Source organism: Natrarchaeobius versutus (assembly GCF_041205745.1).
In the GTDB taxonomy this organism is placed as follows: domain Archaea; phylum Halobacteriota; class Halobacteria; order Halobacteriales; family Natrialbaceae; genus Natrarchaeobius; species Natrarchaeobius versutus.
In genome coordinates this window covers 1-57,671 of record NZ_JBGFCC010000011.1, presented here as the reverse complement: position 1 = coordinate 57,671, position 57,671 = coordinate 1, and the positions used below count along the sequence as shown (strand labels likewise).

The following is a 57,671-nucleotide window of genomic DNA, read 5'->3' as shown; positions in this document are numbered from 1 at the left end:
TGCGGTCTCGCTACCGTCCACAGGGAGATCTGGATCGATTATTCATCCCGATTACCGAATTTGAGGGATTCCTCACTGTAACACCAGCAGGTATTTGCTCCCCTTTTCACCGGAAATCCGGTGTGTGTGTCGTATTTGTACCGAAAGCCTTCCCCAGTTGCTCTCGTAGTCTACTCTCCGAACAACGATTTACTCTCCGTCGGACGTGGTTGCTGAAGAGTCCGTCTTCCAACTGGAGAGCACCTTTCCATTTTACCGCAGACCCATTTTACTGCTGGGTTTCACCCCCGTTATCAATCGTTCTCCGGGATCATACTTTCACCGCAAAATACACCATTTCACCGGAAACGTGGTGTGTCCCTCCTCGAACAACCCGATCTGTCCTCGTGGCTCTTTCTACTCGAGTATTTTCCGGTTGTACTCTGTGTTTTCTCCACTTCAACTCGTACCCTTGGCTCTTTCTCGGTTCGCTCCCTCGTTTCCCGGCCGATTTCAATCTCCTTTGGTTCTTCTATCCCGAACCTTGCGGTAACACCTTCCCGTATCTTGTAGTAGTCTCGCCTGTTGCCTTCGATTTCACTGGAAACGTGGTGTCTATTTTTCGCTAACCGACATATTCTGTGGATCGACCGTTCCGAATAACTTTCTTCGGAGTCACGCAGACACACCTGTCAATTTCACCGGAAATGTGGTGTCTCACTGGCATTTGGCTATTCACCGGAAACTCGGTGTCGGTTTCGATCCCGACTATCGTATTCACCGGAAATCAGGTGTCTACAGTGGTATCGGTAAAATCTGCCGGGTTGCGAGATACACCAATATGCCGGGTTGCGAGGTACACCACTACATGGGCTGAATGTTCTCTTTTGAGACCATCAACGTTATAGTGCCTTGAAAGCATCAACGCTATAGTAACCACTGATTTTGCCTGCCTTCGAAGTCATTGGACATTTGATCGCCAGACGGGTCGGTGATCTGTGTGTCAATCGGTGGAGTTGTCACTGTCCGAACTCCGTATAATTAATATACGATACTTTCGTAATGGTAATCATGTACGATCTGACCGGATTTCAACGTGACCTCCTGTACGTTGCAGCTGGACTCAACGAACCACACGGGCTCGCGATCAAAGACGAACTCGAGAAATACTACGAGTCGGAGATCCACCACGGCCGTCTGTATCCAAATCTCGACACGCTGGTCGATAAAGGTTTGATCGAGAAGGGAACCAGGGATCGCCGTACGAATTTTTATACCGTTACGCGACGTGGCCAGAGAGAAATCGAAGACAGACGAAACTGGGAGAACCAGTACGTTTCTGATCTCCTCTGAGCCCTATAGTAACAACTGCAACTGTTTATACACTGATCGCACAGCAATCGTGCGATCAGGTGTGCAATGACGTGCAGTGGCTACTATCGAACACGGATACTGATCGACGGAGCGGTGGACTTGCGGTGTCGGTCTGTTCACACTCATTTCTTGGCCTGATGATCGGTCTTCGAACGGAAGACCGTTCGCCGAGCGAGGGCAACCGAAGCGAGTAACGCGAGAACCGTTCCGGCAATACCAAACCCGGGGATGTCATCGTCGCCTGTCTCCTCTGTTTCGGTCGCCTCGAGTGCGACCGTAACCGAATCGTCGCCGTCGATCGAGATCGACTGCTCGAGTGTTTCGAATCCGTCAGCCATTGTCTCGAGGGTGTACTCGTCGTCCTCGAGTTCGAACGTGACGACACCGTCGTCGTCGCTTGTCGCCGTGTTACCACCAACGTTGACAGTTGCATCCGGAATGGGGATTCCATCGTTGTCGATGACCGTCACAGCAAGCGTCGACACTCCGCCCTCGAGGGTAAGTGTCCCGTTGGTCTGGTTGTCGTCGACCGCGATGGTGTACTCGTAGTTGCCGGTGTCGAAGCCCTCGAGATCGATATTGGTGAACTCGACGGTCTCGTTCGCTCCTTCCTCGAGTTCGACTGTCTGCGTTGCGAGTACGTCCCCGTCGAGACGAACCTCGATCTCGATCTCACCGGCGGCGTCGCCGGTGTTCTCGACCCCAGCCGTGATACGCTCGATCGAGTCACCGGCCTCGAGGGTGGTATCACTGAGTTCCGTCTCGACGAGTTCGAAGGTAGCGCTATCGGATGATGAGTGGGCTGGTGCGGCCTGACCGCCACCGCCACCGCCACCGCCACCGTCACCGCCACCGCCACCGTCACCGCCACCGCCACCGTCACCGCCACCGCCACCCGACGGCCCACCGCTATCGTCGTCGGACGCAACCGTAACGTTTGCAGTGTCGGTCACAGTCTCGCGACCGGTGGTGTATTCAGCAGTCAACTCGACGGAGCCGGACGCGTTCGCGGTGACTGTCTCACCGTCGACGTTCACTATTTCCGGATCATCGCTTTCGATCACTGTCTCGTTAGTTACGATCTCCGTGCGTCCGTCGCTGAACGTTGCGATGACCGTCGCATTGGTCGTCTCCTCACCTTCGAGGTTAGTTTCCTCGAGTTCGAGGATGAGCCCCTCAGCGGCGAGGTCAACTGTCACCGGCTCGTTTGCCCCGCCAGCCGCTGTTTCGATACTGACCTCGTATTCGCCAGCATCGCCGACGTCCGTCTCCCACTCGAACTCGACCGTCTCGGTGTCGCCGGACTCGAGGGTGACTAATTCGGTGTCGGTTACGTCTGGCCCCGGAACATCGAACGTCACTTGCTGTGTATCCTCGTGTTCGCCGGTGTTTTCGATCGTCACACTGGTTTCGAGGGTTTCGCTTTCAGTGATCGGCGCGTTCGTCTCGAGGTTTGAGACGATGAACTCGGTGTCTGCGGCCTCGACGACGACGTCGGTCTCGGCACTGTCGTCGCCGGTTTCGACTGTGGCCGTAAATTCGCCAGCATCACCCGGCTCAGTTTCCCACTCGAAGGATACGTTCGCGGTCTCGCCCGGCTCGAGGTCAACGACTGTTTCGTCGAACGCGTCTCCAACGTCAAACTCGGCGGTCTCGCTTCCGGCAGCGTCACCGGTGTTTTCGATCGAAGCGCTGACCAGGAGCGTGTCTCCCTCGAGGATCGGGTCGTTCGTTTCGAGTTCGCTAACAACGAACGACGGCTTCGGTTCGGTCGAGACGGTTGTGGCTGTGGCGGCCCTATCGTCGTCGGTTTCGATCTCCAACTCGAGGTCGCCGACGTCATCGTCGTCGGTTACGTAAGTAAACTCACCGGCAACCGCCTCTCCGGCTTCGAGGCTAACGTCCGGTTCGACAGCCTCTCGCTCACCGTCGACGAGGAACGAGACGTTCTGTGTACCCGCTACATCGCCGCGGTTCTCGACTGTGTAGCTTGCAGTAATCTCTGTTCCTTCTTCGACCGTATCGGACACGGCTTCGATTTTGGGGACGAACGTGGCCGCCTGGAGGACGGTAAACGATTCCGAAGTTGCAGTCTCGTCGGTGCTGTCGGTCGTAAACGTCAGGGTGTACGTTCCCGATGCCTCGGCTTCGATGTCGAACGTCGCGATCCCCGAGGAGTTGGTCACAGCGGAGTCACTCGGCAGGCCCGACCGATTGCCAGTGGCGGTGACGGGGACACCTTCGACGGAATTGTCGAATTCATCGGTGACGGTCGCCGACGGTGGCCCTGCAATTGGCTGGCCGGTAACCGTATCCGTTGGTTGTGTCTCGATCACGATGGTCTCGGGAGCGGCCGTTTCGATGAGAATCGACTCGTTGTCACCGGTTACGCCGTCGGCATCGACGGCCAATCGTTGCTCGCCGCCGGTCGTGAGTGTGCCAGCCTCGACCGTCACGACACCTTCGCCGTCGCCGTCGAGAGTGACCGACTCACTGTCGACGATCGGGCCATCGATTTCGGCATCGACCACAACGGACTCGAGTTCTTGATCGGACACTGGATTCCCGATCTCGTCTGTGACGACAACGGTGAGGTCAAATTCATCACCAGCGTTCACCGTCTCTGGCGTCTCGATCACTACTGAATCCGGATCCCCAGTCTCGACAGTAACTGTCGTGGTGTCCTCGACGGCGGTACCTGCTTCGGGGACGATTGACACCTCGTATTCCCCTGTCGCCCCTCCCTCGAATTCGAAGGAGGCTACGCCGTCTGCGTTCGTTTCACTCTCCGTTACCGACAGCGTGAGGCCGTCGTCACCGGCGATTTCGAGGGGTAACGAACCCCACGGTCCACCGTCGTCAGTGACGGAGACATCGATGCTTCCCGTCTCGCCCGCGTCCACAGTCTCGCCCGTCGCGGTGAGCGCCTCGAGTGTCCGATTCGGTGTGGATTCCTGCTCGGTGTTTGCAAGCGTCGGGTACGGGAAGACGAGCGTGTCGTTCTCCTCGAAGACCGCGTTTTCGGTCCAGCTGTCGGAATCGAAGCCGTCGAGTGACTCGAGGACGTCGTCGCCGGTCAGTTCGGCGGTGGTGAGGCCCGTCCCGCCGTCGGAGTCGGCCTGCCCGGTCGTTTCGACGTCCCAGTAGGCGTCGTCGACCGTGGCGTCGTGTTCGCTTACCCCGACGAGACCGCCGACGTCGGTGTCGCCAGTGACGTTTCCGATCGCATACGACTGGCTGATCGTTCCTTCACCACCGGTCTGCTGACCGACGAGGCCGCCCACGATCGTCTCGCCGGAGACGTCCCCGACTGCGTAGGTGGTGGTCACGTCGCCGCCAGCGCTTTCGCCGACGAGTCCGCCGACAGTCTCCTCGCCACTGACGGTCGCGTCGCTGGAGGATGCGCTGACTGTCCCCTCGAGCGAGCCGACGAGTCCACCGACGGTCGACTCGCCGCTGACGGTCGCGCTCTCGAGGTGAACGTCGTCGATGATTGCCGAGTCGCTCGTCGAACCGAAGAGACCGACGTCAGACTCGTCACTCCGATCGATTTGCAGGTCCGAAATCGCCGCGTTGTCGCCGTCGAAGGTGCCCTCGAAGTCGTCGATTGGCTCGAAGCCGTCGCCATCGTTCGCGCTCGCTGCAGCGACGTCGTCGTAGCCGACAGTCTGCTCGTCAAGGTCAGCCCCGAGCGTGAAGTTCGCATGCAGGGCGTACCGAACGTTATCGAGGTGCTCCCAGTTTTCGATGACGTAGGGATCGTCTGCACTGCCGTTTCCATCGGCGAAGCGGCTCTGCAGGCCCGGTGCGGGCTCCTGGGTGGCGTTTTGGAGGAATGGGTACGAGACTTCGATTCCGTTTTCGGGCTCATCGACGACAGCCCAGGTGTCCGCGAAGTCGACTGCCATGTTGTCCTCGGCGCGGTCGCCGGTCATCTCGCCGGTCCTGAGTCCGGCCACGTTCCCGCCACCGTCGTCGTAGCCGATGCCCTGGCCGTCTTGCGCTTCGCCGTCTTCGGTGACGGTGGCCGCCTCGTCGTCCCAGTAGGAGTCGCTCACATCGCCATAGTTCTCCCCGACGAGGCCGCCCACTCTTTCTTTGCCCTCCACGTTGCCCGTCGCGTACGATTCGCTCACATCGTCATTGGACCACCCGATGAGGCCGCCCACGTCTTCGTCGCCTTCCACATTGCCCGTCGCATACGACTCGCTTACATCGTCACGGTTGAACCCGACGAGGCCGCCCACGGCTTCGTCGCCTTCCACGTTGCCCGTCGCATACGACTCGCTCACATCGGCACGGTTCTCCCCGAAGAGGCCGCCCACGTCTTCGTCGCCTTCCACGTTGCCCGTCGCATACGACTCGCTCACCTCGCCACGGCCCCACCCGACGAGGCCGCCCACGCTTTCGTCGCCCTCCACGTTGCCCGTCGCATACGACTCGCTCACCTCACCGTCCCCACGGTTCTGCGCGACGAGGCCGCCCGCCGTGCTCTCGCCCTCCACGTTGCCCGTCGCGTACGATTCGCTCACCTCGCCATCGTTGTCCCCGACGAGGCCGCCCACGATACTAAAGTCCTCTCCGTCGGCCTCCACGACGCCTGTCGCGTACGATTCGCTCACCTCGCCACGGTTGTCCCCGACGAGGCCGCCCACTCTTTCTTCGCCCTCCACCTTGCCCGTCGCGTACGACTCGCTCACCTCACCATAATTCCGCCCGAAGAGGCCGCCCACTCTGTTGTCGCCGGAGACGTTGCCCGTCGCGTACGACTCGCTCACATCACCTCCATAGTGGTTCCAGCCGACGAGGCCGCCCACGGCTTCGTCGCCATAGACATCGCCGGTGGTAGACACGTTCGTGATATCCCCCTCGTTGAACCCGACGAGACTCCCAACACCGTTGTCAAAGCCACCACCCTCTCCGCTCACGTCTACGTTCTCCAGCTGGAGGTCCCGAATCTCGGCGTTCTCTTCCGTCGAGGCGAACAAGCCGACGCGGTCTTCGTCCGACCGGTCGATGTAGAGATCCTCGATGGTGTTGTTCGCGCCGTCGAACTCGCCGTCGAAGTCAGCGATCGGGTCGAAGCCGTCACCGTCGTTGGCCGTCTCACTCGCCACGTCATCGTAGCCGCCCGTCCCCGAATCGAGGTCAGCCCCGAGCGTGAAGTTCGCGTCCAGTTCGTTCCGGACGTTGTCGAGGTGTTCCCAGTTTTCGATGACGAAGGGGTCCTCAGCACTGCCGTCGCCGTCAGCAAAGACTTCCTCGACACTGACGTCGAACGTGGTCTCCACATCGGTATCGACGGCTTCGATGCTGAGGTCTCGATACTCGCCCGCAGACACTCCCCACGTCGTTTGGACATCGAGTAGTTCGACGCCGGACACCGAACCATCCCCGCCAAACTCGACGTCGTCGGCCGAAAGCGTCTGTCCGTCGATGTCGTCACCCGCCAGGTCAACCATGTCGGTGAAGGGATCACCAGCCTTGTCTATAGCGTTCTCGAGGTCGATCTCTAGTGATTCGCCCTGGTCGATTTCTACGTTGTCTGCGACATCGAAATCAGCGAGGACAGCCTCGACGGTGAGGTCGAACGAGTCTGCCTCATCCTGTCCCGCGGTATCGACTGTGACGGTCGTGGTCGCCGCGGAGAGGGCCGCCGTCTCATCTGCATCGAGGAGTTCCACGTCGCTCGCGTCCCCGTCCTCGAACGTGACGTTCTTCGTGACTGGTTCGTCGAAGACGCCTGCCTCGAACACGAGTTCGCTCTCGTCATCGTACGCGTCCCCAATCGAATCTTCGGCGTTTTCGAGGTCGACCTCGAGTGGCTCGCCTTGCTCGATGGTCACGTCGTCGACGTCGAGATCGGTGAGGACTGGTTCCTCGCCGAAGACGCCGATTCTCCCCTCTTCGGTGACGTTGCCGGTGACGACCTGTTCGTCAGTATCGACACCGGAGTCGTCGATCTCCTCCCACTCGTCGTCGAGTCGCCAGAGCGAGAGCGTTTCGGGGTCGATCGTCTCTCCTGTCGTGAGCCGCGTTTCGTTGTAGTCGAGTTTGAGGTTCTCGAATTTGAACTCGTCTGCGGTATTCTCGACCTCGAAGTAGTAGCCGGTTGATTCGGTGGTGTCATGGTCTGCAGGCGATTCATCGACGCCATCGAGACGCAGTTCGGCTCCTGTGAATGTCACCGTTGTATCGCCTGCCGGTGTCGTGATCTGCTGGTTCTCAACGGACTGCTCGACGTCGGCGAGTTCCAGGTCAGTACCCAGGTTGCGACCTACTGGTGTCCCGGTGTTGTTTTGAATCTCGACAGTTTGATCGCCGGTGATGGCGATTCCTGCTCTGTCGTCCCATACTTCCGCGCCGTTGAGTGAGTTGTTCGTCACCGACCAGTACTCACCAGTAGCGTCAACTCGTATTGCGTGGCCATTTTGAGCATCGCTGCGATGAAACGAACCAGCGATGGAATTATTGTCGACAGTATTCGACTCACCACGAATATCGATGCCAGCGCGTGCGTGTCCGTCGATTTCGTTATCCTTGACGACTGTTTCTGCGCTGTCAACGTAGATGAAATACTCAGGACGGTCAGAGTGGCTGTCCACCTCACCCGTGCTTATCACCGAATCGGAAATTGTGTTCCCCGAAGAATCGTCAATTCGGACCGCATTCCAATTTTTACCATCACCAATGGCTGAGACGTTAATACTGCTCTTCACAATGTCATTATCCGTACTTGATTCTTCGAGGAACAGTGCGGCCTGAGCGTTGGCTGTGAGATTGTTAGCCTCGAGGTGGCTGTCCGAGGTTCCCGAAAGGTAAATACCCGCATCTTCGACCTCATCCGACGGTTCTTTCTCATCATCCCCGTTGTCGACGACCTCGTTCCCCGAAATGACCAGTTCCTCGGAGTCCACAACGTGCATCCCGTGTTCGTGGTTTTCCCTGAGCGTGTTGTTCAGGACGGCTGTGTCTGTAGCGTCAGCGAGGTGGAGGCCGCTGGTGGCACCCTCCTTTACCGTATTGTTGGCGATGGTTGAGTCCTGAACGTCCTCGAATACGAGTCCGTCCTCGCTGCTCTCCTCGACCGTGTTGTGTTCGACAGTCGCGTCCTCGAGATCAGTCATCTCGATGCCGACATCCAATCCACTGAGCGTGACGTTCGTGATGGTGACGTCGGTTTGGCCACTCACGACGATTCCCGTGCCACTGCCGGAGATCGTGTGATCGTTACCGTCGAGAGAGACGTCGTCAGCCTCGATTTCGATGCAATCATCGCTGGCGTCGATGTCGTCGGTCAGTTCGTACGCCCCCGCAGTATCGATGGTCTGGCACTGTGGAATTACCTCACCAGCGCCGACGGACACTGTCCGGGTGTCCGTGTGGTTCTCGCTCGCAACCGTGACGTCCTCGAGACCACCCTCTCCAACCTCGGTGTCCCACTCGAGTGTGGCCTCGGTTGACTCACCACTCTCGAGGGTCACTTCCTCACTGTCTACCTCGTCGCCGTCGAAGTCCCGCAGTTCGATGGATTGTTCGCCCCCGTCTGCGCCCCAGTTGGTGACGGTGGCGTCCACCTCGAGTGTCTCACCCTCCTCGATGGCAGAGTTCGTGCCAGTAATCTCCACGCCGTAGACGGGTTCGGTGTCCTCCCAGGCGAGCGCAGGGTAGTCGTTTTCGACAGCGTGCCACCGATCATCGCTATCCGGGAATCCGAAGCCGTCCATGTGCTCGACGGCGTTCGCGCCGGTCATCTCGTCAGTGGTGAGTCCGCCCTCATCGGTGGCAAGTCCGTCCGCTTCGCTGTCGAAGGATTCGTTCACCCCGGTCGTTTCGATGTCCCAGTACGAGTTCTCGATGTTGAAACCGGAATCGAAACTGTTCGCAACCCCGACGAGACCGCCGACATCGTCTCCGTCCCCGTCGACTTCCCCGACTGCGTACGTTCGCTCGATGTCACTATTTTCGGCGTCACCGATGACACCACCAACTGTGTCGTTCCCGCGGACGGTCGCCGTAGAATACGAATCTGAGAGGTCGGCGAAATTGCTCCCGACTAGCCCACCGACTGAATCTGCATCCTCGTTTCCAATTATGCCGTTCGCACTCGAGTTCGTGATCGGACTCCCGTCGGCTTCGCCAGCGATGCCGCCGATATTTTCGTTCTCCCCATAAACCGTTCCGTTCGTAAACGAACTCGAATCGATACTGGAGCTACTATGGTGATGGCCAACGAGCCCGCCAACACGAGGGGGCCCCACATCTTGCGTAGAAAAGACTGCTCCCTCGACGGTTGCCCCAGTGATCGTTCCCCCGAAATTCGATCCGATAGTACCACCGGTCTTCCCTGAACCCGCAACATCGGTGCTCATGGAAACGTCCGAAACCGTTCCTCGGTTCTCACCGATGAGACCGCCGACATCGTCGTTCCCTGTAACTGTCGCAGACTCGAGTGTAAGATTCGAAACCGTTCCCCAGTTCTGACCGCTGAGGCCGCCAACACGATCGTTCCCTGTAACCGTCGCAGACTCGAGCGTGAGATTCGAGACCGTTCCCTCGGACCCGATGACGCCGAACAGCCCCACGAAGTCTGCTTCGTCGCGGTCGATCGTCGGATTGGCAATCGTCCGGTCGTTGCCGTCGAACGCGCCGTTGAATGTCTCGTTCCCTTCTGTCCACGAGTTATCAGCACTGTCTCCAATAGGCTCGAAGCCATCACCCTCGTTCCAGTCTTCGGTTTCGTTCGCCTCGATGTCGTCGACGAGTACGTAGTCCTCCTCGAGCCCGTGGTCTTCGATACACTGCAACTGGCTCAGGGTCTCGACCTCGAATGCGCCGTCACCGTTCTCAGCGTACCCGACCTCGTCACAGTCGGGGGCAGCCGGCTCGGCCGCAACCGTTCCGGTCATTCCAAGCGCCAGAACCACGAGCGTGACGACCACGAGACCGATCGACCGCTTCACGCTAACCACCCGTTTCGTACCTCTCTGGACGAGTTCGACCGTTCCATCCCACCACAGACGGACTGCCAGCGTACATCCGTCTCTCGAGAGAGCCACGTTCCCCACTGCAGAAGTTCCAAAGCGCGGCTTGACTCGAAGCCTGTGCGCGTCATCTAGTCGTTCCGTACTAACCGGATTGCTATAGCTTGGATACCATCATATGCTAGAGGCCGCCGCCAGCATTCCAGAACACCACGGACACGGGTACTCGTGGGCTGGACAGGCGACCAGACGAACAGCGTGACGACGAGTGACCAGACGATCTGCGTCACGACAACACTCAAATAAGAGACGGATAAACTCAGGAACACGTCAGACCGGATGTCGATTCAAGAACTCTACCTTCTCGTCGTTGGCCTCGTCGTCGTTCTGTTGGCGATCTTGCTCATCCCGGTCTATCGCAACCGACACCACTCGAGTGCACCCGGGCTCCTGATCGTGATCGTCGGCGGAATCGCCTACTCCGTTGGGCTCGGATTGACCGAGAGTGTCACGACACCCCAGCAGTGGACGTACGCGGCGAATCTGGCGCTGCTCGGCGCGAAGCTCTCGATCGTGGGATACGCGCTCCTGGTTGCAGACTACACGAACGTCTTGAAAACGACGCGCAAAACGCTCCTCGTCGCCGCAGTGTATCCAGTGACGGTCCAGCTTGCCCTTTGGACCAACTCGGTTCACCACCTCGCGTGGGATCCCTACGAGACGTTGAATCCCGCCGTCATGACTGGACCGCACGAAGCGGCCCGGATACTGATCTGGGGGCACGCAACGATCGGCTACAGTTTGATCGTCATCGCGCTGGTGCTTGCACTTCGGGAAGCCGTTCGCTCGAGTGGACGACGGCGTCTCCAGAGCGTTGCACTGTTTGCCACCGCGTTCCCGCCCTCGTTTTTGTACCTGCTCTCGGATCTCGACCTGACGACGCTCAATCTGGCCCCGATCGGTGGGCTCGCACAGGCGTTCGCGCTGATCTGGGTGCTGTTCTACGCCAACTTTCTCAATGTCGTCCCTGCCGCTCGGTACCGCGCTGTCGAGCGAATGTCTGATCCCTTCGTCACGATCGACACCGGGGGACGCGTCATCGACAGCAACCCTGCTGCCCGTGAGCTGGCAGCCGTTGGGCCAGACTGGGAACAAATGCCGATCGTCGAGTTCTTTCACCACTCTCCTCGACGGGCAACACGCCTGACTGCTGTCGACACCGTCTCCTTCGAGACCGAGATCGACGGCGAGAGACACTTCGACGTGACGAGTTCCCCAGTCTACGCACCGGATCGGACAATCGAGGCACATCAGATAGTCCTCCGCGAGATTACAGCGCGGGTCCACCGCGAGAACGCGCTACAAGAGAGCCGCGAACGGTATCGGTCGCTCTTCGAGAATAGTCCGATTGTTCTCTGGGAGCTCGACCTTTCGGCGGCGATAAACCGGGCGAGATCGATAGCCGAAGAGACGGCGGACCTCATCACGTACTTCGAGAACCACCCGGACGAATACGAACGGGTGTTCGAACTCGTCGACGTCCTCGAGGTCAACCAGAACGCCCTCGACGCCTACAACGCGTCCTCGAAGGAGGAACTCGTCGAGCGATTTCCCGACCTCCAGACGGCGGAGTCACTCGAAACGAACCGCCAGCTTATCGTGCAGTTACTCGACGGGAGCCACCGATTCCGGGACGAGACGACGTATCGAACGCTAGATGGTGAGCTCCGTCACGAACTGATCGAAGTTACCGTTCCGCAATCCGTTTCAGCGGACTACTCGCGAATACTGGTCGCAAGCATCGATATGACGGAATCGAAACTCTACGAGCGGCGACTCGAAGCACACAACCGAACCCTCGAGCGGCTCGCAGGAATCATCTCTCACGATCTTCAGACACCGCTTTCCACTGCCGAAAAGACGACGACACTGTTGCGTATGGAGCTGGATGACGTGGATTCGGACGTACTACAGACGGTCGACGATCTGGAACAGATCCATCACCGCTTGCGGGAGTTCACCGAGTATCTACCCCGGTTTGCTCGGGAAAGTACGAACGTCGAACACACGACCGACTGTGATCTTGAGGCCGTCGCCAAAGCAGCCTGGGGCGTCGTCGACACGTACTCACTCGAACTCGTCGTCGATAGCACGTGTTCCATCGACGCTGATCCGAGTCGACTCCAGCAGGTGTTCGAAAACCTGTTTCAGAACGTCGTCGATCACGGTATCGAAGCGGTAGCTGACACCCAACGTCGCAGTTGTGGTGGAAACGAAACCGACGATGCACTATCATTGCCACCGAACGGCAACGACTTTGCGGGGGAGTACTGCTCGGCTGCAACGACCGTTCGTATCGGCCCCACTCCCGATGGATTCTTCGTCGCCGACGACGGCCCCGGAATCAGTCCCACCGCGCTGGACGAGATCTTCGATTACGGGATGGGGGCAGGCGATGGTTCAGGATTTGGTTTGGCGATCGTCCGAACGATCGTCGAAGCCCACGGATGGACGATTACGGCGATAGAGAGCGAACTCGGTGGCGCTCGATTCGAGATTCGTACAACCTACGCCGACACATGATGGTGTTGGGTATATGTGTGTGACAATCGTCACGATAGTCATGTACCTTCATAGGACAACGCTTCCACCCTCGAACGTTCAATATTCAAACCCGTATGAGATGTGTCAGTAACGAAGGGAACAGATGAATACTGTGACAGTTATTGATTGGAATCAGTACGGATGGAACCACGACCACCCACCGTCCCGCTATGACGGTCGAAATTGCGACCAGCGGTGTCCTGCCAGATGAACGAAGATAATACCGTGGACGAAGCCACGAAAGCCCTCGAACAGCCCGTGGACATCTTGTTGGTCGACGATGACGAACAGTGGGCTCGCGTCACTGCCAGACTCCTCGAGACCGCCGAACCCGCATTCGACATTACGGTCGCCAATAGCTACACTGACGGAAAACGCCTGTTCGAGAAACGTGACCCGGAGTGTGTCCTGTGTGATTACCAACTCGGTGATGACACCGGACTCACCCTTCTCGAGGACGTTCGCGGAGTCGATGCAAATCGCCCGTTCTTGCTCATCACGGGCCGGGGCGATGAGGTCGTTGCCAGTGAAGCCATCGGGAGAGGCGTCTCCGATTACCTTCCCAAAGACCACGACGACGAGCAGGCAACGGTGTTGGCCAACCGCCTCCGGACCATTATCAGTTCGTACCGGGCCAACCAACAACTCCACCGTGAACGGAGCGGAAAGGCAGCTGCAGTAGAGGTACTCACAGCAACAGCAAACGCGTCTGACGTTCTCGAGGAATTCTGTCGGTTACTAATCGAAGAGCACGGATATGCTGGCGCGTGGATCGGCACCGCGACAGCGTCTGGCCCCGTCGTTCCACGGGCGGCTGTTGGGTGCGATGAGTACCTTACGAGCGTCATTTCGGAACACAATCCCGAGTCGCGGAGCCGGGATCCAGCGATTGCCGCACTCAGATCGGGCGAGTTGGTGGTCACATCAGCCACCGATTCCAACCCAACGGAGAACTCCAGTGACTACCAACGGATCGCGCCCAGTGACTACCAACGGATCGGTCTCGAACATGGGTTCAACAGTGGCGCTGGCGTTCCAATCCGTTACGACGCCGTTCAATTCGGCGTGCTTGGTGTCTATACGCCCGAATCGAACATCACCAGTCAGGACCGAAGCCTACTACAGGAGTTTGCGGAATTGATTGGGTACGCCCGGCAACGAGACGAGTGGAAACAGTCGCTTCTCTCTTCTCGATCGGTCTCGATCGACGTCACGATCACCGATGAAGACGTCCACCTCGTCCAGTTGGCTCGCACCACGACAGCCCCGGTTGAAATCACCGTCTTATCGGTCGTAGAACGCACCGATCGGCAAACGTTGTACTTGGCTCGTGTCGAGGGGGTGTCCCCCGACGAACTCGAGTCTGCCGTTGGCTCCTGCGATGGACTCGATTTGCTCGAGTGGACGCGTGAGTCGAACACGATCCGATGCGATCTGCTTGCATCGCCACCCACACCTGAACCGTCGCTCACTGAGGTCGGCGTTAGGTACGACAGTACCAGTGTTTCTGCTGAGCAAATCACCCTTTCTGGACGCGTTCCGAAGCCGGGTTCTGTCCCGAGTATTGTTGACTCTCTCGAGGAAACCTACGACGACGTCACTGTCTCAATTGCCTGGTCGAGGACTGAATCAGCGCCCCAGTCGCTTGGATCGGCCGCTGATGTTCTCGAGACGCTCACCGACCGCCAGCAGGAGGTCCTCCGGCACGCCTTTTACGATGGCTACTTCGAGATTCCACGCGGCTCGAGTGCTACAGAGCTTTCAGACCGTCTCGATATTGCCCGTGCGACGTTCACCCAACACCTTCGAGCAGGGCAGCGAAAAATATTCGAACAGTTGTTATAACGGTTCCACGTGATTTCCGTAATTTCACCAAGGTAATCCTTACTGGTTTCAAATTCGTATTCTGACAGCCGTACACGTCTTGGGATCTCTCACCGCTACAAACGAGATCAGAGAGAAGCCGGAGTAACAACTGAAACGATGTACACACCGCTCGAAATCACGTTCAGGACCCCGTTCGGAATGGCCTTTCTCCGGGGAATGGGCCGGTCTCTGGGGGTAATCGCGGCGTGTGTGCAAGACGTTCAGTAGCTACTGCTGTTAGTCGATCACCACGACGGCCGCCATCGCCAGCGAGTTGTATCGGGGGAGACGAGAGCCATCGCAGATCTTGTTTCTTCGAGCCGTGACCGGGGGTTCAGATGTCCGTTGAGGTGGTTGGTGCGTTTATTCGGGAATTACTGTCGACGGATAGTCGCCTATAGTAACCCCGGTGGCGATGGGGTCAGGGCGCGAAAGCGGGGCTTGCACTCCATATGCGTCTCCGCGAGTTTCCGAAGTCACTCGACGAACTCGAGGCGGACGGTGGCGTGACGCAGGCTGATGTCCCTGCGATTGCCGACGAGTTGCGACGACGGGCCGCCGCCCATTCGTCTGCGGAAGGAGACTAACGTTCTCACGGGCACGTAGACGCGTTAGCGTAACTTTCCGGAGAGTACCTTCGCGGCGACGAGGACGGGATCCCACGTCGTGTTGAACGGCGGGGCGTAGGCGAGGTCGTAGTTCTCGAGGTCGGAGACGGTCGCAGACTCCGTGAGCGCCGAGACGATCGCGTGACTGCGGTGGACGGCTCCCTCGCCGAACTCGCTAACGAGACTCGCACCGAGGACGCGCCCCGTCTCGCGGTCGGCGGTCAGCGTGATCGTAACGGTGCCACCCTCCGGGTAGTAACCGGCGCGGGATTTCGCGGAAACAGTTTCGCTCACCGGATCGAAACCGGCCGACCGAGCCTTCTCGTGGTCCAGTATCCCGGTTCGAGTCGCCTCGACGTCGAACGCCTTGACGGCCGCCGTCCCGGCGACCGCTCCCCCTTCTGTCGGTGTTCCGGTGATCGTCTGACCGACCGCACGACCGTGTCGGTTGGCGGTCAGTGCGAGCGGGACGTACGTCGGTTCGCCCGTGACGACGTGGGTAGATTCGGAGCAATCGCCTGCGGCGTAGACGCTGGGGACGTTCGTCTCCCGATACGAGTCTGTCTCGATCGCGCCGGTCTCTCCGAGTGCGATGCCAGCGTCCTCGGCGACCGTCGTTCGCGGTCGAACGCCGGTTCCGAGCAGGACCATTTCGACGTCGATCCGCTCGTCGCCCGTGACGACGGCCTCGATGCGGTCGTCGCCCGAAAGCGTCTGTACGTCGGCCTCGAGGTGGACCGCGACGTCTTGCTCTCGAAGATGGGCAGCGACCGCCTCACTCGTCGCGTCGCTGAACCCCTTCAGCACGCGGTCACCGCGCTGGAACAGGTTGACCTCGAATCCGTTCGCAGCCAGCGCCTCGGCCATCTCGACGCCGATGTAGCCGCCGCCGACGATACCGACGGGACCGGCACAGTTCTCGAGGTATCGACAGGCCGGACCCCTGTCGGGTTGCTGGAGCATCCCTCCGTCTCGCGCCCTCGCGACGTACTCGCGGAGTTCTTTCCCATCGCTCATCGACCCGAGCGTGTAGACGCCCTCGAGGCCTGTGCCGTCGATCGGCGGCACCACCGACCGTGCTCCGGTCGCGAGCAACAACTGATCGTACGACTGAACCGTCTCACCGCTATCGTGTTCGGCGGTCACCGTTTTGTCGTCGGGATCGATCGCGACGACCTCGTGGCCCGTTCGAAGATCGATGCCGCGTTCCTCGCGGAACTCTGCCGGCGTCACCGAGACGAGGTGTTCGAGCGACTGGATCTCGCCTTTGATGTAATAAGGCAGCCCACAGGCACCGTAGGACACCCACTGCCCCTTCTCGAAGACGACGACCTCGAGGTCGGGGTCGTCACGTTTGGCCTTGCTCGCGGCAGACATTCCCGCCGCGTCTCCACCGACGACGACGAACGTATTGGTCATCGTCGAGTCCTCGCAAGGACGCGAAGTTCTGATCGGGGGACGAGCAAACAGCCGCTTTGGGTACGGAATCGATCGACGTTATTCGTCGTCATCTCTCGATTTACGTTGTTCACGGCCCGTGGTATCAGTTGACCGGTCGTGTGCCGTTCACACACGACCGGGGGCGGTTTGTATTGGCTCCCGTTGTCGGGACGTACCGAGGATCAACAATGCCCGACTGTCGATCGTGCGGGAGATTCGTATCGACCCAGTTCGCACGCGTATTTGGTAACGCCAAGAACGGTATCGTCGGAGGCGTCAATGGCGGCCGGCGGTCGGGGGGTGCCGAAGTGGAGTCGCCGTTGCAACGGATCTCCGTCGGTGTTTCACGGGACGAATCGGCCATACGTACTCTGTGCGGAGTCAGTACAAAACCGTTGTGCGGTTCGGTGTGTGCGTAGCGAAACCGCTCCGGTACTTTATTCTGTAATACTGACTACCAGGCAACCGTACTCGTGATCGCGAGCACCGCCGGTAACGGAGATCGCTGTCTCGTCAGAACCGCCCGCCCCCAGAGAAGAAACGGAATCGGCACGAGATGGGCGACAGCGACTGTCGTCAGAACCACGTTGTTTATCCACAGAATGGCACCCGCGAAGATTGCGAGCCCAGCGAGGACGGTAAACCCGCGTCTGGTCCGTGCTGGTGACCATCGGACGGTGACCGTCCGCTTTCCGACGGTTTCGTCCGCGTCCCTGTCCGGCCAGTGGCTTGCGAGGAGATTACAGCCCACCACCAGCGTGAACGGAACCACCGCTACTGCGGCCGCGGGCTCCGGAGAGGCCACTACTGCGACTCCATACAGCGGAAGCAACAGTCCGCCGAGTACCGCGTTATCGACCTCCCCGACGCCTCGGTGGACGAACGCGAACGGCGGAAGCGAGTACGCCAGCCCGAGACCGAATATCGTGACGAGGAGCGCAACCGCATCGAGTGGTAGCTCGAGCGGTGCCGTAATGGCCACGACGACCGCCGCGGCGACGCTCGAGCCGAGTACTGCTGTCCGGAGAAACGCTCGCGGGAGTCCCGTCCGCTCGAGGGCGCCACTCCCGCCTGAAAACGACGTTCGTTCGGTCAGCGCATCTGTCTCTACATCGGCGTACTCGTTAGCGTAGTGGATTGGGACCGATACGGGAAGCAGTGTGGCCGCGCCGATCACGATCGACTCGAGGAACGTGGAATGCCCGCTGTCGATCTGTGGCGTCGAGTTGATGCCGACTAACGGCGGTCCAGCGGTAGCCAGCCCCACACCGAGGATGTATTCCAGGAGGATCAATGCGAGCTGGTTCGGCCGAGCCGCCGCCCAGAGTGTCCACAGTCTCGCTATTTTATCCGCGACTGTCGTGTCCGAAGCGCGACGATAGACCGGCGTCCTATCTTTCTGCAAGGAGAGAATCCCCGTCGTTTACGACGTCCTCAGAACGCGAAGCGTTCTGATGGGCATCACAAACCTTCAGTTTGCTCAACGGGCATGAATCCGACAATTCCGACGCAATATTTGTTCAATAAGAATACAGATAATTAAGTAAAGTCGTATCGGAGTATGACGTACACCGAGGCGGTCACACCGCCCATTCAAATGCACAATATCGGGACTCCGAGACCCAGAACGTTCGAGACACCATCTCGAACCGCTGTGGTGTCTCGGTCAACAAGATAACTCCGAGTCCCCTGTCGGGATAGGAGTAACGGCGGTATGGCCCCGTCCTCAGAACTCGAAGGTTTCTGATGGGCTGCACGAGAACGCCATTCTCGTGAACGCCATCGGCCTGTCATACCGACTGGTCGTCAACCAGCAAATATCCCAACTCAGCGGTGCGGTACCGTGGGAAGCCTCGCCGTTTGTGGCGAGGAGGGGGTCACACACGACAACCTCTCCGTACCGCCGACCAGTAGTCGTGTTGGTCTCGACAGCTTCTCGAGGAGACGAGGCGTCCCGTCAGGGTGCGGTGAAATGAACGGATGGTCGAGTGGGGATCGTTTCGTCCAACCGTGTTGATGTGCCATCCCGTCTAGGCCAATAGCGGCTCCTGAACGTCATTGCACACCTGGTTGCAGTACAATCACGCGGTTTGGAGTGAACGAAGCGGGTGAGGGCCGCGGATAGTGCGATCAGTGTGTCAATTGTTGCATTTGTTGCTATAGACAAATCGATCGCAGTATGTCGATTTTTCACGGCCAGTAATCGCAGTCACCGTCCGCGCCAGCTCCAGAACGCCAGAATGAAAATCGTCAATGTAAGTACCACGAGTACGGCCCATTCGGCGGTTTGAGCCGCAGTCCCCGACGCGTCAAGTAGTCCGGATAGTTCGAGAAGATACACTGTGAGCAACAGCAAACCGAACAACGACGCGATCGCAACGCCAATCCCCTCTCGAAGCATCCACTTGAATTCCTCCGCGTCGACCTCGCTCGCCTCCGTCGGCTCCTCGGGTGGATTGCTGGTCGGACCCGACATCGGATACGCGCCACTCGTGGTCGAGATCCCGAGATACCCAATCGCGTACGAAAGCAGTGCTCCCGCGACGAGCACGACCGCGAACGTCAACGCCGCGGCTACTGCGTTAGGCGGCGAGAGAATAATCGTCATTACGCCCGCGGCGACGACTGAGCCACCGAACATAACGAAAAACCGCTCGAGTGCTGTGGTCATACCCACTTTACCCTCCAGAGTACTATATTACTACCAGCAACCCGTAGCCAACCGTGAGTGTCTCTCGAGCAGGTCCGTGCAGTCCTAACGAAGCGCGGCCGTTCGTGACACAACGACCGAGACTGTCCGATTTCAGTTCAGTGCGTTCGCTTCACCGTCGATACTAATCGAGTCGTTCTTAGCGCGAGTCGACTAACCGGTACGTGATTTCGTGTCTGTCGAGCAGTGAGCGCATCGTCGCGACGCCGCCTGTCGTATCCCAGCCAGTTGCACGGTAGTGTTTGATCGGATGGCGGATCCAGGAGTGTTCCCAGTGTGCGTACGTGTCGATGTACTCGAGGTCGTCGTGGAAGAGTGTTACGTGCAACTGACCAGCCGCGAGGGGTGATCGGCGAAACACCCAGCTCCCCGCGGATTTGCGGCCATCCGTGTGGCGTTTGAGCGCAGCTATCGGTTCGCGATGAAACCCCATCGTTCGGAGGTCTGACCGAAACCGCTCGAGCGTACGCTCGACGGTGCCGACGTACTCCGTCGGATGCATGGTACACTCTACGTAGCCGCCGAGTGGCTCCGCAACCGTGTGGAGAACGGGACACGCACGCCGTCGGAATTCGGTGAGCCGGTCGAGGTGGTTGCCACGTGATTCGCCACTCATCGTTAGTAGTACACATTTGGCTCGATCAGTCAATACGTTATCGATGCGTCCTCCCGCTACTGAGACGGGTCCAGAACTGTGACTGGTAGTGGTCGTCGACTGCCTCCCGTCCACTGTTCTATCACTCCTCGTGTGGAGTCGGTGTACAAATCGTCTATGGTGCTCGCTCGGACGCTTCGAACACACCACCTTTCCGGTGTAATTCGCGATCATTCGGACGTGGTATTGGAAACGACCCAGCTGTAGCGGTCAGCGGTGTCGGAAACATCTCAAATACGAGGTGGTTCTATTGAGGTACCACTATCTTATAATTAATGCCCTATTTTATACCTGTGATGATCTGCTCGAGATGAGCCTCACTTTCGACGGTCTGAATGTTTTCTCTATCCCACATGGATACAGAATATGTGCGAATATCTGTGCTATATGGTTATCTGGTCTTCTCACCTGGAAATGTTTTTGATAAATGGAACGTCTATCGGTATTGTATTCTGTAGTCTATCACGACTTCTGAACTGATGAAACTTTGTGGTATTATTAAATATATGTATAAGTATATGGTATTTCTGCTAACGTGGATCGAGGATGGGCCTTCACAATCGAAGCGAAAATCTCTGTTCTCGCTGTGAGCATCTCGCTGTTAACCGCTCGTTCCGACCGCTCATGCTCGAACCCAATTTCGCTCCCAGACCACGCGGATTTTCATTTGTTTCGGATCGTACTCTCGCCGTTCGAATCGCACGACGTCCGTTCAGCATCGGAGCCACTGCACCGATTTCCACACTGATCTCCGGTCTGTCCGACGATCGGGTGTACAACGACGTGCAGTGGCTACGATATAGTAACAACTGAAACGATGTACACACCGAGCGGCGAGCTCACGGGTCACGTTCGTTCTCCGTTCGCATTTTCGCGGTTCTCGTTCATGGTTCGAAAATCAAAGATTTTCGTCATCACGAACGACCGCTGGTCGTTCGAACGACTTCGTTCGCTCACGGGTCGTTCCTCCCCGTTCGCATTCTCGCGGTTCTCGCTCACTCCGTTCGCTCTGAACCGCGCACGCTCCGAACCGCGCACGCTCCGAACCGCGCTTTTCGTCTGGCGATCGGGTGTGCAGTGACGTTCAGTGGCTACTATAGCTACTGTGGATCTCGTTGCCGAGACACCGTTCGCTCACCGAAAACACTGTCTGGGTGACTATTTCCAAATTTTACATATGTACTCTCGTAACCTATACTGACTGTCGTCACCAGGCCACCAGCCGTTCGGTTACAAGTGTACTTGTGTAAATGTCTCGGTGGGTTCGATACTCGAGTGTACGACTCTCGAGAACTATTTCGACGGGCACGGGATCTCGGACGAACGAATCGTTCACGTGAGTCTCCCACGAGAGCCTGTTACTCGTATTGCCACGTATCCCGATAGAAACGTACTGAACCATCATTGCTCTGTGGGCGTTTCCGTCACAACGAGCCCTGTTTGGATAATCGTGAACGATCGATCTCGGCGCTGTTCGCCTTTCGCTCCACACACTAGTTCGAGTTAATGGTCTCCAGTTGCTCATCGGAACCAATTCATTATGATTTTTCCTCCTGTTGTGTGAATATCGTTCACACATTGCTAATCATCTTTCAGTATTCACGTGAATTTAGAATGCCGTGGACGTTCGGATCGAGTCACCACCTGAGAACAAATATTTGGTATTATTCACTGATAGAAACTGTTATGGTCGTTCATTACATCACTGGCTACTATGGTGGACGACAACGGCGGAAGTGGACGCCCGGCGAAGGACGCACCGACGATCAAATCAGTCGAAACCTCGTTCGCGATCGTCGAAGCGTTGCAGGACCTCGAGTCGGCGACGATGACGGAAATCGCCGAGTATACGGATCTCTCGAAGGGGGGAATTTACAAACATCTGAAAACCCTTCAGGCGAATAGTTTCGTAATAAAGGACGGGAACGAGTACCGCCTCGGACTGCGATTTCTCGACGTCGGGGGCCAACTTCGATTCAAGTACCCAGGGGCGTCGATAATCAAGGCGAAGATTCAGGAATTGGCAGAAGAGACCAACGAGGCGTGTTTGTTTACCGTTCGGGAAAACGATCGGGCCGTCACGTTGTTTCGGGAGACTGGGAACAGGGGTGTCTCTACGCGGACACGCGTCGGAACGAGACTCTACCTCCATCAGACCGCGGGTGGAAAGGCGATCCTCTCGCAGTTGCCACGATCCGACGTCGAGGACCTCATCGAGACCGCCGGTCTTCCGCGGGCGACGTCGAACACGATCACCGAACCGGAAGCGCTGTTCGACGAACTCGAGGAGGTTCGCGAGCGGGGCTATGCCTACAATAGAGCGGAGAGTACGGAGGGGCTTATCGCGATAGCGGCTCCGCTGGTTCCGAACGAAACGGTTCTCGGCGCGTGTGCGATCACCGGTCCGTATCACCGGATGAAGGGTGATACGCTCACGAACGAAGTTCCGGATATGCTACTCAGCGTGGTCAACGAGTTGGAACTGAACATCGCTCACTCGAGGTAGCGGTCGTCCCTCGCTCCTCTCGGTTGGACACCACTCGAGTGGGTCCGTTCTTCGTCGATCCGCGTTATAACGTTCGTGCGAACTCCCGGAGTTCCTCGTTGTACCGGGTGTGGTTCTCCCAGAACGGCGAGTGTCCGGTCTCGGGATAGAGCGACACGGTCGCCTTCTCCAGTTGTTCGGCGGCGCTTCTGGCGGCTTCCGGTTTGACGACGCCGTCTTCTTGGCCGTGGGTGAGCAAGACCGGGACGGCTAGCTCGGACAATAGGTCCCAGTGGGAGACGTCGCGAGAACGGAGACATCGTCGAACGCGCGGTGGGACGATGACGTTGAATCCGAGAATGTAGTAGAACTCGTCGGGTGGGAGCTCTTCGTACATACACTGTCGGACGAACTGTGAGAGTGCGTCTACACATTCCGTCGTCTCGGTCGATTCCATCTTCGGGACGAGGTCGACGTACCCCTGAGTGAGGACCGCTCTGGCGCGGTCCGTTCCGAGTTCGGAGACGATGCCGACGAGGTTTACACCGACCAGGCCATCGGTTCCGTACTCCGAGAGGTAATCGAGTGCAACCAGCGAGCCGTAGGACCAGCCAACCAACAAGACGTCTTCTAACTCGAGTGCATCGATGACGGCGCGTACGTCGTCGGCCCACAGTTTCGAATCGTCGTAGGCGTCGGCCGGCTTTTCCGAGCGACCGTGGCCGCGGAGATCCATGGCGACGAGGCGAAACTCCTCTGTGAGATCCGAACGCAGTTGGTTGCGCCAGGAGAGCCGACACTGGGAGTAGCCGTGAACGAAGAGAATGGTCCTGTCGTTCGTCGATCCTGCCTCGTCGACGTGGATGTCGGGCTCGCCGTCCCGTCGAACGGTGTGCGATTGCATACGTCAGGCGAGGTACCTGGGCCTCTTTGTCTTTTCGGGGAGGGAGGATCGAGCAGGTCAGTTGTCCGATCGATCGCGGATGATTCACCTGTTACGAAAGGGTGGGTCTAAAACCAACTTCTGCGCGACGGGATATTAGTCGCCTTTATGTATCACCTTTCCCAGATAGTACAGATGGAGACAGAGCAATCATGTCAAAGCTGACAGACGTCGACCGTGCGATTTCCGATGCTCTCTCGAACGGGCAGAGCCTCTATCTCGGAGGCTTCACTCATCTCATTCCGTTTGGAGCCGGTCACGAAATCATTCGTCAGGGATTCGAGGATTTGGATCTGATCAGAGCGACACCGGATCTCGTCTACGACCAGATGATCGCGGCCGGTTGTGCGCGAAAGGTGACGTTCTCGTGGGCTGGTAATCCAGGTGTCGGCAGTCTACGGGCCTTCCGTCGGGCCGTCGAGGACGGAGTCCCAAACGAGGTATCGATCGAGGAGTACTCTCACTTCGGTATGGTTTCTCGGCTGGCCGCCGGGGCACAGGACATTCCGTTTCTCCCACTGCGAACGTTCGTCGGATCTGATCTTCCCGAACACAACGACCGCATCAAGATGATCGAGAATCCGTACGAGGGAGGAGTCGACCGGATTCCGGTCGTTCCTGCGCTCAACCCGGACGTGGCGGTCGTCAGAGCACAGCGGGCAGACGAGTACGGGAACGCACAAATCTGGGGCATTCCAGGCGAGACGATCGACGCCGCGTTCGCCGCCGACACGGTCATCCTCAGCGTCGAGGAGATCGTCGACGAGAGCGTTATTCGGAGCGATCCGAACCGGTCGGTCATCCCGGGCTCGATCGTCGACTACGTCGCAAGGGAGCCCTACGGCTCTCACCCCTCCTACGTTCAGGGGTACTACGACCGAGACAATCAGGCGTACCTCGAGTGGGACGAAGTGACGGAGACTCACGAGTCGACGGTGGAGTGGCTCGAGGAGTGGGTATACGGCGTCGAGGATCGGGCGGAGTACGTCGAAAAACTCGACGCGAGCAGAATCGTCGACCTGGACCCGAAGCCGAACTACGCAACGCCTATCGATATGGGAGAGTACTGACGGACTATGACAGCACATACGGATACCGAACTGATGATCTCTCGAGCGGCACAGGAACTACAGAACGGCGACACCGTTCTCGTCGGGGTTGGCGTTCCGAACCTCGCGTGCAACCTCGCAAAGCAGATGCACGCGCCGAACCTACAGATGATCTACGAGTCGGGGACGATCGACTCGAATCCCTCGAAGCTTCCGCTCTCGATCGGCGATCCGGTTCTCGCGACGAACGCGCGGAGCATCGTGCCGATGGACGTGGGGTTTCGGCGGTACTTGCAGGCGGGGCGGATCGACGTCGGCTTCCTAGGTGGAGCCCAGATCGACCGGCACGGAAACATCAACTCGACCGTGATCGGGGAGTACGACGATCCGAAAGTGCGGCTCCCTGGGTCCGGCGGTGCGTGTGAGATCGCGAGCAACACCGAGCGAACGATCATCACGACGCCCCACAGCCGACGCCGGTTCCCCGAAGAGGTCGATTTCGTGACGAGTCCCGGCTACGTCGGTGGGCGTGAAAACCGGGAGGAACTCGGCTTGCGTGGCGGTCCCGAGATCGTCATCACCGACAAGGCGGTCATGAAGTTCGATGCGGCCGGTGAGATGTACGTCGACTCGATTCACCCGGGAGTGAGTCGGGCGGACGTCCAGGAGGCGACTGGATGGGAGATCGAGTTCGGATCCAACGTCGGTGAAACTCGTGTTCCGACCGAGGACGAGATTCAACTCGTCCGAACCGAACTCGACCCGGACGGTGTCTACACGGGTAACTCCGAGTAACGACCTGATTCGGCCCTTCGCTCAGTTGCCTTCCGGTTAGTACGGGTCTCGTCACTATAGTAACAACTGCACCGATTCACACACTGATCGCCGATCCGTCTGGCGACCAGGAGTGCAAGACCAGCAGTGGCTACGATATTCTCCTCGAGTCAACCGTGTCGTTCGATCAATGACATCGTCCGACTGCAACGACCGGTCATCTGGCCCGCTGACCGCTTCCGTACTCGAGGCAGTTTCCTTCCGGTTCCCGATTCCCGTCCGACGCAATCTCATTCGCTAGCGTTTGACCTCTCGCATCGGTGCTCCCGATCTCAGCAAGATTTATATTACATTGTCTTGTATTACCATACCAGTTGTACCGCAGAACTGTCACATATGATCGATCGAGCTACGAACTCTGTACGAGTAATGGACGATAAAATCGGCTGCCACGAACGCAATATTCTCAAAGAGCTCGCGCTGTTGGGTGCGTTCGACGCAACCATCGAGACGACTGCGGTTCGAATCGCCGACGCGAACGACGTCTCCGAACAGACGGTCTCGAGACGGCTTCGTCGCCTCGAGAACGCCGGTCTGATCGACCGAAACCGTCGAAACGACGGCCAGGAGGTCGCGTTAACGGCTCACGGACGTCGAACGCTCGCCGCGGAGTACGAGTCGTTCTGTCGGATCTTCTCGCCCGACCGTTCCCTCGAGCTCCGTGGGAGTGTCACGGACGGATTGGGGCGGGGTGGCGAGTTCGTTTCGCTGTCGGGGTACGCACGACAGTTCGAAGCGAAGCTTGGATACGAGCCGTTTCACGGGACGCTCAACGTCGACCTCGACGACTCCGACGTCGCCGAGCGGTATCGACTCGAGTCGATCGAGGGGGTCGCGATCGACGAGTGGGAAGCCGAGAATCGAACGTACGGGGCGGCCACCTGTTATCCGGCCCGTCTCGAGACGGCGGTCGGCGAGTACGAACCGGCCCACGTTCTCGTTCCGGATCGAACCGACCACGACGCCGATCAACTCGAGATCATCGCGGAGGCAAACCTTCGTGAGGAACTTGGACTGGACAACGAGGGGGTGATCTCCGTCCATGTGGTTCGCTGATTCGTTCTCCCCGTCGTCGTCCGGGCCGACCATTCCAATCGAAAGCGACATCGAGGGCGCCTATGCGGCGTTCCGGGCCCAGGAACCGGTTTTGATCCACGACTTCGACGATCGAGAGGGTGAGACGGACCTCGTCTATCCTGCCGCCGGCGTGACGGCCCAGAACGTCGCCCGGATGCGAAACGATGCCGGCGGACTCATCTGCGTCGCGCTCTCTGACGAGGTGGCGACCGCCTTCGACCTGCCGTTTCTCTCCGAGGAACTTTCTCATCCCTCGAGCGAGACAGCGGACTTGGAGTACGACGAGCGCTCGTCGTTCTCGATTACGGTCAATCACCGCGAGACGTTTACGGGCGTCACCGACGTCGACCGGGCGTTGACGATCTCCGAACTCGGTGTGGCGGCGGACGAGCCCGAGACAACCGACTTCGGGGCGACGTTTCGTTCACCGGGCCACGTAAGCCTCCTGCGGGGGGCACCGAACTTACTGAGACAGCGACGGGGGCACACCGAGTTGGGCCTCGCCCTCGCCTCGTCGGTCGGCTGTGCACCAGCGGTCGTCGTCTGTGAGATGCTCGACGACGACACGGGTCGCGCCCTCTCGAAGGAGGGGGCACTCCGGTACGCGAGGATTCACGATATCCCGTTCGTGACGGGGGCGGATCTCCTCGAGGCGGTCGGTAGCGAGTAACTCGGCCACTTTTCGAATCTATAGTAGCCATGAACGTCACTGTACACCCGATCACCAGATGGATCGGCGATCGGTGTGTGAAATCGTTGCAGTTGTTACTATCGCTCTCGCGCGGCGGTCCGCCGCGGAGGAACACAAGGTTAAAGCTCTTCGACTGTCCGTGTTATGTCGAACGGCTATGGACAATCATACGCATACGTCGACGAGGAGGCGCACCTTGTTGAAAACGACAGGAGCGGCAGTCAGTGCAGGACTGGTCGCTGGGTGCATGGGTGGAAACGGCAACGGAAACGGCGGAAACGGCGGAAACGGCAACGGTGGGAACGGCAACGGCGACGACGACGGAGGGCCGATCACCATCGCCGGACTCCAGCCGATGTCCGGGAATTTCTCGGTGTACGGACCCGCCCACACGGCGGGTGTGGAGTTCGCGATCGATCGAATCAACGCCAACGGCGGGGTCCTCGGGAGGGACCTCGAGGTTCAGACGGTCGACACGGGGGGGTCGGCCCAGGACGCCGTCACGTCGTTTACCCAGATGATCGAACAGGACGGCGTCGTCGCCGGGCTCGGTCCGGTCGCCACCGAAGCGGCGATCCAGGCCGGCGAGGTGGCTGACGACATGGAAGTGCCGCTGTTCATGCACGCAGCAGGCGCGGCGGCGGTCACGCCGACGGATAGCCGGTATCGGTTCCGGACGGCACTCGCCGCGGCGCCGACGTGTGCGGCCGCACAGGCACAGATCGCCGAGGCGAACGGCTACACGGAGATCGGGATGATCATCGAGGACGGCGAGTGGGGCTACGAGTACGAGACGGCCGTCGAAGCCCTGTTCCCGGATGACGTCACCCTCGAGACTGACTTCGCTCCGATTCCCGAGAACGATTTTATCCCGTACCTGCGTGACATGCCCGACGAGGTCGATATGTTCCTCGGCGCGGCGCATCCGGCGGGTATCAACTCCATCGTCGAACAGATGGACGAAATCGGGATGTCTACCGATCTCTTCGTGGGAGCGATCACTCCCGCCTCGGCGACGTACGGTGCGCTCGGTGATCACGTCGCAGATTCGTTCGCGTACTTCCACCAGATCGATCCCTACACGGACGAGTACGAGGAGATCGCGACTGAGTTCTACGAAGAGGAAGGTGGACTGTTCGACACTGCGGAGGCAAGCGGATACGCAACCGTCGAGATCATCGCGGACGCTGTCGAGGGGGCCGGGACGACCGATCCCGTCGAGGTGGCAGAGGAGATTCGAACAGGTTCGTTCGAGACGATCTTCGCTTCCCCCGTGGAGTACACTGAGTGGGGAGAACTCGACAACGTGGTTCAGGTCTACAACAGCTTCGACGTCGGCGAGGCGCCGTCGTACTATCCGGACGGCGAGTTCCGCCTCGAGGAGTTCCACAGAACGGACCCGATCGAGGCGCACAATCCTGACGAACTCGGAATCTAAACTGCTCCGTTAGGGGTGGCTTTCCGACGGTTCCGGTATCGGCTCGACGAACGCTCCGTTTTCGAACGCGATCGGCTCGGGCTCTGCAACGACCGTCAGGTCGTCTCGTTCGCGTGCCTCCTCGACCAGCGCGGGCGAGGCGAACGCCCGTTTCAGATGCATCGTATCGGACACCCGGAGTACGCGTGCATCTTCCGGGTCAACGACGCCGATCGTCGAGAGCGCGGCGGTGAGTCCGGCTCGATCGGTTTCGACGACGGGCGGCAGACGCACGCCACGGACCGTGCTCGCGGTCATCGCGTTAATCAGCGACTTGGACGTGTCCACGTTGGCGAACACGTCGCGGTGGATCAGGTCGGCCGACCCAACGCCCATGGCGTTACCCTTCGTCTTCGGCGTCAGGCCACGGACGTAGATCCGTTTGACGTCCGGTCGCTCGGGTTCGGGCTCGTTGATCGTAAACGGCCGTCGACCGATGACGTTGGTGTCGATCCCCTGGCCGCTGATGTCCTTTCCGAGTTCGTCGACGACGAGGACGTCGACCTCCTCGAAGGGAAGCGTCGGCATCCGGTCGTACGCCATCTCGAGAAGCTCCTCTTCTCTGTCGAGGAAACCTTCGGGGGGGATCCCTTCGAGAAGGGTCGTCTCGTCGTGTTCGTCCTCGACGATGGCGACGCCGCCGACGATCGGGAGTTCGTCGAGGAGCTGTGAGCCGATCTCGGGGATCATGTTCCGGAAGCTCCAGTCGACAGCCCAGTCGTGGGCCATCTTTGCGCCGCGTTGTTTCCCCAGTCCGATGACGATCATCTTCGAGAGCCCGCTCTCGACGCTTCCGTCGAAGTCGGTGTGCGGTTTGATCCGGTTTATCGGGACGATCGCGTCGGCTTCGGCGGCGATGGCGTCGAAGTACAGCGGAACGCCGCGTTCGGGTGTCTCGCCTACCTGGGTGACGTCCATCGTGGCGCGGATCTCACAGCCGACTGACTCCTCGGTGACGCCCAGTGCGGCGAGTTTTTCCTGCTGTCCCTCGGCGGTCGCGCCGCCGTGGCTTCCCATCGCGGGGACGACGATCGGATCGAAGCCGAGGTCACGAACGCCGCGGACGACGCCCTCGACGATGGTCGAGAGTGCGTCGATCCCCCGGCTTCCGACGCCGAGTGCGACGGTACCTCCTTCGGGGACGTCCTCGAACGGGAGCGAAGTCACCGCCTCGCTCGCCCTGTCTGCGATCTCGTCGTCGGGGATCGGATCGGTTTCCCAGCGCTGTTCGATCACGCCGAACTCCGGAAGCGTCGGCGAGCCACAGGCGCGCTGGATCGTCTCTTCTTGCACCGCGATGTCGGATACGATCTCGTTTGGCATACGCCACGTATGAACTCGCTCGATAAAAGGGTGTACCGATCTCGGTTCCGGTCGATCGCCGCTTTCCGCCGTTCACTCCGTTTCGCCGGACCCGCGTCGTGCGCCTTCGGGCCGGAGTTTCAGCCCGTATCGAGTGACGCCTTCCTGGGTGTAGATCCGCCTGATCGTCGAGTGAACCCGATCACCGATCTCCGGGCGCTCGTCACAATCGACCAGCTGTGCTGGCGTACTGACCGTCTCCGCCGATCCCTCGGGGCCGTCGAGTGCGACGACTGCACTCACGTAGCTTCCCGATCGGGCCTGCTGTTCGACGAACTCCGGCGGTGCACCGCCCTGTCCGATGACGGTCGCGGCTTCGACGGTCCCCGTCCCCGGAAGCGTCACTTCTTCGTAGGAATCGAGCGTCCCACAGTCCGTACACGCCCCTTCCGGTGGGAACGCTAATGCGCCACACTCCGTGCACTGACCCGCGACGAGCCGGTGTCGCTGTGGAAGCGTCCGCCGCCAGCTCGGCACGCTGACGTACGCGCCGCCACCGGCCGGCTCGCCGGGCGTGATCGTCCCGCGAGTCCGGAGATACTCCGCGTATGACCGCTCTTCGGTTCCCTCGAGTCGACTCTCGGTTGGTGGCGTTCCGTCGACGACGAGCGCGGTCGCCTCGCTCCCGCTTCCGTAGCCGACGACCAGGACGCGCTCGGCGCCGCCGTCGAACGCCCGTGCCAGACCGAGAAGCGGCGTCGCCGCCCCGGCGTCTCCGAGGTCGTGAATCGTCGAACCGGCCTGAATCGTCTCCGTCTCGAGGCCGAGCCCACCGGCGACCCGGTAGGGAAGTTTTCCGTTCGGCGCGCCGATGGCGGCCGCGTCGACGTCGGTCGCCTCGAGGTCGGAGACAGCGCCGGTTACGGCATCTCGGTACGCCTGTCGGGCGTACTCGGTGACGCCGAGTTCTTCGGTCTCCGCGCCCCCGGCCGGTCGGAACCGCGTTCCAGGGTACGTCACGGAGCGTTCGCTCGTCTCGAGGAGCTCGCCGTCGCCGTCATCGGCGAGAACCACTGCACCGGCGCCGGCACCGGCGCCGTGTTCGACCTCGCTTCCCGGCTCCCCGCGGGGCGCGTCGGTGCCGACGACCAGAATCGGTCCGTCGAGGCCTGACTCGAGGCCAGCCACGAATGCTTCGACGCCCGCACGGGCGCTTCCGGTGAGCTGTCGCGTCGTGGTCGTCTCCTCGAGTCCGAGCACGGAGACGAGACGGGCGGCCATCGACTCCTCCTCGGTCGGCGGGGTCGTGGTTCCGACGTACAGCGCCTCGATCGCCGCGGCGTCGACGCCGGCGGCCGCGAGCGCGTCCGTCGCCGACTCGGCGGCCATCGTGAGGGTGTCCTCGTCGGCGTCGGTGACCGATACCTGTTGGATACCCGAGGCGGCGAACTGGCCCCAGGCGTCGCGGAACGTCTCCGCGGTGACGAACCCTCGGGGTGCGTACGCGCCGACGCCGGCAATGCCGAGTCGACTCATCGGGCCACCTCCCGTTCGAAGACGTGAACGGCGGTCGCACCGCCGCTTCCACCAACGTTGTGCGTGAGCCCGTATCGCGGCTCCTCGAGTTGCCGGTCGCCTGCCGACCCGGTCAGCTGGTCGAACACCTCGACGACCTGACCGGTTCCGGTCGCGCCGATCGGGTGGCCCTTCGATTTCAGCCCGCCGGAGGTGTTGACGGGGAGTTCGCCGTCGATGTCGGTCTTCCCATCCCGGAGCAAGGTGGCGGCCTCGCCTGGTTCACAGAAGCCGAGGTCCTCGTAGGCGACGAGCTCGGCGATCGCAAAGCAGTCGTGGACCTCCGCGAAATCGAGGTCGTCGGCTCCGACGCCGGCCATACCGTAGGCTTGCTCGGCCGCTTCCTTCGTCGCCGAGATCGACGTGTACGACTCTCGTTCGGCCAGGCCGACGCGGTCGGACGCCGCCCCGGAGCCGGCCACGCGAACGCGGTGGTCGGTATACTCGTCGACGACGTCCTCGCTCGCGAGGATGGCGACCGCGGCGCCGTCGGAGGTCGGACAGCAGTGATAGAGGTTGAGCGGGTCCGCGACCGCTGGCGCGTTCGTCGCGTCCTCGAGCGAGCAGGTGAACCCGAGGTGAGCTTTCGGGTTCTTCGCGCCGTTGTCGTGGTTTTTGACTGCCACTCGCGAGAGGTCCTCGACGGTCGCGTCGTAGCGCTCGAGGTAGGCGTCGGCCATCTGGGCGTAGACGCCCGAGAACGTGGTTCCGGTCAACCGTTCCCACTCGGTTTCGCCGGAGACGCCGAGCCAGTACTTCGTCGTGTCGGCGCTCATGTCGGTCATGACCTCGAAGCCGCCGGCGACGACGACGTCAGCCATGCCGCTTTTGATCGCCTGGACGGCCTGTCTCACCGCGAAGCCGCCGGCGGCACAGGCGTTTTCGATCCGCGTACACGGGACGTTGTGGAGGCCGACGTGTTCGGTGACGGCCGGTCCGGAGAGGCCGAGTTGGCGGCCACCCACGCCGAGCGTCGCGATCATCGCCTCGTCGACGTCGCTCGTCCCGATCGATCCTTCGACGCTGTCGACGGCCGCCTCGTAGGCGTCGGCGAACAGCGTCCGATAACTCTCGTCTGGATATGAGCCGAACGGGGTCTGTCCTGCCCCGACGACGTACACCTCGGACATACACGTAGATGGATACGCTTGGAAAAATAGCTTCTGACTCGTGTCGCTTTCCCATACCGTGGCTCGGGCCACGAGGCGTCGGTCTACTCGATACGTGACTCGGCCACGTCGTGTCCGTTCGGCGTCGGCCTCCTCGATACCGCGAAGCGGCGACGCCGGGACTGATTCGACGCGACTACTCCTCGCCCTCGAGCCAGGGGTAGCGGTCGGTGTCGGCACCGGCGTAGTCGGGATCGAGGTAGATGAACAGCCGGTGGATCTTCCCGTCGCGGATCTCGAAGACGTCACACCACCGTCCGCCACCCGGGGTGCCGTCCGGGCGCCACTCGGTGCCGTCGGCGGCTTCGCCGGTGCTCGTCCCCTCGACGACGACGGTCTCGTCGTCGACGACGTAGTTGAACGTCGCGTAGTCGTGGCTCATCGCGTTGGCCGTCTCGGCGACGTCGGCGAACATTTCCTCGATCTCCTCGATGCCGGTCGCGACCCCCCACTTCGGGAAGTACACCTGTGCGTCCTCCGCGAACAGGTCGAAAAACGCCTCCCCGGCGTCTAACTTCTTGAAGTACTCGAGTGCGAGTCCTCGCCGTTGTTCGTCCGTCATGGTGTGTGTCTCTCCCATGCACACGTCCATTTTCTGTCAGTCACGATAATAGTTTCCCCGCGATACCCGCGCCCGGCGACGACTACGCTTATGTGAACACGATTCGTAGCCCGACACGGTCGAGATGAACGGTAATTCGTTTACGTTTGAGTATCAGCCGGGCGCGATCCACCACGGGCCCGGCGTCGTCGCGGACGTACAGGCAACACTCGAGGCGCGCGGGCTTTCGCGCGCGCTCGTCGTCACGGACGAGACCTTAGCGGAGGTGCCGGTCGTCATCGATCCGGTCCGCGAGGGGATCGGCGATGCGCTCGTCGACGTCTTCGACGGCGTCACCCCGGAGAAGTACCTTCGGGACGCCTACGAGGGCGCCAAGCTGGTCCGTGAGGAGGACGTCGACGCGCTCGTCGCCCTCGGCGGCGGAAGCAGTCTCGACATCTCGAAGCAGATCAGCGTGCTCGCGGGCCACGATCGTCCACTCGAGGAGGTGACCGAGGAGATCCTCGATCGCGAGGAGATGATCCTCCCGGACGAGGAGGCGTCGCTGACCGACATCTTCGCGATTCCGACGACGCTTCCGGGGGCGGATCTCTCCCAGGTCGCCGGCGTCAAGCTCAGCCTCGAGCCCGGGGACGCCTCCAAAGCGGAGATTCCGAGCGCGGGCGTCTCGGATCGCCGGCTGATGCCGACGGCGGTCTTCCACGACCTCGAGTTGTTTTCGACGACGCCGGATCACATCCTCGCGACGTCGGCGATGAACGGCTTCGACAAGGGAATCGAGATGCTCTACAGCCGCCATCACACGCCGGTGACCGACGCCACGGCGACGCGGGGCGTCCGGCTATTGCAGTCGTCACTGCCGTCGATCACCGACGACGAGACGAGCGAGGACGATCTCTCGACGGTCCTTCAGGGGATCGCCCTCGCCCAGTACGGCCTCTCGACGCCCAACGAGTACCACGCTTCGGTCATCCACTCGTTCGGCCACGCGCTCTCGCGGAGCTACCAGATCCAACAGGGGGCCTCCCACGCCATCGCGGCGCCATACGCCCTGGCTTACCTCTTCGACAACGTCGACGGCCGACGCGACCTCCTCGCGGAGGCACTCGGCGTCGACGACGAGGGCGCAAGCGACGAGGAGACGGCCGACGCGATCGTTTCCGCCGTGGAGTCGACCCGAGATGCCCTCGAGTTACCATCGTCGCTTCGCACGGTCGACGGCGCCGAACGCGATCACTTCTCGGACCTCGCGCAGGCGGTCGTCGACGATCCGTTCATGGACGCCGCTCCGCGCGATCTAGAACCCGACGCCGAGGAGATCGAGGACGTCTTCGATCGGATGTGGTAGTCGACGAACGGGATCGAACCGACTGCGGCTGGTTGCTGACGCTGAACCTGGCGAATCCGTAGATTGGGGGTTCGCCGACACCGACCTTTCGCAGAACGCAGGGGGAACCGACGTATCGCAGAACGTCGGAGAAGGATTCCGGTATCGCCGTTTTGGTCCCTCTCACGGTCGACGACACCCGATCGATGCTCTGTCTCACCAAGACACAGTGTTCCGAAAATCGATGCTGTGCCCCTACGTAGATCGACAGCGTACTGCCTCCGGCGACCGACAGCGTACCGAATTATATAACACGAACGAACGCGATCGTTCGAGGTATACGCCCATGACAGAGCCAGACCCAGCGAACGGAACGCGTCTCGTCGTCTCGCCCGGTAAGATCGTCCTCGGGAAGGGGGCCGTCGACAGCGTCGGCGAGTATGCGGACCTCTACGGGAGTACGGCACTCGTGATCGCGACGCCCGAAATCTTCGACATCCACGGCGATCGCCTGCTCGAGACGCTCGAGGGCGCGGGCGTCGAACCGGTGACGTACACGGACGTTGATCCGGATCCGACGGTCGCGAACATCGAGGACGGGTACGACCTCTGGGAGTCGGAGGATTGTGACGTCATCGTCACCCTCGGCGGTGGCTCCTCGATCGACGCGGGCAAGGGCGTCGGAGTTCTCGCGACCAACGACGGCGAGATCCGCGAGTTCGGCGTCGACGAGGCCGGCTACGAGGGCGTCCCGAACCCGACGCCGCCGCTGATCGCGGTGAACACGACGACGGGAACGGGAAGCGAGGCGACCCGCACCATCGTCGTCACCGACCAGGAGACGACGACGAAGTTCATCGTCGTCTCACAGAACGTCGTCCCCGACGTCGCGATCGAGGATCCCGAACTCGTCCGGACGCTCCCGCCGAGTCACACCGCGTTTACGGGGATCGACGCGCTCACGCACGCCGTCGAGGCGTTCGTCTCGGTCAAATCCTACAGCGTCCCCGACGACTTCGCGCGAAACGCGATTCGTCGGATCGCCGACTCGTTCGTCGCCTCCTGGGAGGACGGTGACGACCTCGAGGCGCGAACGGAGATGCTGATCGCCCAGCTTCAGGCCGGCCAGGCCTTTACGAACTCGTCGGTCGCGCTCGTCCACGGGATGGCTCGCCCGCTCGGGGCGCAACTGCACCTCCCTCACGGGCTCGCGAACGCGATCCTCTTGCCGTACGTAATGGAGTTCTCTGCCGACGCCGCGCCCGAAAAGTACGCCGAGGTCGCCCGGCTGTTCGGGGTCGCCGACGAGGAGACGCCCGACTCGGTCGCGGCCGACCGAGCCAGCGACGCCGTCCTCGAACTCTGTGAGGAGGTTTCTCTCACCTCCTATCTCGAGCAGTTCGGCGACATTCCCTCCCGGGAGGAGTATCTCGAGGTCGTCCCGAAGATGGCCCGAGACGCGATCGACTCGGGGTCGCCGGCCAACAACCCGCGAGAGCCGTCTCCCGAAGAACTCGAGGAACTGTTCGTGACGGTCTACGACGACGCACTGGCGCCGGATAGCCCGCGTCGGTCCTGACAGCGCCGCCACGTTTCTCTGCCTCGCCCCGGCGTCGGGGATTCGTCGGTTTTTCCACGTCGTCTCGAGGTTCATTCTGACTGTCCGAGTTCGGCGATTCAGATTCGTCGAGCCGGGCGCTCGAGGGCTACTGCAACTGGGTATCGAAATCGACGATTACGAGAACTTGGTCCGCTCGTTCGAGACGCGGAACGTCAGATCCGATCGTTCGGAACGTTTCGATACAGGCGGTTCGTTGTACCGATGGACTGGCCCAACCGCGACCTGAAACGGCGGTTGCGCCGAAAATGATTACCGGAGACCGCTTCAGACGCTCAGGTAACCTTCCTTGACGGCCTCGCTCTCGAGAAGCTCGTCGCCGGTTCCCTCCGCCTCGACGCGGCCGTTCTCGAGGAGGTATCCTCGATCGGCCAGCGCGAGCGATTTGTCGACGTGTTGCTCGACGAGTAAGACGGTGATGTCGTCGCTGATCTCCTCGACCTTTTCGAACACGCGATCCGCGAGCTGGGGTGCGAGTGCACCGGAGGGTTCGTCGAGGGCGAGCAGTTTCGGTTTGGTCATCAGGCTTCGACCGATGGCGACCATCTGTTGTTGTCCGCCGCTCAACGTGCCGGCCTTCTGATCGCGGCGTTCTTCGAGGATGGGGAACATCTCGTAGACCTCCTGGACCGTCTCGTCGAAGCTCCCGCGCTCGGTGTACGCCCCCATCTTGAGGTTGTCGTAGACCGACATGTCGTCGAACAGGTTCCGTGCTTCGGGGACCTGTACGAACCCGTTTCTGACGATTTCACTCGGCGTGAGCTCCGTGGTGTCGGTGCCGAAGATTTCGATCGTTCCCGACGACGCGGGATGGACGCCCGAAATCGCCTTGAGCAGGGTCGACTTCCCGGCGCCGTTCGGTCCGATGAGTGCGACGACGTCGTCGTCGTCTCGAATCTCGAGGGAGACGTCCCAGAGCACCTGCAAGTCGCCGTAGTGGACGTTCACGTCGTCGACCAGGAGGTCGTTCATGCTTCCACCTCGCCGAGGTACGCCTCGACGACTTCCGAGTTCTGCTGGACCTCCGTCGGCGTTCCGTCGGCGATCTTCTTGCCCTGGTTCAGGACGATGATTCGATCCGTCGTTCCCATGATCGCGTCGACGACGTGTTCGATCCAGAGGACGGAGATTCCGAGTTCGTCTCGCACGCGGATCAGCGTCTCCGAGATCATGTTCACCTCCGCAGGGGTGAGCCCGCTGCCGATCTCGTCGACCAGGATGAGGTTGGGGTCTGCACCCAGTCCTTTCGCCAACTCGAGGAACTTTCGCTCGGCGAGCGTGAGGCTCCCCGCGAGTTCGTCCTCTTTGTCCTCGAGGTCGACGAACTCGAGGAACGTCCGGGCGCGTTCCTCGGCTTCCTCTCGTGGGAGGGAATCGGTTCGACCGAACATCGGCCCGACGGTCGCGTTCTCGAGGACGGTGAGTTCGTTGAAGGTTCGTGCCGTCTGGAACGTCCGTGAGATTCCCTGTCTGGCAACCTCGTGTGGTTTCTTGCCGACGAGCTCTTCTCCGTCGAACGTGATCGATCCCTCGCTCGGCGGGTGGACGCCCGTAATGGCGTTGAAAAGCGTCGTCTTTCCGGCCCCGTTTGGCCCGATGAGACCGACGATCTCGCCCTCGCCGACGGTGAAGTCGACGTCGTCAACCGCGGTGAGGCCTCCAAACCGTTTGGTAACCCCGGTAGCTGTTAACATGATAGCTGATTATCCCTGGGCACCATATAAATCATTGGGTATGGGATCGCCAGACCGTCGATCCGGAAGCGGCGTTTCCGTTCGTCACGCCGTCAGGTTCGGCGAGTACACGTTGTTCTCGTCGAGTGGGTCTTGCGTAATAAATAGATATATAATGAATGCGGGATAGTGTCATACTGATGCGTGCATCAGAACCACATCCCGAAGTTCAGGCAGTGCTCGAACAGATGGCCGACGCACCCGCGTTCAGGAACATCTCGGTAGAGGAGGCGAGAGCGGCAGTCGCCGAGAGTTTCGGAGGTGGAGGGCCTGAGGCGGCCGAGACGGTCACCGATCGAACGGTTTCCGGTCCAGCTGGCGAGATTCCGATTCGAATCTACGAACCCGAGGGAGAGGGACCATTCCCCGTCGTGACGTTCTTCCACGGCGGCGGATTCGTCGTCGGCGGCCTCGACGGCCACGACGTGCTCTGTAGCGAACTGGCCGACGGGGCCAACGTCGTGGTCGTCTCGGTCGACTACCGACTGGCCCCCGAACACGAGTTCCCGGCGGCCGTCGAAGACGCCTACGCGGCGACCGAGTGGGTCGCCGAGAACGCCGCGGAGTTCGGCGGCGATCCCGACCGCCACGCGGTCGCCGGTGACTCGGCCGGTGGCAACCTCGCGGCTGTCGTCTCTCTCATGGCCAGAGAGCAAGACGGCCCCGACATCGCCCACCAACTGCTTTTGTACCCCACGGTCTCCTACGTCGACCAGTTCGACTCCCACGAGGAGTTCGCGGAGGGGTACTTCCTCGAGACCGAAGACGGCGCGTACTTTGCGGAGCTCTATCTCGGCAACGAACTTCACGGCTACAACCCGTACGCTTCGCCCCTGCGTGCGGCCTCACACGAGGATCTTCCCCCGGCAACGATTCTTACGGGCGGATTCGATCCGGTCCGAGACGAGGGTATCGCCTACGCGGAAACACTCGAGGAGGCCGGCGTCGACGTCACTCACCTCCACTACGACGACGTGATTCACATCTTCCTCCAAATGGCCGACGAACCGTTCGAGCTGACTCGAGCGCAGGAGGCCATAGACGACGTCACCGACGAACTCGCGGACGCGCTGTAACGCCGTCGGACCGCCGCCGCAAGCGATCCAACGCGGATATCCTATCCGATCATTGTTTTACGCCGACTCGTGGGCGGAATGCAGTCGGTCGGACACCGATTCGTCTGCTATCCTCACAGCTGAAACGATTTACACACTGATCGCATAGCTCACGGGTCACTGCGTTCCCCGTTCGCCGTTGCGCGGTTCTCGTTCATGGTTCGAAAATCGAAGATTTTCGTCATCACGAACGACCAGCGGTCGTTCGAACGACTCCGTTCGCTCACGGGTCACGTTCGTTCCCCGTTCGCTTTCCCGCGGTTCTCGCTCACTCTGTTCGCTCACGGGTCGTTCCTCCCCGTTCGCATTCTCGCGGTTCTCGCTCACTCCGTTCGCTCTGAACCGCGCACGCTCCGAACCGCGCACGCTCCGAACCGCGCTCGTCTGGCGATCAGGTGTGCAAGACCTGCAGTGGCTACAATAGTCGCAGTCGCAGTCGCACGTCCGGTTTGCCAGGGTTCGAAACGAGTTGGTCCAGGGCGAGACTCGATGCCGACCCGATGAGTTCAGGGCCGAACGAGGATCTTGACGTGTTCGTTGTCGTCGGCGAGAAGCTGTTCGAAGCCGTCGTCGACCAGATTCTCGAGGTCGATTCGCGAGGTGACGAGGAGTTCGGGGTCGAGGTCACCGGTGGCGATATTTCGGATCGTCGTCTCGAACTCGCGACCGGAGAGTGGCCCTCCTTCGAACGCCGCCGTTCCGACGAGCGTCCGTTCTTTCATCACGAGATCGTTGGGGTGAATCGCGACCGTCTCTTCGAAGAGGCTGACGATGACGGTGGTTCCACCGGGTTTCGTCGCACGGATCGCCTGGTTGACGGTCGCCTCGATCCCCGCGACCTCGAAGGCGACGTCGGCGTGACGCCCGATCTCGTCGACGATCTGTGCTTCGGGATCGTCTTCGATCGGATCGATCAACACGTCCGCACCGCACTCCGCCGCGAGTTCGCGCCGAGCGTCGTTGGGTTCGGAGACGAAGATCGGCCCGGCCCCGGCCGCCCGGGCCGCCTGAACGACCGTGAGGCCGATCGGGCCGCTTCCGAAGACGGCGACGGCGTCGCCGGCCTCGAGACCCGACTGGTGGATCGCGTGGAGGCCGACGGTGAAGGGTTCGACGAGCGCGGCCAGTTCGGGCGGGACGCCGTCGGGGACGGGGACGACCCGTTCGGCGTCGACGACGATTTCCTCGGCGAAACCGCCTCCGGCTCCGGAGAGGCCGACGAACCCGTTCGAATCACAGAGGTGGTAGTCTCCCTGGTCGCAGTACCGACACTCCCCACAGTAGATAATCGGATTGATCGCGACAGTCGTTCCCTCCGCCAGGTCGACGTCTTCGCCGACTTCGGCGACGGTCCCACCGATCTCGTGACCGAGTCGGAGCGGGAGCGATTCGCCGGTCACCGGGTGGGGCTCTTCGGGAACCGTGATCGGTCCCGCGGCGTACTCGTGGAGGTCAGATCCACAGATTCCACACGCCGCGACGTCGACTCGGAGTTCGTTCGACTCGAGGGGCCGCGATTCGATCTCTTCGATACGGACGTCTTCTGGGCCGTGATACCGTGCGGCTCTCATTACGGGCGGCTATTCACACTCCATGGTAATAACACGCATTGATTGCGCCCGCCATCCTCCAGCGGGTCTCGAGAGTGGCAGATACTCGTCCAGCGGGTCTCGAGGCTGTCGGGTGATCAGGAAATCGCAAAACCGCAAAAGTGGGAGCGCTCGATTCGTCTGTCGGTGGGGCGACTAGTTCGTCTGGAGGTTGGGGAGCATCCGCTCGATCTCCTCGAGGTCGATGTCGAGCCAGTCGGGCTTGCGCATCTCCTCGCCCAGTTCGTCGAGATCCTCGTCGGCCGTGAAGCCGGGGCCGTCGGTCGCGTACTCGAAGACGGCTCCGCCGGGTTCGGTGATGTACCGCGAGCGGAAGTAGTCGCGGTCTTTCGGCGACGTGGTGATGTAGCCGTTCTCGCGCAGGTTGTCGCTCACCTGGTCCTGTTCCCAGTTGTTCTGACAGCGGAACGCGATGTGGAGCCAGGTGCCGATGCCGAGGACGCCCTGGGGCGCGTTCGGTCGCACGAGGACGTCGACGACGTCGCCGTGGCCTTCGGACTCGGGGGCTTCGTACCGGATGCGGTCGGCCGCCTGGAAGTGCTCGTCCCAGCCGACGCGTTCCCAGCCCATCGTCTCGAGGACGTCACAGGTCCCCTGCGGGTCGTTCGAGTGGACCGAGGCGCCGTGCATGCCGCGGATGCCGTACTCGTCCGGAACGTCGCTGTCACTGACCGGATCGATGTCGGATTCGCCGGTGACGAGTTCGTACGGCGTGCCGTCGGGATCCGTAAACGCGATGGCCGTCTCGTCGAAGCGCTCGGAGGTCTCGTACTCGACGTCGTGCTCGTCGAAGCGATCCTGCCAGTAGTCGACGGAGCCTTCGGGGATGGTGAGGCCGACGGCGGTCGTCTGGCCTTTGCCTGGGAGTCCGTCCTCCATCGGCATGTTGGTCATCGGGAAGTAGGTGATGACCGTGCCGGGCGTCCCGTCGTAGTCGGAGTAGTACAGGTGGTAGATTTTTTCTGGAACGTCGAAGCGAACGGTTCGCTTGACGAATCGGAGGCCCAAGACGTCGGTAAAGAAGTCGTAGTTCTCCTGCGGTTCGTCACAGAACGCTGTCACGTGGTGTAATCCGTTAATTGTCGCCATGTTATGCCACAGCAGAGGTGAGAGCGTGGAACTACATAATATTTTTGTTTATACCGTCGCGGAAGCCGGTTTTCGTCCGGTCTGACGGTGAATCGAACGGACCGAACACGTGCGGGTCCGTCCACTCGATTCACCGATTCCGTCCGGTGGATTTCCCTCGAAACTCACAAATTATTTATGGTATGAACGAACCACCCTCTGTATGGAAACCTTCGTGTTCCATCTCATGCCGTATAAAGCGGCAACTGACGATGCGTGGCCGTTCCCGAACGATACCTACGACGCCGAGCTCGGGGCCGAGTACTACAACGAGTATCTCGACGTTCTCGAGCAAGCGGAGGAACTCGGCTACGACGGAATCGGATTCAACGAACACCACTTCTCCGCGTACGGCCTTCAGCCGTCGCCGGTCGTCACCGCCGCGAACATGGCGGCTCGAACCGACGACATCAAACTCGCGTTCTTCGGCAACGTCATCCCGGTTCGTGAGAACCCCGTTCGACTCGCCGAGGAGATCGCGATGCTCGACAACATCAGCGAGGGACGAATCATCAGCGGCTTCCCGCGTGGTATCCCGACCGAGTACGCGGCCTACGGGATCGACATCGAGGACTCGCGGAGTCGCTTCGAGGAAGCCTGGGACCTGATCGTCCGAACGTGGACGGAAGACGAGCCCTTCGACCACGATGGCGAGCACTTCCAGTACGAGAACGTCTACGCCTGGCCGCGACCGTACCAGGACCCCCACCCGCCACTGTGGATGCCCGCCGAGAGCGACGAGTCGCTTCGCTTCGCCGCGAAGAACCAAATTCCGATCGGCTCCGTCTTCAACCCGCCGGAGAAGATGCGCGAGTTCTTCGACACCTACCGCGAATTCGCCGAGGAGGACTACGACTGGACGCCGGGTGACGACAAGTTCACCATCAGTCGGATGGTGTACGTCGCCGAGACGATGGAACAGGCAAAAGAGGAAGCCGAAGAACACCTCGAGTTCCTCTACGAGAAGCTCACCGCTGGCGTCCATCTCGGTGCGACCGCGCACATGATGGGCGAATCGTACGATCCGGACGACCACGAGAAGTACGTCGAGAATCTCCACCCGCACGGCGAACTCGCGTACAACTTCGACTTCGAGGAGTTCCACGACTTCGGCGAGGTCATCGTCGGCGACCCGGAGTACGTGGTCTCAGAGATCGAACGCCAGTACGAGATCGTCGGCGGATTCGGCCGCCTCGCGGGCCAGTTCCAGTACGGCAACATGCCAAAAGACCGTGCCGAGAAGAGCCTCGAGCTGTTTGCCGACGAGGTCATGCCGGAGATCGAGAAGCTGTAAGGTCGTGATCGAACGCGCCACGAGTGGATAGCGAGTTCACACCGACGAAAACCACTGCGTACCCTGCTCGCCGCCGGACCCTGGCATTTGCGAGCACGGTCTTCCTTCTCTTTGCTGACACGAATTACTGTACCGATGTTCCGGCACAACCGCGACCCGGACGGTGGTTGCGCCGGAACTGACTGACAGTAAACCGTCTGAGACGCCCTCGCCCAGACGCGGACTCACTCGGCTACCTGACCCCTGCCATGGTGGGACTGATCGACTACAGGTTGCCTCGAGACGGCACAACGGATCGACTGCTGGTCGATTCCTGAAAATCGGCCCAAACGGACTCGCTCGTGAGCGCACCCGCCGAAAATGTGCTCGTTTCGTCGTCGACGCCGCTTACGGACCGCCGACGCGAACCCATCCGCCGTCGACGAACAACGTTTCCGCGGTGACGTACTCCGACAGTTCGCTCGCGAAGAAGACCGCCGCGTTGCCCGGATCCTTCGGCGTTCCCAGCCGGTCGAGCGACGTCTCTTTTGCCCGTTCGCGTTCGACTTCCTCGTCGTGGTTGTCGACGGCGAGTCCCGTCTCGGTCGTAAACCCGGGCTGGATCGCGTTGACTCGAACGTCCGGCCCCAGAATTTCGGCCAGGGAGAACGTCAGCGACCGAACGCCGCCTTTCGTCGCACTGTAGAGGTCCGCACCCGGATCCGCGAATCCCTTCTCGGTCGCCGTACTCGCGATGTTGATGATCGAGCCGCCGCCGTTGTCGACCATTCGCTGTGCTGCTACCTGACAGCCGAAGTACGTCCCCTTGAGATTGACGTCGATCACCGACTCGAAGTCCTCCTCGGTCGCCTCGAGGAACTCGACGCCTCGAACGATACCCGCGTTGTTGACCATGATGTCGATTCCGCCGAACTCCTCGGCCCGGTCGACGGCCGCCTCCAGATCCTCGCGGTTCGAGACGTCGCACTCGACGAACGCCGCGCGCGAGTTGGTCTCGTCTTCGACCGCCTCGAGGACGGGTGCCGCGTCGGGGACGCGGTTCGTCTTCTCGAGGTCGGCGACGACGACGTCCGCGCCGTGTTCTGCGAGTGCGAGGACGATTCCGCGGCCGATGCCACTTGCTCCACCGGTAACGACTGCTGTCTTGTCGGCTAACAACTCGGACATATTTCACGGATTCCCCGGTGACAGAATAAACGTTGTGCATTGTACGCACACGTCATCGGTTGATCTTACCTGAATCGACGTGGACGGTCGAATCGATCGACGATCGGTTCTGGCATCGAGTCTGGTCTTCGAGTCAATCCCCTTGTGAGTGTGACCCACTCACGAGGCAATAGTTGCCGCATAGCGTATGTACATACTACCCTTACTGAGTTATTAAAGAGAGCGGAGAATGCCAACCGATACAATCACAAGTGTACTAGAGTTAACCGTAGACGGGATCAGTCGTGGTCTCGTGTTCGCGTTGTTGGGGCTTGGAATTACTCTCGTGTTCGGGATGGGTGGTGTGTTGAACCTCGCGATCGGCGTCTTTTCGATTATCGCCATCCTCGTGGTTCTCGGACTCCTCGGATTCATCCCGAACCTCGCAGTCGCGATCGTTCTCGCGGTCGTTCTCGTCGGCGTCTTCGGACTGATCGTCGACCGATCGCTGTTGCCGTTTATCTACAGTTCGGAGGGGGAAGAACGGGTGATGCTCGGCATCTTCACCACGCTCGGGTTCGGTATCCTCCTCGAGGGACTACTCGTCCTTCAGTATCCGAATCACTACACGCTCTCGGCGGGCATTCCGTCGATGGAGATCGCGGGCCTCTACATCAGGGGATCGTCGATCGGCGTGATCGCCGTTGGACTCCTGACGTTCGTCGCGCTGTACTTGCTTTTCAGCCGAACGTACGCAGGCAAGGCGATGCGAACGGTGATGCAAGACGAGGTGGGGGCGATCCTCTGTGGGATCGACGTCCGCAAGACGCGAACGGTCGTGTTCATCCTGAGCACCGTTATCGCGGCGATCGCCGGCATCCTCTATAGTTTCTCTTACGAGGTGAACATCGCCTCGGCATTTCAGCTGACGATTTACGCCGTCATGGTCTCGATCGTCGGCGGCGTGACGAGTATTACGGGTACCGTCATCGCGGGCATCGGCCTCGGTCTCGTCGTCACGTTCGCGAGCGCTTACGCTGGCGCGTACGTCTCGCAGATCGCACTGTTCGCAGTCGCCATCGTCGTTCTCCTCGCAAAACCGGAGCAGATAGCATGAATCTCCAACGCGCATACCTTCCGCTGGTCGTCGGGGCACTGGCTCTCGTCCCTCCGCTATTCTTCCGCGAAGGGGCGACGTACATCTCTCGAATGTTTATGCTGGTGTTGATATTCGCGACGCTTGCGATCGCACTCAACATCGTGTTCGGCCACACCGATCAGTTGCTCCTGTTTACCGGTGCGTTGACGGGGATCGGTGCCTACTCGACCGCGTTACTCGCCGACTCGCTCGGGATCTCTCCCTGGGCGACGGTCATCCCTGGTGCGTTGCTCGCCGGCATCGTCGGCGGAATGGTCTGTTACGTCGCCGCCCGGCGGAGTCTGACGGTGATCGTTATCTCGATTCTCACACTCGCACTCCAGTTCGCGATAATCGAGGTGTTTACCGGTGCACGCGGACTCACCGGCGGTGACACTGGATTCCGGTTCTCCGGTCTCGGCCTCGAGACCGTCCAGGAGTCACTCGGCGTCCACGAACACGTCGTCCTCTACTACATCTTCCTCGGCATTCTCGTGGGTGCGCTCCTCGTCTACCAGCGGCTGATCGGCTCCCAGTACGGGCTCGCGTTCGAGACGATCCGCCAGGACGAAGTCGCCGCCGAAGCGGCGGGGATCGACGTCGTCCGGTACAAGACGCTCGCCGGCTTCATCGCGACTTTCGTGATCGGGTTCATCGGCCCGTTCTACGTCCAGCTTCAGGGGTTCGTCCTCCCCGGCATGTTCGCGTTCAACGAGATCGACGTTCTCGTCTTGATCATCCTCATCGTCGGCGGTATCCGGACGATGTACGGCCCGATCCTCGGGGCGGCACTCGTCGTCTACATCGACTTCCAGTTACAGGGATCGGCCGCACAGTACCGGACGGCCATCTTCGGACTCCTGTTGTTGTTCCTGTTCCTGGCGTTCAGGCAGGGGCTCGTCTACTACATCAATCAGGCGACCCGGTACGTCGACGACCAGTTCGAACTCTCGAGTAAAATACCGAATCGCTGAATCGGTTTCGACCGCGACTACACCTTTTCTCGTGGGCGACTCCTGTTGTGTCGTCCGTCAACTACAGTAGCCACTGCACGTCTGTGGATATCTGATCGTAGCGTCGAGTGCGGTTCTCGTCACTTCGTTCGCTCCCGGCTCACGCTGGTCGCCGTTCGCATGACGCGGTTCTCGCTCGCTCCGAGCCGCGTCGTGGGAACGAGGAGGCGATCCGCGAGTCCCACCGTAGGCGAGAATCGGGGGCTACGACCTGTGTGCGCCGTTGCAACTGGTACGAACGTTCGAAGAGGGGGAATTCGTCCGAGGAAAGCGCCAACTCTATTCGAAATCGTCGACGGTACAGACGAGCACCGATCGGTCGCCCTCGAGAATGACGCTCTGGGTAACGCTTCCGAAGACCGCTTTTCCTGCGGGCGAGCGCTCTCTCGCGCCGACGGCGACTAGGTCCGCATCGTGGTCGGCCGCGGCCTCGAGAAGGGTCGTCGCGGGATCGCCGCTTTGCTCGTCGAGTCGGACGTCGATCCCGTCCGACTCGAGGCGCTCTTTCACTCGTCGAACGGCTCCGATCTGGTCGATCGACGCGCCTTCGGGGTTATCGGTGAACGAGTGGACGAGTACGACGCTCGTCTCGTCGCTTCCAGGGAGCGATTCGATCGCGTCTGCGATCGCCGTAGCGCGGTTCTCGTTTTCGTCGATTCCTGCGACAACTGTGAACATACAGTTGATCCGATTCGGCGGTGGGAAATAATAGTATCGACCGTTCTCCCGCCGGTCACCGGGTTTCGACCGGCCCAGCCACCAGGAGTCCGTTTCCTGGTAGCTCTCGACCCAAGGGGGCGATTCGATCACGAACGAACCGGAACCGGTGGCCAACGATCCCCACGAGTTATGTGCGTTCGATCGAGCGATTGTTGTTCGATCTTGGCCAACCGGGTTCGGCTCCTACAGCGGTGACGAGATTTCGATCGTGTACTCGTCGGGGTCCGCGAGAAGCATCATTCGTCGACCCCAGCTGACGTCTTTCGGCTCCATCCGGACGGTTACACCCTCGTCCTCAGCGCGTTGGTGAATCTCGTCGACGTCGTCAGCGTCGTCGACTTCGATCGCGACGATTACGCCCTCCCCTCGAACGTCCCCGGGTTCCGAGAGGCCGAACGCCTCGAGGACGTCCTCGTCGAAGTCCTCCTCGAGGACCAGCGTACACTGTCCCGTCTCGAACTCGACGTTGGTCTCTTTTTCCTGCGTCGTCTCGAGGCCGATGACGTCTTCGTAGAACGCGACCGACGTTTCGAGGTCCGATACCGTGAGTAACGACTGATGAAGCGACGGTGCCATACTGGACGGTTGGACTCGTCGCGTATAACTGTATGTGTCTCGGCTATCCGTCGATATGTTTCGGCTATCCGCCGGTCTCGAGCGTCGAACGGAACCGACCGTCGAACGATCACAGGAGACGATCGAAGCCGGCCGTGGGGGCCCACTCACGACGGACGACCGCTAGACGGGGCGGCCGACGAACCGGCACAGAAAGCTATTTAGTACGGGCGTGTGACCGAACTAGCACAATGATATCTGGTGACGATTTACGGATGGTTCTCGGTAACTTTGCCACCGGCGTAACTGTCGTGACGTTTACGCTCGACGGCGAAGACCACGCGCTGACGGTCAACTCCTTTACGTCGCTGTCGTTGGACCCGCCGCTGGTGCTGTGGAACTGTGACGTCGGCGCAAGCTCTCACGACCTGCTCGAGGAGGCGGACAACTACGCGATCAACATCCTCACTGCGGATCAAGAGGAGCTTTCGAACCGCTTTGCGGGCCAGCACCACGAGATGGACGACCCGTTCGAGGGTATCGACCTCTTCCGATCCGAGACCGGCGCGCCCATCTTCGAGGATACGCTCGCGTATCTCGATTGCAGTATCGAGGCCGAACACGAAGGTGGCGACCACACGATCTTCGTCGGCCGCGTCGAGGACGCCGCCGTACAGAACTCCGACGATCAGCCGCTGATCTTCTACCAGGGAAGCTACGAGGAACTCGCCGAGTAGCTCTCGAGGGCGGCCGGACCGTCTCCGGTCCGTTCGTTCCGACGGTTTCACCCCATTCTTCGACGATAGTTACAAGGCGTCTCCGGGACGACGAGGGCGTATGATCGAAGAGGCTTGGACCTCCACGGAATCGACGGCGCGGTCGGTCGCACTCGCGTGTCTCGACCGCGGTATCGAGGCGGCACACCCGTCTACGGTAACCGACAGTTCGCTCAGCGTCGACGACGGCCGGTTCGTCGTCTCGGCCGAATCCCACTCGGAGGATCTCGTCTACGATCTCGAGGCGTACGACCGGGTGCTCGTCCTCGGCGGCGGAAACGCCTCCGGCCAGTTCGCTCGCGAACTCGAGGAACTGTTCGGCGACCATCTCTCCGGTGGCGCCGTCGTCACCGACGACGTCGAACCGACGGACGTCGTCGAGGTGGTCGAGGGGGATCACCCCGTTCCGACCGACCGCTGTGTCGAGGGTGCCCGCCGTGTGCTGTCGGTCGCCGAGTCGGCGACGGCGAACGATCTCGTCGTCGGTTGTATCACCGGCGGCGGCAGTGCCTTGCTCGCGGCGCCGGCGGCCGACCTCGCGCTGTCGGATCTCCAATCGACGACCGAGGCGTTGCTCTCGAGCGGTGCCTCGATCGACGAGATCAACGCGGTCAGAAAACACCTCTCGGCGATCAAAGGTGGTCGTCTCGCGCAGGCGGTCGCACCGGCGACGGTCGTCGGTTTGACGCTCAGCGACGTCGTGGGCGACGACCTCTCGGTCATTGCAAGCGGTCCGCTCGTACCCGACCCGACGACGTACGCCGATGCGCTCGCCGTCCTCGACCGGTACGGGATCGATCCGCCGGCGGCCGTCGCCGATCATCTCGAGGCCGGCGCCGCCGGCACACATTCCGAGACGCCGACGGCGGACGATTCGGTGTTCGACGACGTGACGACGAGCATCCTCGCCAACGGCTGGACCGCAATCGATGCTGCACGGGAAGCCGCGACCGAGCAAGGGTACGACACCGTCGTCCTCTCCTCGAGCGTCGAGGGCGAGGCTAGCGAGGCCGGCAAGACCCACGCGGCTATCGCCCGGGAGTGCGCCGAGACGGGGAACCCGGCGTCCCCGCCGGTCGTCCTCCTCTCGGGCGGGGAGACGACGGTTACGCTCGCGGATGATCCGGGCCAGGGCGGGCCGAACCAGGAGTTCGTCGTGAGCGCTGCGGCCGAACTCGCGGACGAACCGATCGTCGTCGCCGGTGTCGACACGGACGGAATCGACGGGGCGTCGGACGCCGCCGGTGCGGTCGTCTTGGCAACCGAAATCGACTCCGCCGACGCCAGGGAGGCGCTGGCCCGAAACGACGCCGGAACGCTCCTCGATGACGTCGATGCGCTCCTCCGGACCGGCCCGAGCGGAACGAACGTCAACGATCTGCGGCTCTTCGTCGTCGGCGAGTAGTCACGTCGCCTATTCGGAAGCCGCGTTTCTTCCGGTAACACTCACGTTATCTGGTAACTCTTGCATCCGGGAACGTATATACGCGGCCGATTCGAACGGAGCGATTGCATTATGATACCTGCATCCGGACTCGAACTCGTACCGCTCCAGACCGACGCGTTCGCCGGCCCACTCGCGGCCGAACTGTTCCTCGTCGGCCGATTGCTCTTCGGCGCGATCCTCGCGTTCAACGGCATCAATCACTTCCTGGATACGGAGGCGATGGCGGGCTACGCCGGCGCCAAGGGGCTTCCTGCGCCGAAACTGGCCGTCCTCTTTAGCGGCGGAATGCTCTTATTCGGCGGCGTGGGGATCGCGTTCGGAATCGTTCCGACGCTCGCAGCCGGTGCGATGGCTCTGTTCCTCCTCGTCGCGACGCCGCTCTTTCACGATTTCTGGGCCGTCCCCGAAGACCAGAAGCAATCCGAAATGATCAACTTCCTGAAAAATGTCGGGCTTCTCGGCGGCGCGCTCGTCTTTCTCGCGCTGAGCGGCGTCACGTGGCCGTACTCGGCCGGTATCGCCGTCCTCTGACCAGGGCTATCGAACCCATCTTACGGCTGGTGGACGCCTGTCACTCGAGTAACGACTGCGGGTTCTCGTAGACGACCGTCCGAATCGTCTCGACGTCGATCCCCATCCGGTAGAGGTCGAAGATCGTTCGTTTGAACGCGAAGGCGTCCCCGCGGAGTACGTTCGCGGCGTCGGTCTCGACGAGGACGCGTTCCGGTCCGTACTCGTCGATGACGGCCGCGACGTCCCGGGCTCCGACGCCGAGTAGCCACGGGTAACTCACGGTAAAGCTCAGGTAACAGTCGGTGTTCTCGAGGACGAACGGAGCGACCTCGGTCGTCCCGTGTGAGAGGACCAGCCGATCGTCCGCCAGTCCGGCCTCGTCTTTGAGTTCCAGGCAGTGTTCGATGGCATCGCGCTTGACGTTCTCGGACCCGAAGACGGGCTCGCGCTGGAGCGACGATTCTTTCTCGTAGCCGGGCATTCGTCTCCGTTCGCGAAACGGCACGTCGACGTCGTCGGGGTCGGAGGGCGTGTGCGTAATCGCCGGTAGGTCGTACTCCCGGGCCAGCTGGAACTGCGCTCTCGTCACTGCTTTTTGTTCCTCGAGTGGCCACCGGGAGCCGTGTTGGGAGGGGGTGAGCCCGACCTCGCCGACCGCGTCGACCTCCTCGAGTTCGAGGTACGACGGCATTACCGAAAGCAGTTCGTCGACGCGATCGACTCGAGCGCCCGTGTGGATCCCGATTCCGAGGGAGGCATCGAACGGGTGTGCGTCGTTGATCCCACCGAGGCGGGCGAGTGCGTCGTCCCAGAGATACCTGACGTCCGCCGGCTCGACCGGTCGGTACGGTGTCCAGTGGTAGCCCGCCGCCATCGTGACCATCGACTCGCAGCCGCTCAGCGCGTACTTCTCCCGATCACCCCACGAGAGCGTGTGTGCGTGGTTGTGAACGTCGACCCAGGGTACGTTCGGTAGCTCCGTCTCGTCGTCGTTTCCGGCGTCTTCGCGGGCCACTCGAGCGATCGGTCGGGCCGTCGGATACTCGTCGTTCATCCCTCGTCAATACGCCCATCGATCGCATTATTCTGCCGGAGACGGGTTCGGCTGGTGAACATACCGAACTACCAATAATACGAGGGTATACGAATATACCTTTCATATATTGCCAGAAAGATAGGTCAACACCTCCTCTGTCAGGGACGACGACATCGAGCTTGTTCGGGCGGAGTATCTGAAGTACGGACCGCCTGGGAAACAGAACTGTCGTCGGACGTGTTTTCGCAAAGGACCTGGCTCAGACGCTTTCGATAATTCGTTTGTAACCGCTGAACCCCACTAAATAGTTCGAAACGCTCGAATTCGATCGAAGGACCTGTCCAAACACGACCACTACTATTGGTGTAAAAACATATTTCGAGTAGCAGTATAGAAGTCTGGTACGACGTTCGAGCCCGGTTGTGAGGATATCCAGTCGGTAGACCATCGTCGACTCCCCGTACAACTGGCGAGCGATATCACTCCAACTGGAACGATTGACGCATGGACCACACCATTTTCACATCTATATTTGTTGAAATTTTTCATTCGGACACTTTCTTTTCTGAAACAGCTGCTCGCTGAAGACTGTATCTACACTATTTACTTCGATACACTCGTAGCTATCTCTATGAGTTTCGTAGATCTCAGCCATTCCTTCGAAGATGGGATGCCGGGCTTCCGTATGGAAGACGAAGACGGGACAGTTACCGAGTATACGGCGGAGATACAGCCGTTTTTCACTCACGAAGAGTCCGAATCCTTCTACGATGGAGAGTCCGCGTTCGAGGTCACGGAGGTCACGTTTCAAACGTCGGTCGGCACGTACCTCGACTCTCCGTATCATCGCTACCCAGATGGTCGTGACATTGGCGATCTCGATATCGACGAACTCGTGTTACCGGGTGTTGTCGTTGATGCCCGAGGACTGAAGCCGTACGATGAACTCGGTGTCAATGCGTTGCCTACCGACCGTAATCTCGAAAATCGGGCTGTCCTATTCAACTTCGGGTGGGACGATCACTGGGGGACAGAAACGTATCGATCGTATCCGTATATTTCAGACGCGCTGATCGACAGACTAATCGATGAAAACGTGGGTCTGGTCGGTGTCGATACGATCAATATCGATGACCACCGCAATCCGTCACGACCTGCCCATACGCGCTTTCTCGACGAGGAAATTTACATCGTCGAGAACATGACTGGATTGGACGCTCTTTTCGAGGACTCCTTCCGGTTGTTTGCGGTCCCAATTAAAGCGACCCAGACGGCTGCAATGCCGATCCGAGCGTTTGCAGAACTACCCTGAACTGCTCTGGTGACTACATCCTCTGTATTGACCGCTCAGAGTGATCGGGTTACGTTATGAATTAGCAGGCAATGGTGAGTCACGGAACTGCTTCCACCAGCGTCGTGAGCGGATGAACGCACCGTATTTCGATTGAGTGTCGAGTTAACTCTATAGTGACAACTGAAACTGTTTGCACACTGATCGCATAGCTCACGTGTCACTGTGTTCCCCGCTCGCATCTTCGCGGTTCTCACTCGTGTCCACTCGTTCCGAACCGCGCCCCCCTCGTGCGATCGGGTGCGCACTGACTTTCAGTGGCTACTATATTAGATGTCCTTCCGAGTGAACCAGAGCTGAGCCACACCAACGAGGACGACCGTCATCGCGATCAGAACCGCCGCGCCAGCGAGATCGTACGTTCCCTCGAGCAGGATCTCGTTCGGGTCGAAGTACCGCATCGGAGCGATCGCACCGACTGCCTCGTAGTCGGTCTCCTGGAGCAACGACTCGAGGAGGAAGAGCCCGAACGTGACGCCGAGGGCGGCCCGCTGGGCGATTCCCGCCCGGTCGAAGGCGACAGAACAGACGATGCCGATGGCTCCGCAGGCGAACAGGTACGGAATCGAGAGCGCGTGGACGGCGATCACGTCGACGACGGCGATGCGCTCGTCGATGAGCCACGCCCCCACGAGGACGACCGGCGGCACGAGAACGTTTATCGTGAGAATCGGGACCGAGAGTGCGCCAAAGCGCTCGGCGAGCAAGCGAGCGCGGGAGATCGGCATCGCCAGCAGAGTGTCCATGCGGCCGCGATCGACGTCGGCGGCGATCACCTCTGCGGCGCTGTAGGCGACGTAGAGTCCGAACAGGATCGTCCAGCCGAAGACGTAGAGTTCGAACGCGAGGAATCCCTCGAGCGACGCCATCGTCTGGATGTCAAACAGCTGTAACACCCCTTCCGGATACGCCTCGAGCAACTCGTCACCCTCGAACGACTCCTGAAAGGAGGGAAAGACCCAGATGACGACCGCGGCCAAAAGCGCCAGCCCGATCGAGACGTACAGGCTCCCCCTGATCCGTTTGCGCCCGTCGTATCGCAGGAACTCAAGCATCCTCGTCGTCACCACCATAAAACCGGAGAAACACGTCCTCGAGGGGCGCTTCCTCGACCGAGAGATCCGTCAGTTCGTACTCGGTGAGCCGGCCGAGTAACGCGTTCACGTCGCCCGTAAAGGTGAACGTACACTCGGTGAACGTCTCCGTCGCGTCGGAGTTCGCCGCCCGGTTCGTCGACCCTCGAACGTGCGGCTGAGCCGGCGGTTCCGCTTCGCGTGCTCGGTCGTTCCCGTCTCCGTCTCCGCCCGTAACCGTTTCCGATCTACCCTCGTCACCATCAGTACTCGATACCGTCTCCAGATCGTGGACTCCCTCGATCTCGAGCGTCGCGGTCGGGATCGGCGTCGCGCTCGCGATTCGAACGGCCTTTCCACTTCGGGTCAACAGGGTGTCGATCGGTTCGATCGTGACCAATCGCCCGTCGCGAATAATCCCAACGCGGTCACAGAGTCGTCGTACTTCGCTCAGCACGTGCGAGGAGAAAAACACCGTCACGCCCTGTCGACGTTCGGACCGCAGGAAGTCGTCGAACCGCTGTTTCATCAGTGGATCGAGTCCGCTCGTCGGTTCGTCGAGAATCACCAGATCAGGATCGTGCATGAACGTCGTGACGATGCCGAGTTTCTGGACGTTGCCCCGGGAGTAGTCCCGGACCTGCCGCTCGAGGGGCGGTTCGAACGCCTCGAGGAGTTCGTCTCGCCGGTCGTCGCCTTTGATCGACGCGTGAAGGTCGAGGATCTCCGTACCAGTCGCCTGCTCGTCGAAGGCGGGATCGTCCGAGAGGTAGCCGATCCGACGCTTGGCGTCGATGAGCGCTCGTTCGTCCGTGACGTCCCGGTCGAGCACCGTCGCCGACCCTGCAGTCGGTGAGATGAACCCGAGCAACAACCGTATCGTCGTCGTCTTGCCGGCGCCGTTGGGCCCGAGGAACCCGAATATCTCTCCCGTTTCGACGCTGAACGTCAGGTCGTCAGCGGCGAGGACGTCCCCGTAGTCCTTCGTGAGCCCCTCGAGTTCGATCGCCGTCATGGCCGCGGTTACACCGTTTGGGTACATTAGTCTGGGCAGGCTACAGTTCAAAAGTTCGGCGCGAGCGTTGTCTCCTCCCATCCGTGAACTTCTCTTTCCAGTCCACGAACTGTCGGAACGGACCACTCACCTCAGTGGGACAACTCTGCGTTGGTGCCGACCTGCCGTTTGCTACGAGCGGGCTGGCTCGAGGTCTTCGAGATAACGCTCCGGAACGTAGGGAGTCACGCTCGCCGGTAGTACCCGGACGACGACGACAGCCAAATCGGCGAGAACACGTCTGAGCGCGGTGTAGGCGACTGCGACGATGACAGCACCGATTACAATCCACCGAAATACCCCCTCGAGTGCATACAGCAGCGGAACCGCAAGTAGCCCCGACAGAAACAGGTCTGCTGGCGAGCCGTCGTACTGGATCAGCTGACGGGGTGGGATCCACGTGCCGCGATAATGGTCGTAGACTGCTCGCTCGGAGGTGCCTTCCCACGGACGCAACTCGAGCCCGCTTCCGAGGATGTCAGTCACGCAATGGACGGCGCCACTGAGCAAGAATACGGCGACACCGACGGTTGCGACTGTCGGCGTGAGGAGCGCGCCGGCCGTTGCAACGGCGGCGAACACGCTGTAGTAGATCGGGAAGTGGAGGGTCTTCCGATGACCGAAATACAGATCGAGATCGGGGAAGATGCCGCCGACCAACCCCGCCACGAGGCCGATGGATGCATACTCCGGAGCCACGACGAGTAGCGGCAATGCGAGTACCATCCCGCTGAGCGCGTGGGTTGGAAGCATCATCGTGTCCTTCCAAAAGGGACATAACACCTTCAACGTATCTGATTCTCGGTAGCACTCCACAACACGGTGTGAGTATCGTCGTAGCCTCGCTCAGGATCGTCGCCGACACCGGACGTACTGGCCGAGAAATACGAGTGCAAGTAACGCGCTCACGACCTCGAGGGGCCGTTCGTGAAACGTGAGTACGGCAGCCGCGACGACGAATGAGCCGGAGAGTACGGCGTAGCCGACCGCCGTGTCTCCGTTCGCCGTCGACTCGACCGGCGCAGTTCTGACGACGAGGTCGCCCCGTTCGAGCTGTCCGAAGACGGTGTCGAATCGGGCGGGGGCCCGTGCGAGGACGGGCACCGACTTCCGGAGGTCGTCGCGTACCTCGTCGATCAGCGCTTCGAGTTCGTTCTCGATGAATCCGTGATCGACGAGAAACGATCGTGTGACGGAGATAAAATCGAATTCCGGGTCGAGGCTCCGACAGACTCCTTCGCCGATCGTTCCGACCCGAACCAGTAACATCACGTTCGGCGGAATTCGAAACGGGAAATCGTGGAGCATCGTTAGTAACTCGGTGATAATCGACCGCCACGTGATCTCGGATCGCCCCTCGAGGTTCTGGATAACGAGCTCGAGGACCTGTCGAACCGCGGTTCGGTCGACCGTTGGCTCGAGAACGCCGAGGGCGATGAGCGTGTTCAACAGGTCGTCGACGTCGCGTCGGACCAGCGACCGATAGAGTTTCGCGATGTCTTCTTGCTCCTGTGCCGTCAGCCGCTGGCTCATCCCGTAGTCGTAGATCACCAGTTGGCCGTCGTCGGTTACCGCGAGATTCCCGGGGTGTGGATCGGCGTGGAATGTGCCGTCGACGAGACCCATTTTCAGATACGTCTGGAACACCAGCGTCGCCATCTCGGACGGTTCGATCCCGGCATCCGCAAGCGCACGGTCGTTCGTGATCTTCTCACCGTCGACGTACTCCATCGCGACGACACGATCCGAACAGAACTCGGGATACGTGGCGGGGATCCGAACCCGATCGTCGTCCGCGACGTTCGATCGAATCTCGGCCATGATCGACGCTTCACGCTCGAAGTCCAGTTCGTCGAGGATGATCGCCTCGAAATCGTCGGTGACGTTTTCGAGCGAGTAACGCTGGCGTTCGTCGGCGAACATCGCGATCACGGGGACGAATCCCCTGATGACGCGTAAGTCGCGTTCGATAACCGAGGCGAGGTCGGGTCGCCTGACCTTCAGCGCGATTCGCTCACCGTCGTATTCGACGGTGTAGACGAACGCGAGCGATCCACCGGCGACTGGCTCGAGCGTCTCGAGGTCGAGTTCGTCGCCGAGTTCGGATTCGACGACGTTCAACGGCTCTCCGCCCGTCGATTCGGGGACTTCGTCCTGGAGCGTTGCCAAGACATCGACATACGTCGGCGGGACGATATCCGGCCGCGTCGACAGTACCTGTCCCACCTTGATGAACGCCGGGCCGAGATCGAGCATCGTCTCGGTGAGCCGTTCTGCGCGGTCGCGGTGGGCCGCCGTCGAAATCTGCCGTGGCGGGCCGAACAGGAGAAACCGCCGGCGGTCTCGGAGGAATGCGATCGCGATCGGGAGAAATCGAACGAGCACCTGCAGGTATCGGAAGTAATAGCCCCTCATTGCTCGGCTCGACCGTGATCGCTACCTGGTCTCCCGTCCATAGGTCGCGTTCGAACGCCGGGCACAAATACGTCAATGGTTTTGAAGACGAGTTTCACGAGAGCGACCCGGTAGCGAAGCCCAACGGGACACCACGTGTGGACAAAGTCGGCTGCGTTGAATCACTAGACGGCGTCGGGAAAGGTCAGTAAATCAAAGGAGTTGAAGCGGGGAGACTTCGGTGTC

At 60.6% G+C, this 57,671-nt stretch carries 42 protein-coding genes and 1 pseudogene; 20 read left to right on the top strand and 23 right to left on the bottom strand.

The window, feature by feature from the left end; all coding sequences use genetic code 11:
* The first annotated feature begins 1,050 nt into the window (after nucleotides 1-1,050).
* Nucleotides 1,051-1,332, top strand: a complete 282-nt coding sequence (locus AB7C87_RS21020; protein WP_369731478.1) for a PadR family transcriptional regulator — start codon at nucleotides 1,051-1,053, stop codon at nucleotides 1,330-1,332.
* Nucleotides 1,333-1,475: 143 nt separating this feature from the next.
* Here AB7C87_RS21020 and AB7C87_RS21015 read toward each other — a convergent pair whose 3' ends face one another.
* Nucleotides 1,476-10,316 carry a GLUG motif-containing protein gene (locus AB7C87_RS21015; protein WP_369731477.1) on the bottom strand — a complete coding sequence of 2,947 codons (8,841 nt, stop codon included), beginning with the start codon at nucleotides 10,314-10,316 and terminating at the stop codon, nucleotides 1,476-1,478.
* A 360-nt stretch (nucleotides 10,317-10,676) separates the two neighbouring features.
* On the opposite strand from AB7C87_RS21015, the gene AB7C87_RS21010 reads away from it, so the two are divergent.
* Together AB7C87_RS21010 and AB7C87_RS21005 are read left to right on the top strand one after the other, a co-directional pair.
* On the top strand, nucleotides 10,677-12,920 hold the full coding sequence (locus AB7C87_RS21010; protein WP_369731476.1) for a histidine kinase N-terminal 7TM domain-containing protein: 2,244 nt from the start codon (nucleotides 10,677-10,679) through the stop codon (nucleotides 12,918-12,920).
* A gap of 228 nt (nucleotides 12,921-13,148) precedes the next feature.
* Nucleotides 13,149-14,786 carry a helix-turn-helix domain-containing protein gene (locus tag AB7C87_RS21005; protein WP_369731475.1) on the top strand — a complete coding sequence of 546 codons (1,638 nt, stop codon included), beginning with the start codon at nucleotides 13,149-13,151 and terminating at the stop codon, nucleotides 14,784-14,786.
* A 632-nt stretch (nucleotides 14,787-15,418) separates the two neighbouring features.
* Here the strand turns inward: AB7C87_RS21005 and AB7C87_RS20995 are convergent.
* Complete coding sequence (locus AB7C87_RS20995) at nucleotides 15,419-16,834, bottom strand: FAD-dependent oxidoreductase (RefSeq protein ID WP_369731474.1); 1,416 nt, start codon at nucleotides 16,832-16,834, stop codon at nucleotides 15,419-15,421.
* 209 nt (nucleotides 16,835-17,043) lie between these two features.
* Between AB7C87_RS20995 and AB7C87_RS24230 the strand changes: the two genes are divergently transcribed.
* Nucleotides 17,044-17,274 (top strand): DUF7563 family protein, encoded by a 231-nt coding sequence (locus AB7C87_RS24230; RefSeq protein WP_440590515.1) that lies wholly within the window; start codon nucleotides 17,044-17,046, stop codon nucleotides 17,272-17,274.
* Nucleotides 17,275-17,309: 35 nt separating this feature from the next.
* Here AB7C87_RS24230 and AB7C87_RS20990 read toward each other — a convergent pair whose 3' ends face one another.
* From AB7C87_RS20990 to AB7C87_RS20980, 3 genes are all read right to left on the bottom strand, one after another.
* Nucleotides 17,310-18,149 carry a prenyltransferase gene (locus AB7C87_RS20990; RefSeq protein ID WP_369731473.1) on the bottom strand — a complete coding sequence of 280 codons (840 nt, stop codon included), beginning with the start codon at nucleotides 18,147-18,149 and terminating at the stop codon, nucleotides 17,310-17,312.
* 915 nt (nucleotides 18,150-19,064) lie between these two features.
* Nucleotides 19,065-19,526 carry a hypothetical protein gene (locus AB7C87_RS20985; protein WP_369731472.1) on the bottom strand — a complete coding sequence of 154 codons (462 nt, stop codon included), beginning with the start codon at nucleotides 19,524-19,526 and terminating at the stop codon, nucleotides 19,065-19,067.
* Between the two features lie 178 nt (nucleotides 19,527-19,704).
* A complete protein-coding gene (locus tag AB7C87_RS20980) occupies nucleotides 19,705-20,181 on the bottom strand; it encodes a hypothetical protein (protein ID WP_369731471.1) in 477 nt (158 codons plus the stop codon).
* 1,753 nt (nucleotides 20,182-21,934) lie between these two features.
* Here AB7C87_RS20980 and AB7C87_RS20975 point away from each other — a divergent pair.
* Nucleotides 21,935-22,726, top strand: coding sequence for an IclR family transcriptional regulator (locus AB7C87_RS20975; RefSeq protein WP_369731470.1), 792 nt, complete (start codon nucleotides 21,935-21,937; stop codon nucleotides 22,724-22,726).
* Between the two features lie 64 nt (nucleotides 22,727-22,790).
* Here AB7C87_RS20975 and AB7C87_RS20970 read toward each other — a convergent pair whose 3' ends face one another.
* Nucleotides 22,791-23,609 carry an alpha/beta fold hydrolase gene (locus AB7C87_RS20970; protein ID WP_369731469.1) on the bottom strand — a complete coding sequence of 273 codons (819 nt, stop codon included), beginning with the start codon at nucleotides 23,607-23,609 and terminating at the stop codon, nucleotides 22,791-22,793.
* 191 nt (nucleotides 23,610-23,800) lie between these two features.
* Here AB7C87_RS20970 and AB7C87_RS20965 point away from each other — a divergent pair, with 191 nt between their 5' ends.
* The 5 genes from AB7C87_RS20965 to AB7C87_RS20945 all read left to right on the top strand — a co-directional run bounded on the left by AB7C87_RS20965 (nucleotide 23,801) and on the right by AB7C87_RS20945 (nucleotide 28,737).
* On the top strand, nucleotides 23,801-24,718 hold the full coding sequence (locus tag AB7C87_RS20965; RefSeq protein WP_369731468.1) for a CoA transferase subunit A: 918 nt from the start codon (nucleotides 23,801-23,803) through the stop codon (nucleotides 24,716-24,718).
* A gap of 6 nt (nucleotides 24,719-24,724) precedes the next feature.
* Nucleotides 24,725-25,492, top strand: coding sequence for a CoA-transferase subunit beta (locus AB7C87_RS20960; protein WP_369731467.1), 768 nt, complete (start codon nucleotides 24,725-24,727; stop codon nucleotides 25,490-25,492).
* Nucleotides 25,493-25,900: 408 nt separating this feature from the next.
* Nucleotides 25,901-26,587: a DUF120 domain-containing protein gene (locus AB7C87_RS20955; RefSeq protein WP_369731466.1), complete on the top strand. Its 687-nt coding sequence runs from the start codon at nucleotides 25,901-25,903 to the stop codon at nucleotides 26,585-26,587.
* Entirely contained in the window at nucleotides 26,574-27,278 is a 705-nt protein-coding gene (ribB, locus tag AB7C87_RS20950; RefSeq protein WP_369731465.1) for a 3,4-dihydroxy-2-butanone-4-phosphate synthase, read from the top strand. The genes AB7C87_RS20955 and ribB overlap by 14 nt, the downstream gene beginning before the upstream one ends.
* Before the next feature lie 220 nt (nucleotides 27,279-27,498).
* Nucleotides 27,499-28,737 (top strand): ABC transporter substrate-binding protein, encoded by a 1,239-nt coding sequence (locus AB7C87_RS20945; RefSeq protein ID WP_369731464.1) that lies wholly within the window; start codon nucleotides 27,499-27,501, stop codon nucleotides 28,735-28,737.
* A 9-nt stretch (nucleotides 28,738-28,746) separates the two neighbouring features.
* Here the strand turns inward: AB7C87_RS20945 and AB7C87_RS20940 are convergent, their stop codons facing one another.
* The 4 genes from AB7C87_RS20940 to AB7C87_RS20925 form a co-directional block, all read right to left on the bottom strand.
* Nucleotides 28,747-30,099: a nickel pincer cofactor-dependent isomerase, group 22 gene (locus AB7C87_RS20940; RefSeq protein WP_369731463.1), complete on the bottom strand. Its 1,353-nt coding sequence runs from the start codon at nucleotides 30,097-30,099 to the stop codon at nucleotides 28,747-28,749.
* A 72-nt stretch (nucleotides 30,100-30,171) separates the two neighbouring features.
* Nucleotides 30,172-31,614 carry a zinc ribbon domain-containing protein gene (locus AB7C87_RS20935; RefSeq protein WP_369731462.1) on the bottom strand — a complete coding sequence of 481 codons (1,443 nt, stop codon included), beginning with the start codon at nucleotides 31,612-31,614 and terminating at the stop codon, nucleotides 30,172-30,174.
* Entirely contained in the window at nucleotides 31,611-32,783 is a 1,173-nt protein-coding gene (locus tag AB7C87_RS20930) for a thiolase domain-containing protein (RefSeq protein ID WP_369731461.1), read from the bottom strand. Before AB7C87_RS20930 ends, AB7C87_RS20935 begins: the two co-directional genes overlap by 4 nt.
* Nucleotides 32,784-32,958: 175 nt before the next feature.
* Nucleotides 32,959-33,402, bottom strand: coding sequence for a nuclear transport factor 2 family protein (locus AB7C87_RS20925; protein ID WP_369731460.1), 444 nt, complete (start codon nucleotides 33,400-33,402; stop codon nucleotides 32,959-32,961).
* Nucleotides 33,403-33,508: 106 nt separating this feature from the next.
* Here AB7C87_RS20925 and AB7C87_RS20920 point away from each other — a divergent pair, with 106 nt between their 5' ends.
* Nucleotides 33,509-34,732, top strand: coding sequence for an iron-containing alcohol dehydrogenase family protein (locus tag AB7C87_RS20920; RefSeq protein WP_369731459.1), 1,224 nt, complete (start codon nucleotides 33,509-33,511; stop codon nucleotides 34,730-34,732).
* 325 nt (nucleotides 34,733-35,057) lie between these two features.
* Complete coding sequence (locus AB7C87_RS20915) at nucleotides 35,058-36,290, top strand: iron-containing alcohol dehydrogenase (protein WP_369731458.1); 1,233 nt, start codon at nucleotides 35,058-35,060, stop codon at nucleotides 36,288-36,290.
* Between the two features lie 306 nt (nucleotides 36,291-36,596).
* On the opposite strand, the gene AB7C87_RS20910 is transcribed toward AB7C87_RS20915, so the two are convergent.
* Both AB7C87_RS20910 and AB7C87_RS20905 read right to left on the bottom strand, forming a co-directional pair.
* Nucleotides 36,597-37,301, bottom strand: coding sequence for an ABC transporter ATP-binding protein (locus tag AB7C87_RS20910; protein ID WP_369731457.1), 705 nt, complete (start codon nucleotides 37,299-37,301; stop codon nucleotides 36,597-36,599).
* Nucleotides 37,298-38,023 carry an ABC transporter ATP-binding protein gene (locus AB7C87_RS20905; protein ID WP_369731456.1) on the bottom strand — a complete coding sequence of 242 codons (726 nt, stop codon included), beginning with the start codon at nucleotides 38,021-38,023 and terminating at the stop codon, nucleotides 37,298-37,300. The genes AB7C87_RS20910 and AB7C87_RS20905 overlap by 4 nt, the downstream gene beginning before the upstream one ends.
* A 179-nt stretch (nucleotides 38,024-38,202) precedes the next feature.
* Here AB7C87_RS20905 and lipP1 point away from each other — a divergent pair, with 179 nt between their 5' ends.
* Nucleotides 38,203-39,138, top strand: coding sequence for a LipP1 family hormone-sensitive lipase (gene lipP1 / locus AB7C87_RS20900; RefSeq protein ID WP_369731455.1), 936 nt, complete (start codon nucleotides 38,203-38,205; stop codon nucleotides 39,136-39,138).
* Between the two features lie 545 nt (nucleotides 39,139-39,683).
* On the opposite strand, the gene AB7C87_RS20895 is transcribed toward lipP1, so the two are convergent.
* The gene (locus AB7C87_RS20895) at nucleotides 39,684-40,748 is read right to left on the bottom strand and encodes a 2,3-butanediol dehydrogenase (protein ID WP_369731454.1); all 1,065 of its coding nucleotides are present in this window, start codon (nucleotides 40,746-40,748) and stop codon (nucleotides 39,684-39,686) included.
* A gap of 174 nt (nucleotides 40,749-40,922) precedes the next feature.
* Nucleotides 40,923-41,876, bottom strand: a complete 954-nt coding sequence (locus AB7C87_RS20890) for a VOC family protein (RefSeq protein WP_369731453.1) — start codon at nucleotides 41,874-41,876, stop codon at nucleotides 40,923-40,925.
* A 202-nt stretch (nucleotides 41,877-42,078) separates the two neighbouring features.
* Between AB7C87_RS20890 and AB7C87_RS20885 the strand changes: the two genes are divergently transcribed.
* Entirely contained in the window at nucleotides 42,079-43,209 is a 1,131-nt protein-coding gene (locus AB7C87_RS20885; protein WP_369731452.1) for an LLM class flavin-dependent oxidoreductase, read from the top strand.
* 387 nt (nucleotides 43,210-43,596) lie between these two features.
* On the opposite strand, the gene AB7C87_RS20880 is transcribed toward AB7C87_RS20885, so the two are convergent.
* A complete protein-coding gene (locus AB7C87_RS20880; protein ID WP_369731451.1) occupies nucleotides 43,597-44,376 on the bottom strand; it encodes an SDR family NAD(P)-dependent oxidoreductase in 780 nt (259 codons plus the stop codon).
* 229 nt (nucleotides 44,377-44,605) lie between these two features.
* On the opposite strand from AB7C87_RS20880, the gene AB7C87_RS20875 reads away from it, so the two are divergent.
* A complete protein-coding gene (locus AB7C87_RS20875; RefSeq protein ID WP_369731450.1) occupies nucleotides 44,606-45,472 on the top strand; it encodes a branched-chain amino acid ABC transporter permease in 867 nt (288 codons plus the stop codon).
* On the top strand, nucleotides 45,469-46,467 hold the full coding sequence (locus tag AB7C87_RS20870) for a branched-chain amino acid ABC transporter permease (protein WP_369731449.1): 999 nt from the start codon (nucleotides 45,469-45,471) through the stop codon (nucleotides 46,465-46,467). Before AB7C87_RS20875 ends, AB7C87_RS20870 begins: the two co-directional genes overlap by 4 nt.
* A 318-nt stretch (nucleotides 46,468-46,785) precedes the next feature.
* Here the strand turns inward: AB7C87_RS20870 and AB7C87_RS20865 are convergent, their stop codons facing one another.
* Nucleotides 46,786-47,184, bottom strand: a complete 399-nt coding sequence (locus AB7C87_RS20865) for a universal stress protein (RefSeq protein ID WP_369731448.1) — start codon at nucleotides 47,182-47,184, stop codon at nucleotides 46,786-46,788.
* Nucleotides 47,185-47,409: 225 nt separating this feature from the next.
* Nucleotides 47,410-47,802 carry a VOC family protein gene (locus tag AB7C87_RS20860; RefSeq protein WP_369731447.1) on the bottom strand — a complete coding sequence of 131 codons (393 nt, stop codon included), beginning with the start codon at nucleotides 47,800-47,802 and terminating at the stop codon, nucleotides 47,410-47,412.
* A gap of 254 nt (nucleotides 47,803-48,056) precedes the next feature.
* Between AB7C87_RS20860 and AB7C87_RS20855 the strand changes: the two genes are divergently transcribed.
* The 3 genes from AB7C87_RS20855 (at nucleotide 48,057) to AB7C87_RS20845 (ending at nucleotide 50,535) form a co-directional block, all read left to right on the top strand.
* A complete protein-coding gene (locus tag AB7C87_RS20855) occupies nucleotides 48,057-48,518 on the top strand; it encodes a flavin reductase family protein (protein ID WP_369731446.1) in 462 nt (153 codons plus the stop codon).
* Nucleotides 48,519-48,618: 100 nt separating this feature from the next.
* Nucleotides 48,619-49,962 carry a glycerate kinase type-2 family protein gene (locus AB7C87_RS20850; RefSeq protein WP_369731445.1) on the top strand — a complete coding sequence of 448 codons (1,344 nt, stop codon included), beginning with the start codon at nucleotides 48,619-48,621 and terminating at the stop codon, nucleotides 49,960-49,962.
* A 111-nt stretch (nucleotides 49,963-50,073) separates the two neighbouring features.
* Nucleotides 50,074-50,535, top strand: coding sequence for a DoxX family protein (locus AB7C87_RS20845; RefSeq protein WP_369731444.1), 462 nt, complete (start codon nucleotides 50,074-50,076; stop codon nucleotides 50,533-50,535).
* A gap of 40 nt (nucleotides 50,536-50,575) precedes the next feature.
* On the opposite strand, the gene AB7C87_RS20840 is transcribed toward AB7C87_RS20845, so the two are convergent.
* Nucleotides 50,576-51,571, bottom strand: a complete 996-nt coding sequence (locus AB7C87_RS20840; protein ID WP_369731443.1) for a TatD family hydrolase — start codon at nucleotides 51,569-51,571, stop codon at nucleotides 50,576-50,578.
* 613 nt (nucleotides 51,572-52,184) lie between these two features.
* Between AB7C87_RS20840 and AB7C87_RS20835 the strand changes: the two genes are divergently transcribed.
* Nucleotides 52,185-52,865 (top strand): cyclase family protein, encoded by a 681-nt coding sequence (locus AB7C87_RS20835; protein WP_369731442.1) that lies wholly within the window; start codon nucleotides 52,185-52,187, stop codon nucleotides 52,863-52,865.
* Between the two features lie 35 nt (nucleotides 52,866-52,900).
* Here the strand turns inward: AB7C87_RS20835 and AB7C87_RS20830 are convergent.
* The 5 genes and pseudogenes from AB7C87_RS20830 to AB7C87_RS20810 all read right to left on the bottom strand — a co-directional run.
* A pseudogene (locus AB7C87_RS20830) lies at nucleotides 52,901-52,994 on the bottom strand (IS5/IS1182 family transposase); the annotation flags it as partial.
* Nucleotides 52,995-53,173: 179 nt separating this feature from the next.
* Entirely contained in the window at nucleotides 53,174-53,959 is a 786-nt protein-coding gene (locus AB7C87_RS20825) for an ABC transporter permease subunit (RefSeq protein ID WP_369731441.1), read from the bottom strand.
* On the bottom strand, nucleotides 53,952-54,992 hold the full coding sequence (locus AB7C87_RS20820; RefSeq protein ID WP_369731440.1) for an ABC transporter ATP-binding protein: 1,041 nt from the start codon (nucleotides 54,990-54,992) through the stop codon (nucleotides 53,952-53,954). Before AB7C87_RS20820 ends, AB7C87_RS20825 begins: the two co-directional genes overlap by 8 nt.
* 171 nt (nucleotides 54,993-55,163) lie before the next feature.
* Entirely contained in the window at nucleotides 55,164-55,787 is a 624-nt protein-coding gene (locus tag AB7C87_RS20815) for a metal-dependent hydrolase (RefSeq protein ID WP_369731439.1), read from the bottom strand.
* A gap of 90 nt (nucleotides 55,788-55,877) precedes the next feature.
* Nucleotides 55,878-57,446 carry an ABC1 kinase family protein gene (locus AB7C87_RS20810; RefSeq protein ID WP_369731438.1) on the bottom strand — a complete coding sequence of 523 codons (1,569 nt, stop codon included), beginning with the start codon at nucleotides 57,444-57,446 and terminating at the stop codon, nucleotides 55,878-55,880.
* Nucleotides 57,447-57,671 lie beyond the last annotated feature (225 nt).

What these genes read in the sequence shown, in the direction of transcription:
- AB7C87_RS20855 (WP_369731446.1), top strand. Translation starts at nt 48,057, where the DNA reads ATGGTTCTCGGTAACTTTGCCACCGGCGTAACTGTCGTGACGTTTACG.
- AB7C87_RS20895 (WP_369731454.1), bottom strand. Translation starts at nt 40,748, where the DNA reads ATGAGAGCCGCACGGTATCACGGCCCAGAAGACGTCCGTATCGAAGAG.
- AB7C87_RS20985 (WP_369731472.1), bottom strand. Translation starts at nt 19,526, where the DNA reads ATGACCACAGCACTCGAGCGGTTTTTCGTTATGTTCGGTGGCTCAGTC.
- AB7C87_RS20885 (WP_369731452.1), top strand. Translation starts at nt 42,079, where the DNA reads ATGGAAACCTTCGTGTTCCATCTCATGCCGTATAAAGCGGCAACTGAC.
- AB7C87_RS20815 (WP_369731439.1), bottom strand. Translation starts at nt 55,787, where the DNA reads ATGATGCTTCCAACCCACGCGCTCAGCGGGATGGTACTCGCATTGCCG.
- AB7C87_RS20975 (WP_369731470.1), top strand. Translation starts at nt 21,935, where the DNA reads ATGGTGGACGACAACGGCGGAAGTGGACGCCCGGCGAAGGACGCACCG.
- AB7C87_RS20910 (WP_369731457.1), bottom strand. Translation starts at nt 37,301, where the DNA reads ATGAACGACCTCCTGGTCGACGACGTGAACGTCCACTACGGCGACTTG.
- AB7C87_RS20965 (WP_369731468.1), top strand. Translation starts at nt 23,801, where the DNA reads ATGTCAAAGCTGACAGACGTCGACCGTGCGATTTCCGATGCTCTCTCG.
- AB7C87_RS20930 (WP_369731461.1), bottom strand. Translation starts at nt 32,783, where the DNA reads ATGTCCGAGGTGTACGTCGTCGGGGCAGGACAGACCCCGTTCGGCTCA.
- AB7C87_RS20825 (WP_369731441.1), bottom strand. Translation starts at nt 53,959, where the DNA reads ATGCTTGAGTTCCTGCGATACGACGGGCGCAAACGGATCAGGGGGAGC.
- AB7C87_RS20925 (WP_369731460.1), bottom strand. Translation starts at nt 33,402, where the DNA reads ATGGGAGAGACACACACCATGACGGACGAACAACGGCGAGGACTCGCA.
- AB7C87_RS20960 (WP_369731467.1), top strand. Translation starts at nt 24,725, where the DNA reads ATGACAGCACATACGGATACCGAACTGATGATCTCTCGAGCGGCACAG.
- AB7C87_RS20810 (WP_369731438.1), bottom strand. Translation starts at nt 57,446, where the DNA reads ATGAGGGGCTATTACTTCCGATACCTGCAGGTGCTCGTTCGATTTCTC.
- AB7C87_RS20905 (WP_369731456.1), bottom strand. Translation starts at nt 38,023, where the DNA reads ATGTTAACAGCTACCGGGGTTACCAAACGGTTTGGAGGCCTCACCGCG.
- ribB (WP_369731465.1), top strand. Translation starts at nt 26,574, where the DNA reads ATGTGGTTCGCTGATTCGTTCTCCCCGTCGTCGTCCGGGCCGACCATT.
- AB7C87_RS20980 (WP_369731471.1), bottom strand. Translation starts at nt 20,181, where the DNA reads ATGAGTGGCGAATCACGTGGCAACCACCTCGACCGGCTCACCGAATTC.
- AB7C87_RS20940 (WP_369731463.1), bottom strand. Translation starts at nt 30,099, where the DNA reads ATGCCAAACGAGATCGTATCCGACATCGCGGTGCAAGAAGAGACGATC.
- AB7C87_RS20850 (WP_369731445.1), top strand. Translation starts at nt 48,619, where the DNA reads ATGATCGAAGAGGCTTGGACCTCCACGGAATCGACGGCGCGGTCGGTC.
- AB7C87_RS20820 (WP_369731440.1), bottom strand. Translation starts at nt 54,992, where the DNA reads ATGACGGCGATCGAACTCGAGGGGCTCACGAAGGACTACGGGGACGTC.
- AB7C87_RS20865 (WP_369731448.1), bottom strand. Translation starts at nt 47,184, where the DNA reads ATGTTCACAGTTGTCGCAGGAATCGACGAAAACGAGAACCGCGCTACG.
- AB7C87_RS24230 (WP_440590515.1), top strand. Translation starts at nt 17,044, where the DNA reads ATGCCCGACTGTCGATCGTGCGGGAGATTCGTATCGACCCAGTTCGCA.
- AB7C87_RS20845 (WP_369731444.1), top strand. Translation starts at nt 50,074, where the DNA reads ATGATACCTGCATCCGGACTCGAACTCGTACCGCTCCAGACCGACGCG.
- AB7C87_RS20920 (WP_369731459.1), top strand. Translation starts at nt 33,509, where the DNA reads ATGAACGGTAATTCGTTTACGTTTGAGTATCAGCCGGGCGCGATCCAC.
- AB7C87_RS20860 (WP_369731447.1), bottom strand. Translation starts at nt 47,802, where the DNA reads ATGGCACCGTCGCTTCATCAGTCGTTACTCACGGTATCGGACCTCGAA.
- AB7C87_RS20915 (WP_369731458.1), top strand. Translation starts at nt 35,058, where the DNA reads ATGACAGAGCCAGACCCAGCGAACGGAACGCGTCTCGTCGTCTCGCCC.
- lipP1 (WP_369731455.1), top strand. Translation starts at nt 38,203, where the DNA reads ATGCGTGCATCAGAACCACATCCCGAAGTTCAGGCAGTGCTCGAACAG.
- AB7C87_RS20970 (WP_369731469.1), bottom strand. Translation starts at nt 23,609, where the DNA reads ATGCAATCGCACACCGTTCGACGGGACGGCGAGCCCGACATCCACGTC.
- AB7C87_RS20835 (WP_369731442.1), top strand. Translation starts at nt 52,185, where the DNA reads ATGAGTTTCGTAGATCTCAGCCATTCCTTCGAAGATGGGATGCCGGGC.
- AB7C87_RS21005 (WP_369731475.1), top strand. Translation starts at nt 13,149, where the DNA reads ATGAACGAAGATAATACCGTGGACGAAGCCACGAAAGCCCTCGAACAG.
- AB7C87_RS20995 (WP_369731474.1), bottom strand. Translation starts at nt 16,834, where the DNA reads ATGACCAATACGTTCGTCGTCGTCGGTGGAGACGCGGCGGGAATGTCT.
- AB7C87_RS20875 (WP_369731450.1), top strand. Translation starts at nt 44,606, where the DNA reads ATGCCAACCGATACAATCACAAGTGTACTAGAGTTAACCGTAGACGGG.
- AB7C87_RS20840 (WP_369731443.1), bottom strand. Translation starts at nt 51,571, where the DNA reads ATGAACGACGAGTATCCGACGGCCCGACCGATCGCTCGAGTGGCCCGC.
- AB7C87_RS21010 (WP_369731476.1), top strand. Translation starts at nt 10,677, where the DNA reads ATGTCGATTCAAGAACTCTACCTTCTCGTCGTTGGCCTCGTCGTCGTT.
- AB7C87_RS20935 (WP_369731462.1), bottom strand. Translation starts at nt 31,614, where the DNA reads ATGAGTCGACTCGGCATTGCCGGCGTCGGCGCGTACGCACCCCGAGGG.
- AB7C87_RS20890 (WP_369731453.1), bottom strand. Translation starts at nt 41,876, where the DNA reads ATGGCGACAATTAACGGATTACACCACGTGACAGCGTTCTGTGACGAA.
- AB7C87_RS20880 (WP_369731451.1), bottom strand. Translation starts at nt 44,376, where the DNA reads ATGTCCGAGTTGTTAGCCGACAAGACAGCAGTCGTTACCGGTGGAGCA.
- AB7C87_RS21020 (WP_369731478.1), top strand. Translation starts at nt 1,051, where the DNA reads ATGTACGATCTGACCGGATTTCAACGTGACCTCCTGTACGTTGCAGCT.
- AB7C87_RS20955 (WP_369731466.1), top strand. Translation starts at nt 25,901, where the DNA reads ATGGACGATAAAATCGGCTGCCACGAACGCAATATTCTCAAAGAGCTC.
- AB7C87_RS20870 (WP_369731449.1), top strand. Translation starts at nt 45,469, where the DNA reads ATGAATCTCCAACGCGCATACCTTCCGCTGGTCGTCGGGGCACTGGCT.